General features: G+C 68.8%; 58 protein-coding genes and 1 tRNA gene (2 of these 59 only partly in view). 32 read left to right on the forward strand and 27 right to left on the reverse strand.

The annotated features are described in order from the left end of the window. The 3 genes from ACFQE9_RS07320 to rpiA form a co-directional block, all read left to right on the forward strand. On the forward strand, window positions 1-942 hold the 3' portion of the coding sequence (locus tag ACFQE9_RS07320) for a methyltransferase domain-containing protein (protein WP_379742559.1). 186 nt of this gene lie to the left of the window's left edge; 942 of the gene's 1,128 nt are visible here — the last part of the coding sequence; its start codon lies off the left edge, out of view; its stop codon occupies window positions 940-942. Window positions 943-1,081: 139 nt separating this feature from the next. After that, the gene (locus ACFQE9_RS07325; RefSeq protein ID WP_379742562.1) at window positions 1,082-2,206 is read left to right on the forward strand and encodes an ORC1-type DNA replication protein; all 1,125 of its coding nucleotides are present in this window, start codon (window positions 1,082-1,084) and stop codon (window positions 2,204-2,206) included. 87 nt (window positions 2,207-2,293) lie between these two features. Then, the gene (rpiA, locus tag ACFQE9_RS07330; RefSeq protein WP_379742565.1) at window positions 2,294-3,022 is read left to right on the forward strand and encodes a ribose-5-phosphate isomerase RpiA; all 729 of its coding nucleotides are present in this window, start codon (window positions 2,294-2,296) and stop codon (window positions 3,020-3,022) included. A 135-nt stretch (window positions 3,023-3,157) separates the two neighbouring features. Here the strand turns inward: rpiA and ACFQE9_RS07335 are convergent, their stop codons facing one another. After that, the gene (locus ACFQE9_RS07335; RefSeq protein WP_379742568.1) at window positions 3,158-3,325 is read right to left on the reverse strand and encodes a DUF1931 family protein; all 168 of its coding nucleotides are present in this window, start codon (window positions 3,323-3,325) and stop codon (window positions 3,158-3,160) included. A gap of 183 nt (window positions 3,326-3,508) precedes the next feature. Between ACFQE9_RS07335 and larB the strand changes: the two genes are divergently transcribed. The 5 genes from larB (at window position 3,509) to cgi121 (ending at window position 8,236) form a co-directional block, all read left to right on the forward strand. Then, window positions 3,509-4,276 (forward strand): nickel pincer cofactor biosynthesis protein LarB, encoded by a 768-nt coding sequence (gene larB, locus ACFQE9_RS07340; protein WP_379742576.1) that lies wholly within the window; start codon window positions 3,509-3,511, stop codon window positions 4,274-4,276. A gap of 10 nt (window positions 4,277-4,286) precedes the next feature. Beyond that, window positions 4,287-4,547, forward strand: coding sequence for a GIY-YIG nuclease family protein (locus ACFQE9_RS07345; protein WP_379742579.1), 261 nt, complete (start codon window positions 4,287-4,289; stop codon window positions 4,545-4,547). 120 nt (window positions 4,548-4,667) lie between these two features. Next, window positions 4,668-4,937 carry a DUF7967 family protein gene (locus tag ACFQE9_RS07350; RefSeq protein WP_379742582.1) on the forward strand — a complete coding sequence of 90 codons (270 nt, stop codon included), beginning with the start codon at window positions 4,668-4,670 and terminating at the stop codon, window positions 4,935-4,937. 156 nt (window positions 4,938-5,093) lie between these two features. Next, window positions 5,094-7,586, forward strand: a complete 2,493-nt coding sequence (locus ACFQE9_RS07355) for an ATP-dependent DNA helicase (RefSeq protein WP_379742585.1) — start codon at window positions 5,094-5,096, stop codon at window positions 7,584-7,586. Further along, the gene (gene cgi121 / locus ACFQE9_RS07360; protein WP_379742588.1) at window positions 7,583-8,236 is read left to right on the forward strand and encodes a KEOPS complex subunit Cgi121; all 654 of its coding nucleotides are present in this window, start codon (window positions 7,583-7,585) and stop codon (window positions 8,234-8,236) included. Before ACFQE9_RS07355 ends, cgi121 begins: the two co-directional genes overlap by 4 nt. 35 nt (window positions 8,237-8,271) lie before the next feature. Here the strand turns inward: cgi121 and ACFQE9_RS07365 are convergent. Further along, window positions 8,272-8,344: transfer RNA gene (locus ACFQE9_RS07365), tRNA-Gln, on the reverse strand. A gap of 109 nt (window positions 8,345-8,453) precedes the next feature. Here ACFQE9_RS07365 and ACFQE9_RS07370 point away from each other — a divergent pair. Next, on the forward strand, window positions 8,454-9,044 hold the full coding sequence (locus ACFQE9_RS07370; RefSeq protein WP_379742591.1) for an IMP cyclohydrolase: 591 nt from the start codon (window positions 8,454-8,456) through the stop codon (window positions 9,042-9,044). 105 nt (window positions 9,045-9,149) lie between these two features. After that, window positions 9,150-9,842, forward strand: coding sequence for a metallophosphoesterase family protein (locus tag ACFQE9_RS07375; RefSeq protein ID WP_379742594.1), 693 nt, complete (start codon window positions 9,150-9,152; stop codon window positions 9,840-9,842). A 42-nt stretch (window positions 9,843-9,884) separates the two neighbouring features. Here the strand turns inward: ACFQE9_RS07375 and ACFQE9_RS07380 are convergent, their stop codons facing one another. Further along, entirely contained in the window at window positions 9,885-11,069 is a 1,185-nt protein-coding gene (locus ACFQE9_RS07380) for an aspartate kinase (protein ID WP_379742597.1), read from the reverse strand. A gap of 186 nt (window positions 11,070-11,255) precedes the next feature. On the opposite strand from ACFQE9_RS07380, the gene ACFQE9_RS07385 reads away from it, so the two are divergent. Further along, window positions 11,256-13,112, forward strand: a complete 1,857-nt coding sequence (locus tag ACFQE9_RS07385; protein WP_379742600.1) for an excinuclease ABC subunit C — start codon at window positions 11,256-11,258, stop codon at window positions 13,110-13,112. Between the two features lie 224 nt (window positions 13,113-13,336). Then, the gene (locus ACFQE9_RS07390; RefSeq protein ID WP_379742603.1) at window positions 13,337-13,777 is read left to right on the forward strand and encodes a DUF5807 family protein; all 441 of its coding nucleotides are present in this window, start codon (window positions 13,337-13,339) and stop codon (window positions 13,775-13,777) included. 79 nt (window positions 13,778-13,856) lie between these two features. On the opposite strand, the gene ACFQE9_RS07395 is transcribed toward ACFQE9_RS07390, so the two are convergent. Together ACFQE9_RS07395 and ACFQE9_RS07400 are read right to left on the reverse strand one after the other, a co-directional pair. Next, window positions 13,857-15,134 (reverse strand): DHH family phosphoesterase, encoded by a 1,278-nt coding sequence (locus ACFQE9_RS07395; RefSeq protein ID WP_379742605.1) that lies wholly within the window; start codon window positions 15,132-15,134, stop codon window positions 13,857-13,859. Between the two features lie 127 nt (window positions 15,135-15,261). After that, complete coding sequence (locus tag ACFQE9_RS07400; protein ID WP_379742608.1) at window positions 15,262-15,690, reverse strand: universal stress protein; 429 nt, start codon at window positions 15,688-15,690, stop codon at window positions 15,262-15,264. Between the two features lie 84 nt (window positions 15,691-15,774). Between ACFQE9_RS07400 and ACFQE9_RS07405 the strand changes: the two genes are divergently transcribed. Beyond that, the gene (locus tag ACFQE9_RS07405; RefSeq protein ID WP_379742611.1) at window positions 15,775-16,224 is read left to right on the forward strand and encodes a universal stress protein; all 450 of its coding nucleotides are present in this window, start codon (window positions 15,775-15,777) and stop codon (window positions 16,222-16,224) included. On the opposite strand, the gene ACFQE9_RS07410 is transcribed toward ACFQE9_RS07405, so the two are convergent. From ACFQE9_RS07410 to ACFQE9_RS07425, 4 genes are all read right to left on the reverse strand, one after another. Next, the gene (locus ACFQE9_RS07410) at window positions 16,216-16,788 is read right to left on the reverse strand and encodes a GNAT family N-acetyltransferase (RefSeq protein WP_379742614.1); all 573 of its coding nucleotides are present in this window, start codon (window positions 16,786-16,788) and stop codon (window positions 16,216-16,218) included. The genes ACFQE9_RS07405 and ACFQE9_RS07410 overlap by 9 nt on opposite strands. After that, window positions 16,785-17,153 carry a universal stress protein gene (locus ACFQE9_RS07415; protein ID WP_379742617.1) on the reverse strand — a complete coding sequence of 123 codons (369 nt, stop codon included), beginning with the start codon at window positions 17,151-17,153 and terminating at the stop codon, window positions 16,785-16,787. Before ACFQE9_RS07415 ends, ACFQE9_RS07410 begins: the two co-directional genes overlap by 4 nt. 154 nt (window positions 17,154-17,307) lie before the next feature. Continuing rightward, window positions 17,308-19,758, reverse strand: coding sequence for a heavy metal translocating P-type ATPase (locus tag ACFQE9_RS07420; protein ID WP_379742620.1), 2,451 nt, complete (start codon window positions 19,756-19,758; stop codon window positions 17,308-17,310). A 20-nt stretch (window positions 19,759-19,778) separates the two neighbouring features. Further along, on the reverse strand, window positions 19,779-19,970 hold the full coding sequence (locus ACFQE9_RS07425) for a hypothetical protein (RefSeq protein WP_379742623.1): 192 nt from the start codon (window positions 19,968-19,970) through the stop codon (window positions 19,779-19,781). Between the two features lie 101 nt (window positions 19,971-20,071). Here ACFQE9_RS07425 and ACFQE9_RS07430 point away from each other — a divergent pair, with 101 nt between their 5' ends. From ACFQE9_RS07430 to ACFQE9_RS07450, 5 genes are all read left to right on the forward strand, one after another. After that, entirely contained in the window at window positions 20,072-20,248 is a 177-nt protein-coding gene (locus ACFQE9_RS07430) for a hypothetical protein (RefSeq protein WP_379742626.1), read from the forward strand. A 3-nt stretch (window positions 20,249-20,251) separates the two neighbouring features. Further along, entirely contained in the window at window positions 20,252-20,779 is a 528-nt protein-coding gene (locus tag ACFQE9_RS07435) for a cytochrome c oxidase subunit II (protein ID WP_379742629.1), read from the forward strand. Then, window positions 20,772-22,631, forward strand: a complete 1,860-nt coding sequence (locus ACFQE9_RS07440) for a b(o/a)3-type cytochrome-c oxidase subunit 1 (RefSeq protein ID WP_379742632.1) — start codon at window positions 20,772-20,774, stop codon at window positions 22,629-22,631. The genes ACFQE9_RS07435 and ACFQE9_RS07440 overlap by 8 nt, the downstream gene beginning before the upstream one ends. Further along, entirely contained in the window at window positions 22,631-22,861 is a 231-nt protein-coding gene (locus ACFQE9_RS07445) for a CbaC protein (RefSeq protein ID WP_379742635.1), read from the forward strand. Before ACFQE9_RS07440 ends, ACFQE9_RS07445 begins: the two co-directional genes overlap by 1 nt. Before the next feature lie 151 nt (window positions 22,862-23,012). Then, the gene (locus tag ACFQE9_RS07450) at window positions 23,013-23,252 is read left to right on the forward strand and encodes a hypothetical protein (RefSeq protein WP_379742638.1); all 240 of its coding nucleotides are present in this window, start codon (window positions 23,013-23,015) and stop codon (window positions 23,250-23,252) included. Between the two features lie 95 nt (window positions 23,253-23,347). On the opposite strand, the gene ACFQE9_RS07455 is transcribed toward ACFQE9_RS07450, so the two are convergent. After that, complete coding sequence (locus tag ACFQE9_RS07455) at window positions 23,348-23,809, reverse strand: universal stress protein (protein ID WP_379742641.1); 462 nt, start codon at window positions 23,807-23,809, stop codon at window positions 23,348-23,350. Window positions 23,810-23,918: 109 nt separating this feature from the next. Here ACFQE9_RS07455 and ACFQE9_RS07460 point away from each other — a divergent pair, with 109 nt between their 5' ends. Beyond that, window positions 23,919-25,868 carry a 2-oxo acid dehydrogenase subunit E2 gene (locus tag ACFQE9_RS07460; protein WP_379742644.1) on the forward strand — a complete coding sequence of 650 codons (1,950 nt, stop codon included), beginning with the start codon at window positions 23,919-23,921 and terminating at the stop codon, window positions 25,866-25,868. A gap of 138 nt (window positions 25,869-26,006) precedes the next feature. On the opposite strand, the gene ACFQE9_RS07465 is transcribed toward ACFQE9_RS07460, so the two are convergent. The 4 genes from ACFQE9_RS07465 to ACFQE9_RS07480 form a co-directional block, all read right to left on the reverse strand. Continuing rightward, window positions 26,007-27,128: an NAD(+)/NADH kinase gene (locus tag ACFQE9_RS07465; protein WP_379742647.1), complete on the reverse strand. Its 1,122-nt coding sequence runs from the start codon at window positions 27,126-27,128 to the stop codon at window positions 26,007-26,009. Continuing rightward, window positions 27,129-28,136 (reverse strand): alpha-ketoacid dehydrogenase subunit beta, encoded by a 1,008-nt coding sequence (locus ACFQE9_RS07470; protein WP_379742650.1) that lies wholly within the window; start codon window positions 28,134-28,136, stop codon window positions 27,129-27,131. After that, complete coding sequence (locus ACFQE9_RS07475) at window positions 28,133-29,179, reverse strand: thiamine pyrophosphate-dependent dehydrogenase E1 component subunit alpha (RefSeq protein WP_379742653.1); 1,047 nt, start codon at window positions 29,177-29,179, stop codon at window positions 28,133-28,135. The genes ACFQE9_RS07470 and ACFQE9_RS07475 overlap by 4 nt, the downstream gene beginning before the upstream one ends. Before the next feature lie 210 nt (window positions 29,180-29,389). Then, entirely contained in the window at window positions 29,390-29,950 is a 561-nt protein-coding gene (locus ACFQE9_RS07480; protein ID WP_379742656.1) for a class I SAM-dependent methyltransferase, read from the reverse strand. A gap of 102 nt (window positions 29,951-30,052) precedes the next feature. Between ACFQE9_RS07480 and ACFQE9_RS07485 the strand changes: the two genes are divergently transcribed. Next, window positions 30,053-30,850: a ZIP family metal transporter gene (locus tag ACFQE9_RS07485; RefSeq protein ID WP_379742659.1), complete on the forward strand. Its 798-nt coding sequence runs from the start codon at window positions 30,053-30,055 to the stop codon at window positions 30,848-30,850. Between the two features lie 9 nt (window positions 30,851-30,859). Here ACFQE9_RS07485 and ACFQE9_RS07490 read toward each other — a convergent pair whose 3' ends face one another. The 3 genes from ACFQE9_RS07490 to ACFQE9_RS07500 form a co-directional block, all read right to left on the reverse strand. Beyond that, the gene (locus tag ACFQE9_RS07490) at window positions 30,860-31,144 is read right to left on the reverse strand and encodes a DUF7967 family protein (protein ID WP_379742662.1); all 285 of its coding nucleotides are present in this window, start codon (window positions 31,142-31,144) and stop codon (window positions 30,860-30,862) included. Then, window positions 31,141-32,256: an aminotransferase class V-fold PLP-dependent enzyme gene (locus ACFQE9_RS07495; protein ID WP_379742665.1), complete on the reverse strand. Its 1,116-nt coding sequence runs from the start codon at window positions 32,254-32,256 to the stop codon at window positions 31,141-31,143. The genes ACFQE9_RS07490 and ACFQE9_RS07495 overlap by 4 nt, the downstream gene beginning before the upstream one ends. A gap of 367 nt (window positions 32,257-32,623) precedes the next feature. Continuing rightward, a complete protein-coding gene (locus ACFQE9_RS07500; protein WP_379742668.1) occupies window positions 32,624-33,025 on the reverse strand; it encodes a helix-turn-helix domain-containing protein in 402 nt (133 codons plus the stop codon). A gap of 289 nt (window positions 33,026-33,314) precedes the next feature. On the opposite strand from ACFQE9_RS07500, the gene trxA reads away from it, so the two are divergent. Continuing rightward, a complete protein-coding gene (gene trxA / locus ACFQE9_RS07505; protein ID WP_379742671.1) occupies window positions 33,315-33,674 on the forward strand; it encodes a thioredoxin in 360 nt (119 codons plus the stop codon). A gap of 129 nt (window positions 33,675-33,803) precedes the next feature. Next, complete coding sequence (locus ACFQE9_RS07510) at window positions 33,804-34,589, forward strand: DUF5806 family protein (protein ID WP_379742674.1); 786 nt, start codon at window positions 33,804-33,806, stop codon at window positions 34,587-34,589. 4 nt (window positions 34,590-34,593) lie between these two features. Here the strand turns inward: ACFQE9_RS07510 and azf are convergent, their stop codons facing one another. The 7 genes from azf to ACFQE9_RS07545 all read right to left on the reverse strand — a co-directional run bounded on the left by azf (window position 34,594) and on the right by ACFQE9_RS07545 (window position 41,181). Further along, window positions 34,594-35,388, reverse strand: a complete 795-nt coding sequence (azf, locus tag ACFQE9_RS07515; protein WP_379742677.1) for an NAD-dependent glucose-6-phosphate dehydrogenase Azf — start codon at window positions 35,386-35,388, stop codon at window positions 34,594-34,596. Window positions 35,389-35,492: 104 nt separating this feature from the next. Then, window positions 35,493-35,846 carry a cell division protein SepF gene (locus ACFQE9_RS07520; RefSeq protein ID WP_379742680.1) on the reverse strand — a complete coding sequence of 118 codons (354 nt, stop codon included), beginning with the start codon at window positions 35,844-35,846 and terminating at the stop codon, window positions 35,493-35,495. 66 nt (window positions 35,847-35,912) lie between these two features. Next, complete coding sequence (locus ACFQE9_RS07525; RefSeq protein WP_379742682.1) at window positions 35,913-36,917, reverse strand: ornithine cyclodeaminase family protein; 1,005 nt, start codon at window positions 36,915-36,917, stop codon at window positions 35,913-35,915. 190 nt (window positions 36,918-37,107) lie between these two features. Continuing rightward, entirely contained in the window at window positions 37,108-38,742 is a 1,635-nt protein-coding gene (gene thsB / locus ACFQE9_RS07530) for a thermosome subunit beta (protein WP_379743065.1), read from the reverse strand. 414 nt (window positions 38,743-39,156) lie between these two features. Then, on the reverse strand, window positions 39,157-39,336 hold the full coding sequence (locus tag ACFQE9_RS07535; protein WP_379742685.1) for a hypothetical protein: 180 nt from the start codon (window positions 39,334-39,336) through the stop codon (window positions 39,157-39,159). Between the two features lie 81 nt (window positions 39,337-39,417). Then, window positions 39,418-40,107 (reverse strand): protein sorting system archaetidylserine decarboxylase, encoded by a 690-nt coding sequence (locus tag ACFQE9_RS07540; protein WP_379742688.1) that lies wholly within the window; start codon window positions 40,105-40,107, stop codon window positions 39,418-39,420. Window positions 40,108-40,131: 24 nt separating this feature from the next. Next, on the reverse strand, window positions 40,132-41,181 hold the full coding sequence (locus ACFQE9_RS07545; RefSeq protein WP_379742691.1) for an AAA family ATPase: 1,050 nt from the start codon (window positions 41,179-41,181) through the stop codon (window positions 40,132-40,134). A gap of 102 nt (window positions 41,182-41,283) precedes the next feature. Here ACFQE9_RS07545 and rnz point away from each other — a divergent pair, with 102 nt between their 5' ends. After that, window positions 41,284-42,216 carry a ribonuclease Z gene (gene rnz / locus ACFQE9_RS07550; RefSeq protein ID WP_379742694.1) on the forward strand — a complete coding sequence of 311 codons (933 nt, stop codon included), beginning with the start codon at window positions 41,284-41,286 and terminating at the stop codon, window positions 42,214-42,216. Window positions 42,217-42,318: 102 nt separating this feature from the next. Further along, entirely contained in the window at window positions 42,319-44,367 is a 2,049-nt protein-coding gene (locus tag ACFQE9_RS07555) for a DUF460 domain-containing protein (RefSeq protein WP_379742697.1), read from the forward strand. Between the two features lie 606 nt (window positions 44,368-44,973). Here ACFQE9_RS07555 and ACFQE9_RS07560 read toward each other — a convergent pair. Further along, window positions 44,974-45,237 (reverse strand): hypothetical protein, encoded by a 264-nt coding sequence (locus ACFQE9_RS07560; RefSeq protein WP_379742699.1) that lies wholly within the window; start codon window positions 45,235-45,237, stop codon window positions 44,974-44,976. A gap of 98 nt (window positions 45,238-45,335) precedes the next feature. Between ACFQE9_RS07560 and ACFQE9_RS07565 the strand changes: the two genes are divergently transcribed. The 5 genes from ACFQE9_RS07565 (at window position 45,336) to ACFQE9_RS07585 (ending at window position 50,054) form a co-directional block, all read left to right on the forward strand. Continuing rightward, the gene (locus ACFQE9_RS07565) at window positions 45,336-46,325 is read left to right on the forward strand and encodes a tyrosine--tRNA ligase (protein WP_379742702.1); all 990 of its coding nucleotides are present in this window, start codon (window positions 45,336-45,338) and stop codon (window positions 46,323-46,325) included. A 189-nt stretch (window positions 46,326-46,514) separates the two neighbouring features. Beyond that, a complete protein-coding gene (gene eif1A, locus ACFQE9_RS07570; protein WP_379742705.1) occupies window positions 46,515-46,802 on the forward strand; it encodes a translation initiation factor eIF-1A in 288 nt (95 codons plus the stop codon). Between the two features lie 90 nt (window positions 46,803-46,892). Next, complete coding sequence (gene pabB / locus ACFQE9_RS07575; protein WP_379742708.1) at window positions 46,893-48,494, forward strand: aminodeoxychorismate synthase, component I; 1,602 nt, start codon at window positions 46,893-46,895, stop codon at window positions 48,492-48,494. Continuing rightward, the gene (locus ACFQE9_RS07580) at window positions 48,487-49,146 is read left to right on the forward strand and encodes an anthranilate synthase component II (protein ID WP_379742710.1); all 660 of its coding nucleotides are present in this window, start codon (window positions 48,487-48,489) and stop codon (window positions 49,144-49,146) included. Before pabB ends, ACFQE9_RS07580 begins: the two co-directional genes overlap by 8 nt. Further along, window positions 49,143-50,054 carry an aminotransferase class IV gene (locus ACFQE9_RS07585; RefSeq protein WP_379742713.1) on the forward strand — a complete coding sequence of 304 codons (912 nt, stop codon included), beginning with the start codon at window positions 49,143-49,145 and terminating at the stop codon, window positions 50,052-50,054. The genes ACFQE9_RS07580 and ACFQE9_RS07585 overlap by 4 nt, the downstream gene beginning before the upstream one ends. A 15-nt stretch (window positions 50,055-50,069) precedes the next feature. On the opposite strand, the gene ACFQE9_RS07590 is transcribed toward ACFQE9_RS07585, so the two are convergent. Then, entirely contained in the window at window positions 50,070-51,161 is a 1,092-nt protein-coding gene (locus ACFQE9_RS07590) for a putative sulfate/molybdate transporter (RefSeq protein ID WP_379742715.1), read from the reverse strand. Between the two features lie 160 nt (window positions 51,162-51,321). On the opposite strand from ACFQE9_RS07590, the gene ACFQE9_RS07595 reads away from it, so the two are divergent. The 3 genes from ACFQE9_RS07595 to ACFQE9_RS07605 all read left to right on the forward strand — a co-directional run bounded on the left by ACFQE9_RS07595 (window position 51,322) and on the right by ACFQE9_RS07605 (window position 53,648). Continuing rightward, window positions 51,322-51,663 carry a hypothetical protein gene (locus ACFQE9_RS07595; RefSeq protein ID WP_379742718.1) on the forward strand — a complete coding sequence of 114 codons (342 nt, stop codon included), beginning with the start codon at window positions 51,322-51,324 and terminating at the stop codon, window positions 51,661-51,663. 121 nt (window positions 51,664-51,784) lie between these two features. Then, window positions 51,785-52,780, forward strand: coding sequence for a beta-ribofuranosylaminobenzene 5'-phosphate synthase family protein (locus tag ACFQE9_RS07600; protein ID WP_379742721.1), 996 nt, complete (start codon window positions 51,785-51,787; stop codon window positions 52,778-52,780). 31 nt (window positions 52,781-52,811) lie between these two features. Then, window positions 52,812-53,648, forward strand: coding sequence for an RAD55 family ATPase (locus ACFQE9_RS07605; RefSeq protein ID WP_379742724.1), 837 nt, complete (start codon window positions 52,812-52,814; stop codon window positions 53,646-53,648). Between the two features lie 55 nt (window positions 53,649-53,703). Here ACFQE9_RS07605 and uvrB read toward each other — a convergent pair whose 3' ends face one another. Further along, window positions 53,704-54,383 carry the end of an excinuclease ABC subunit UvrB gene (gene uvrB / locus ACFQE9_RS07610; RefSeq protein WP_379742727.1) on the reverse strand. Its footprint extends 1,381 nt past the window's final position, so the window shows 680 of its 2,061 coding nt (coding positions 1,382-2,061); the start codon falls outside the window, past its right edge; the stop codon is at window positions 53,704-53,706.

The raw sequence follows: 54,383 nt of genomic DNA on the forward strand, positions 1-54,383 counted from the left end.
GACGACGCGGTCCGGCTCCTCCGGGTCGCGTGTGCCGATCGGCCGATCGAGCAGGACGTCGAGGAACGCTCCAAAGCGGGTGACGAAGAGCCGCTCCGAACCGGATCGGTGGCGGTCCGGGCGCGCGACGTGCGCGCCACGACTGGCGTCTCGACCGGCCGCGCCGAACGCGAGCTCGGGCAGGTGCTCGTCGACCGCGGCTTCCGGGTCGACCTCGAGGACCCCGACCACGTCCTGCGGGCGCTCTTTGCAGCCGGCAAGCGGCCGGACCACGAGGCCGTGGCGGGTGCCGATGGGGAGCGCGTCGAGGCGTGCGTGCTCGGGTGGGTCCACGCCGAGGCCGACCGCGAGTTCGCGCCGGAGCCGACCGACCGCCCGTTCTTCCAGCCGGGAAGCATGGATCCGATCGACGCCCGTGCGTACGTGAACGTGGCCGGCGCACGGCCGGGTGCGACGGTCCTCGACCCGATGTGTGGAACCGGCGGGCTGCCGATCGAGGCGGGACTCGTCGGGGCTCGCGTGCTCGCCGCGGACGCCCAGCCGAAGATGGTCCGGGGCACCCGGCGAAACCTGCGGACGTACCTCTCGGGGAGCTGGGACGTGCTCCGGGGGGACGCGACGGTACTGCCGGTCGTCGACGACGGAATCGACTGCGTCGTCTTCGATGCACCATACGGCCGCCAGTCGAAGATCGAGCGCCACGAACTCGCGGATCTGGTCGCGGGCGCGCTCTCCGAGGCGGCGCGGGCGAGCGACCGAGCGGTGATGGTCGCCGACCGCGACTGGCGGTCGGCCGCGGTGGAGGCGGGCTGGGCGATAGACGCGCTGTTCGAGCGGCGAGTCCACCGATCGCTGACTCGGTACGTGCACGTCCTGTCCCTCGAGGAACCGGAACCGATACCGGAACGGGAACCGGGAACGGAACCGGAACGGGAACCGTGAACGGAAACGTCGTTTCGAGCGAGCCGATAGTGAAACCGAAAGCACGCGTTTCGAAGGCCTCGGACGATATCACGGATCGTTACACTTTCGCCGAGGTTCCGGGGAACGGTTAAGTGACCGGGGGGACGTGGTGTACACGATGAGCGGGGATCCCGACGGGATGCTCTCGTGGGACGAGTCGGTCTTTCGTGACGAGCACGTCTTCGAGATCGACTACGTTCCCGAGACGTTCAAACACCGCGAGAGCCAGATCGAGGGGCTCAAGTACGCGCTTCGCCCCGCGGTTCGTGGATCCCGGCCGCTGAACACGATGGTCCGCGGGCCGCCGGGGACCGGAAAGACGACCGCGATCCAGAAGCTCTTCGGCGAGCTCGCCGGCGGGAGCGACGTCCGGACCGTCCGGGTCAACTGTCAGGTCGACTCGACGCGGTACGCCGTCTTCTCGAGGCTCTTCGAGCGCATCTTCGAGTACGAGCCGCCCTCCTCGGGGATCTCCTTCAAGAAGCTGTTCGGACAGATCACGGACCGGCTGATCGAGGAGGACGAGGTCCTCGTGGTCGCCCTCGACGACGTGAACTACCTGTTCTACGAGAACGAGGCCTCCGACACCCTCTATTCGATGCTGCGGGCCCACGAGACCCACTCGGGGGCGCGCATCGGCGTGATCGTCGTCTCCTCGGACCTCTCGCTCGAGGTGATCGACGAGCTGGACTCGCGCGTGCAGTCGGTGTTTCGTCCCGAGGAGGTCTACTTTCCGGTCTACGACGTCCCCGAGATCGTCGACATCCTCGGGGAGCGGGTCGAACGCGGGTTTCAAGACGGGGTCATCGACCGCCCCGAGCTCGAACGCGTCTCCGAGCTGACCGCCGAAAGCGGCGACCTGCGGGTCGGGATCGACCTGCTCCGGCGGGCCGGGCTCAACGCCGAGATGCGGGGATCGAAGACGATCGCCACGGAGGACGTCGAGGCGGCCTACGAGAAGTCGAAGTTCGTCCACCTCTCGCGGTCGCTTCGAGGCCTTTCCACCTCCGAGCGGGCGCTCGTCGAGGTGCTCGTCGAACACGACGGAGAGCGCGCCGGCGACGTCTACGAGGCGTTCCACGAGGAGACCGACCTGGGGTACACCCGCTATTCGGAGATCATCAACAAGCTCGACCAGCTCGGTCTCATCGAGGCCGAGTACGCCGACGTCGAAGGGCGCGGCCGGTCGCGCACGCTCACGCTCGCGTACGACGCCGAGGCCGTGGTCGATCGGCTGGAGTGAGACGCCCGGGTTCGAGACCGACGAGCCGACGTCCCCGCACGGGACCGAACGGCGACGCTTTTTGTCGACGCCGCCGCACGGGAGGGTATGAAGACGACCGGCGGCACGGACGACCAGAAGCGACGGGCCGGCGAATCGGCCGCCGAGGCGGTGACCGACGGCGCGGTGGTCGGCCTCGGAACGGGATCGACGGCGGCGTTCGCGATCCGCGCGATCGGCCGCATGGTCGATTCCGGCCTCGACGTCCGGGGCGTCCCCACGTCCTTCGCGTCCCGCGAACTCGCGCGAGAGCAGTCGATCCCGCTCGTCGACCTCGAGGAGGTCGTCGGAGGAGACGAGCCCGGAATCGACCTGGCGATAGACGGCGCCGATCAGGTCGTGATCGACGAGGGGGGAGCGGAGGAGGACGTCGGAGCCATGATCAAGGGCGGCGGCGCGGCCCACGCGCGAGAGAAGGTCGTCGACGCGGCCGCGGATCGGCTGCTCGTCGTGGCCGATCCCTCGAAGGAGGCGACGACGCTCGACAGCGCGGTCCCCGTGGAGGTGCTTCCCGACGCTCGCGCGACGGTCGCACGGGAGATCCGGGCCGCGGGCGGGGAACCGACGCTGCGGCGGGCCCAGCGAAAGGACGGCCCGGTCGTCACCGACAACGGGAACCTCGTGTTGGACTGTTCGTTCGGAGCGATCGACGACCCCGCCTCGCTCGCGCGAACGATCGCGACCGTTCCGGGCGTGCTCGAACACGGGCTGTTCGTCGGACTCGCCGACGAGGTCCACGTCGGAACCGACGACGGCGTTCGCGTGATCGAGTCCTGAGGACCACCTCACGCGGAAAATCCGGGAGCCCTCACGCGAGAAGCCGAGCGACCTCACACGGGAGCCTCGCCGGCGCCGGATCGCGGACACCGGGGCTGGCGAGGGGTGAAAAAACGGGAGGAAAGCGGGACCGATCTACAGGTCGCGCGGCTGGACCGTCTTCCGGTCGTTCGCTTCCGCGCGGGCGGCGGCGTCCTCGAGCAGCTCCGCGACTTCCTCGTCGAGCGCCTCGTAGAAGTCCGAGGCGACGTTCTTGTCCTCCAGCGCTTCCTTGACCGCTGCCTTGACAATGAGGTCTGCCATGCAGACGGGACTATCCCTCGATACTTAATAAGAGTTCCTGAATTCGCCCGATACGGGGCCCGTAAGTGGGGTTAACGGCAAAATCACCCGATACGTTCACACGTTAAACGGTATCGAGTGTCACGGTGTCGAAGGCCGCTACGGACCGACAGCTACGAACCGATCGGGCTCACAGGACCGGGTATGCGCGACGTACTCGAAGCCCTCGCGGACGGCGAGATCGGCATCTCGGAGGCCGAATCACGGCTGTCGGGGTACGCGACGACCGACGCCGGACGGTTCGACGCCGCCCGCGAGACCAGACGGGGCATCCCCGAGGCGATCCTCGCGGACGGAAAGACGCCCGAGGAGACGGCACGGCTGGCGCGGACCGCGGTCGAGACGACGGGACGGGCGCTCGTGACCAGGGCGGATTCAGCGGTCGCCGAGGCCGCGATCGAGGCGGTGTACGCGGAGTTTCCCGACGCCGAGGTGGATCACGACGAACGGACGCGAACCGTCGTCGTCCACACGCCGGAGTTCGAACCGCCGGATCTGGACGCGCGGGTCGCGATCGTCACCGGCGGGACGAGCGACGCGCCGATCGCGGGCGAGGCCGCCGTGATCGCCCGCGAGGTCGGCGCCGACGTCGATCTGATCGAGGACGTCGGAGTCGCGAGCCTCGTCCGGATCCTCGATCAGATCGACCGCGTCCGCGAGGCCGACGTGGCGATCGTCGCGGCCGGCCGCGAGGGAGCGCTTCCGACGGTGGTCGCGGGGCTCGTCGACGTCCCGGTGATCGCCCTCCCGGTCGCGTCGGGATACGGCGTCGCCGGCGACGGGGAGGCGGCGCTCTACGGCGGGCTCCAGTCGTGTACCGTGGTGACGACGGTGAACGTCGACGCCGGGTTCGTCGCCGGCGCGCAGGCGGGGCTGATCGCCAGACGGATCGCGGCCGCCAGAGCGGAGTGAGGACCGAGGCGTGCACCACGTGTACGTCATCGAGTGTGCGGACGGCACCTACTACACGGGCTATACGACCGACGTCGAGCGCCGCGTCGCGGAACACGACGCCGGCGACGGGGCGCGGTACACGCGCGGTCGGACGCCCGTCGAGTTGCGCCACGTCGAGCAGTTCGAGACGCGCTCGGCGGCGATGTCGCGCGAGCACGCGATCAAGCAGCTATCGAGGGACGAAAAGGAGCGGCTGATCGAGGGATCGACCGGTGTGGACACCGAGTGACGAGCGTCGTCGACGAGTGAGGAGTGGCGCCAGCGACGAGTGACACCCGCGATGCGTTGCCACCGGCGAGGATCGAACGGCAACGAGGCGTTTAACCGCGCGCTCTCCCGATCCCCGAACATGACGACGCTGTGGCTCGTCGACCGGGAGTTCGACTCGAAGGGGCTCGTCCGGCTCACCTACGCGACGACAGACGGCGAGCGCGTTCACACGAAGGAGATCGCCGAACAGCGGCTCTACATGGGCGACGGGGTGACCGCCGCGATCGAGACCGGCGAGGACGGTGCAAACGAGGACCTCTCGACGGTGGACGCCGAGGCGGATCGCGATCGGTTCCGCACGGAGGCCCGGCGGATGGCGGCGGACCACGATCCGGACGATCGGGTGTGAATGCCGACGGGTCACGTTCCGGACGGTCAGGCGAGGGTTCGGGGCGGACGGTCAGGCGAGGGGTCGGCGAGCGGAGGAGAGGGAGGGAAAGGGTGGGGAAGTAGTCCGACCCCCACTCCGATCGTTTAAACCGGAACGGGCGCCAAGGGGGGCGTGATGGAACCGAGTTCGCTCTCCGGGCTCCCCGATGGAGTCGCGGAGGCCCTGGAGGCCGAGGGGGTCTCACAGCTCTATCCGCCGCAGGCCGAAGCGGTCGAGGCCGGGCTGCTGGAGGGTGAAAACCTCCTCGCGGCGGTTCCGACCGCCTCCGGCAAGACGCTCATCGCGGAGCTGGCGATGCTCTCGGCGGTCGAACGCGGCGGCAAGGCGCTGTACATCGTCCCGCTTCGGGCGCTGGCGTCAGAAAAGCGCGAGGCGTTCGAGCGCTTTTCGGAGTTCGGCGTGACCGTCGGCGTCTCGACGGGCAACTACGAGTCGGACGGCGAGTGGCTCGCCACCCGCGACGTGATCGTGGCGACGAGCGAGAAGGTCGACTCGCTGATCCGTAACGGAGCCCCGTGGATCGACGAGCTCTCGTGTGTGGTGAGCGACGAGGTCCACCTGGTCGACGACCGCTCGCGGGGGCCGACCCTCGAGGTGACGCTCGCGAAGCTCCGGCGGATGAACGAGGGGCTCCAGACGGTCGCGCTCTCGGCGACGGTCGGCAACGCCGCGGAGATCGCGGGCTGGCTCGACGCGACGCTCGTCGAGTCCGACTGGAGGCCGATCGACCTCCGGATGGGCGTTCACTGCGACGGCGCGATCGACTTCGTCGACGGAGACAGACGCGAGGTGCCCGTCGGCGACGACCCCGGCGCGGACCAGACCGCGGCGCTCGTCGCCGACGCGCTCGACACCGTCGAGGACGGCCGAGGGGGATCCTCGCTCGTCTTCGTCAACTCCCGGCGCAACGCCGAGTCGGCGGCACGGGACCTGGCTCGGGTCACCGGGGATCGCCTCACCGAGGAGGAACGCGAGGAACTCGAGTCGCTCGCCGCGGAGATCCGCGACGCCTCAGAGACCGAGACCGCCTCCGACCTCGCCGACGCCGTCGAACGGGGTGCGGCGTTTCACCACGCGGGGCTCGCGAGCGAGAACCGCTCGGCCGTCGAGGCGGCGTTTCGCGATCGGCTCGTCAAGTGCGTCTGTGCGACGCCGACACTCGCCGCCGGAGTGAACACCCCGGCGAGACGGGTGATCGTCCGCGACTGGCGACGCTACGACGGCGAGGTTGGCGGGATGAAGCCGCTCGACGTCCTCGAGATCCACCAGATGTGTGGGCGGGCGGGTCGTCCCGGTCTGGATCCCTACGGCGAGGCCGTGTTGCTGGCCGACGGACGCGAGGAATCCGAGGAGCTGTTCGATCGGTATCTCTGGGCCGATCCCGAGCCGGTCCGCTCGAAGCTCGCGGCCGAGCCGGCGTTGCGGACGCACGTGCTCGCGACCGTCGCGACGGGGTTCGCATCGACGCGCGACGGGCTCTTCGAGTTCCTCCGGAACACGCTGTACGCCGCCCAGGCCGACGACGACCGACACCTCGAGCGCGTCGCCGACTCCGTCATCGAGTACCTGAGCGTTAACGACTTCCTCGAACGCGAGCGGGGACACGACGGCGAGCGGCTGGCGGCGACGTCCATCGGCCACGCGGTCTCCCGACAGTACCTCGATCCGATGAGCGCCGCCGAGATGATCGACGGGCTTCGCGCGGCCGGCGGACGGGACGGGACCGGAAGCCGGAGCGACGAACGATACGCGCCGAGGAGGAGATCGGCCGCGGAGGAGGGCGACGGCGCGACGACCGGGAACGGGGACGACGGGGAGTCGGTCGAGTTCGTGACCTACGATCGCGTCGAGGACGAGCCACAAAACGGGGCGGAGCCGGACGAGACGTCGGAGCCGGAGGGAACGAGCGAACCGGAGCCCGTCGATCTCTCGCCGCTCGGGCTGTATCACCTCGTGAGCCGTACGCCGGACATGTACGAGCTCTACCTCAAGTCCGGGGACAAAAAGCGGTACACGCAGACGTGTTACGAACGCGAGGACGAGCTGCTCGGAGCCACGCCGTCCGAACACGAGGACGTCCGCTTCGAGGACTGGCTCGCCTCGTTGAAGACCGCACGGCTCCTCGAGGACTGGGCGAACGAGGTGGACGAGGACCGGATCGCGGAGCGCTACGGGGTCGGTCCCGGCGACATCCGCGGCAAGGTCGACACCGCCGAGTGGCTGTTGCGGGCCGCGGAGACGCTGGCCAACGAGATCGAGATCGACGGCGCGAGCGAGATCCGGGAGGCGAGAAAGCGCATCGAGTACGGCGTCCGCGAGGAGCTGCTCGAGTTGGCCGGGATCCGGGAGGTCGGCCGCAAACGCGCCAGACGACTCTACGAGGCCGGAATCGAGTCGCGTTCGGACCTCCGCGAGGTCGACAAGTCGGTCGTTCTCGGGGCCCTTCGCGGGCGCGAGCGGACGGCCGAGACGATCCTGGAGAACGCCGGTCGCGAGGACCCGTCGATGGAGGACGTTCGGGCCGACGCGTCCGCCTCGGCGGCGGCGACGGCCGGGTCCGCCGGCGACGAGGGCGAGGGGCAGTCGAACCTGGGTGATTTCCGGTGACCGGTTCGAACGAGAAGGGATCGACCGAAGAGGGATCGACCGAGGGAGAAGCGTGCGACGCCTGCCCTAACCCCCGGTTTCTCGTCGGGACGACGTCGATCGACGATCTCGACGCCTTCTTGGGACGAGTTCGGTCGATCCGCCGGGAGACCGGCGCGGTCGTCCAGGTGGTCGACGCGCGCTATGTGGTCTCTACGACCCAGCTCGAACGCGCGGTCGCGCGCGCCGAGCGGGCCTTCGAACGCGGCGAGGAGGTGGCCAGGGATCACGCGGTCGAGACGCTGTTGTACGCCGCCGGAAGACGCCAGATCGACGACGCGCTCGAGATGGGCGTGGACGAGGGGGAGACGCCCGCGATCGGGATCGCCTACGCGTCGTCCGAGGAACGAAACGAAGGTTCGAGCGCCGCAGATGGCGTCGACGTCGAGGTGGCCCTCGATCGCCTCGCGGATCTGTTCGCGGACGGCGCCGCCCTCGATCCGGACGATTCGGCCGCTCCGACCGGGTCGAGGGAGCGAGTCGCCGAACGGACGGACGAGGATCGGGTCCGGGCGTTCTACGACGTAAGCGACCGTGAACTGGCAGCCACCGACGGCACGCTCGCCGACGTGATCGAGGAGCGCGTGGCGCTACTGGACGTCGAGAAGTGAGCGAAAGAAGTGGGCGGAGAGAGTGACGAGAGAAGTAGTCCATCCTGGATTCGAACCAGGGTCGTTGCCCCCAGAAGGCAACAGGATTGGCCACTACCCCAATGGACTCGATCGGCACCCGTTCGTACCCCGTCGAGCGTTATGAGTGTTCCGAAGCGGACCGAAGCGTCCTCGCCGAACCGACATACCCATACCCGAGAGCGCAAAAACGGGAGGTATGTACGTCGGACGCTTCGTCGTCGTCGCGCCGGGCATCGGCGCCTACCGCGTCTCATCGCGATCGTTCCCGAACCGAGAGGTCGTCGACCGAGACGGCATGCTCACGGTGGCTCCAACGGAGGACGCCGAGCCAACGGACAACCCGTACGTCTCCTACAACTGCGTACGCGCGGTCGAGACGCCGACCGGCCATCGCCGCGCGGTGGTCGGAAACGGATCGCACGTCGATCCGATAGCCGAGAAGCTGGAGGCCGGCTATCCCGAACGCGACGCGCTTGCGACGCCGCTTCTCGCACTCGATTACGAGAAGGACGACTACGACACCCCCCGGATCGCGGGCGTGGTGGCCCCCGAAAGCGCCGTGATCGGGACGGTCCGACGCGACGCGCTGTGCGTCGAGGCGGTCTCGGAGCCGACGATGGTCGCGACCTACGAGATCGACTCGCCGGAGCCGCGAGATCTCGAGGCAACGAACGCGCCCGACGCCGCACGGGAGGTCCTCGAAGCGGAGTTCGAACACCCGGTCTGTGCGGCGGCGGCGACGGTGAGCGAGGACGCGGTCGCGGTCGCGTTCGAAAACGGGGAGTGAGGCGGTCTCCCGGGCACGGGGACTGGGGAAGACGAAATCGAGGATTCCCGCCGAAGAGCTACGTCACCGAAGGGCTAACCCGACCGGACGGACTACGTCCCGTTCATGCGTCTCGCAGTGATCTCGGACGTACACGCCAACCGGATCGCGCTCGACGCCGTCCTCGAGGACATGCCGCCGGTCGACCGGACGGTCTGTGCCGGCGACGTGGTCGGCTACAACCCCTGGCCGAGCGAGTGCGTGGATCGGGTCCGAGAACTCCACGCGGAAACGATCGCGGGCAACCACGACCGTGCGGTCGCCGGGGACACGACGTTCGGGTTCAACAGCCTCGCCGGTGCGGGGGTGCGCTACGCGAAACGACACCTCTCGGACGCACAGATCGAGTGGCTTCGCGACCTCCCGACGAAGCGACGGACCGCGAACGGACGGGTCCACCTCGTGCACGGACACCCGCGGGATCCCGACCGCTACACGCGCCCTGGTGAGTTCTCACCCCGGTTGCTCGACCAGGTCGAAGGCGAGGGAGACGAAAGCGACGGCGCCCCCGACGTGTTGGTCCTCGGCCACACGCACGTGCAGTCCCACGAGGTCTACGAGGAGGGGATCGTCCTCAATCCCGGCAGCGTCGGGCAACCCCGGGACGGCGACCCGCGGGCGGCCTATGCGATCGTCGACCTCGACGCGATGACGGTCGAACAGCGACGCGTCGACTACGACGTCGAGACGGTCGTGGACGCCGTTCGAGAGACGGATCTGCCCGAGCGGATCGGAACGCGGTTGCGCGAGGGACGGTAAGGTAGGTCGGTCGGGGGATCGAGGCTGGGCTGCGATCGAAGCCTACTGGTCGAACTCCTCTTGGACGATGTTGAGCGCCTCCTCGCGGTCGTCCCAGGCGACGAAGAGGGCGACCGAAGTCGCACTCGTGATCAGATCGACGATGTTGATCCCGGCCGCGGCGAGCGGCGAGACGATCTCCTTGATGATTCCCGGTCGGTTCGGTAGCTCGCCGCCGGTGAGCCGGATGACGGCGATCGGGTCGTGAACCGTCACCGACGAGAGGGTGTCGTCGTCGACGACGCGGTCGTGCAACAGGGTCTCCGCGGTCTCCGCCAGATCGCGGTTGACGTAGAAGGTGACGGAGTCCATTCCCGAGGCGACGGCGTCGATGTTGATGTCCTCGGTCCGAAGGGCGTCGGAGAGTTCCGCCAGGATCCCCGGCCGGTTTCGGATCGCCCGTCCCGCGACGGTGAGACACGCGAGCGGCTGGTCCTGCATGTCGATCAGGTTCTCGAACTGTCCTTCGATCCGCGTACCCCCCTCGAGGAGATCGCCGTGTTGGTAGTGGACGACCCGCACGTTCATCTCCTCGCTCTTGTAGGACAGCGCGCTCGGTGCGACGACCTCCGCGCCGCGGAACGAGAGGTTCCGAAGCTCGTCGACCGTGATCCGACCGACGTTCCTTGCCCCCTCGACGACGCGCGGGTCGCCGGTCATGACGCCCTCGACGTCGGTGACGATGACGACCTCGTCGGCGTCCATGTAGTTGCCGAGCATCACCGCGGTCGTATCCGAGCCGCCACGGCCGAGGGTAGTGACGTTCCCGAGGTGGTCCTGGGCCAGGAAACCGGTGATGACCGGGACGACGTCGTCCAGTTCGGCCGCGAGCTTTTCGGCACGCTGTCGGGTCGCCTCCACGTCCAGCTCGCCGACCTCGTTCGTGATGACCGGCCAGTCCTCGTGGCCCGGCTCGAGGAAAACGGCCTCGACGCCGCGAGCGGCGAGGGCGGCCTTCAGCATGCGGACGCTCGTGCGCTCGCCCATCGAGACGATCTCGGCACGGTCGGCCTCGTCGGCCTCGAAGGTGATCTCGTCGAGGAGTTCGTCGGTCGTCGATCCCATCGCGCTCGCGACGACGGCGATCTCGTGGCCGTCCTCGACGGCCTTCGTGATCGAGTCGGCGGCCCGGTCGATCCGGTCGCCGCTGCCGAGGCTCGTACCGCCGAACTTCGCCACTACTCGCATACTGCGCCCCCGTTGTACGTCGTGTGACGGTCAGTCATGTCCGGCCGTAGCGGAGGGACCCGCATAACTGTGTCTGTCTGTATCGGACGAAACCACCACGTGGAACCGATGCGGGGCGAGGTGGGAGCGGGACGGAGCGGTCGTTCACCGTGCGGTTCAAGCCCGTGAGCGACCAACTCGAACGTGATGGACACCGGGGACGTTCGCGATCACGCGGCCGATCTCCCGAGGGAGCCGGGCGTCTACCAGTTCGTCTCCGGAGACGTGACGCTGTACGTCGGCAAGGCGGTCGACCTCCGGAGTCGGGTCCGATCGTATGCGGACCCACGGTCGGCCCGCATTCGGGGGATGGTCGAGCGGGCCGACGCGATCGACTTCGCGGTCACCGACACCGAGACGCAGGCGCTGCTTCTCGAGGCGAACCTGATCAAGCGACAGCAGCCGCGCTACAACGTCCGGTTGACCGACGACAAGTCCTATCCGCTCGTCGAGTTGACCGACCACGAGGTGCCGCGGATCGAGATAACCAGGGATCCAGAGGAGGGCTCCGTGGCCTACGGACCCTACACGGACAAGGGACGGGTCGAGACCGTCACCAAGGCGATCCGGGAGATCTACGGGCTCCGAGGCTGTTCGGATCACAAATACCGAAACCGCGACCGGCCGTGTCTGGACTACGAGATGGGGCTGTGTTCGGCGCCGTGTACGGACGAGATCGGAGCCGAGACGTACCGCGAGGACGTCGAACTCGTTCGACGGTTCTTCGAGGGCGAAACGGGCGTCCTCGCCGACCCGATCCGCCGGGAGATGGAAGCCGCCTCGGAGCGCGAGGAGTTCGAACGGGCCGCACGGCTCAGGGACGAACTCGAGGCGATCGAGGCGTTCCACGGCGAGGGCGGGGAGGCCGTCTCCGATCGGTCCGACGACCGAACGGTGGACGTGCTCGCGGCGACGGTCGAGGGCCAGACCGCACGCGTCGCTCGACTCCACAGTTCTCGCGGACAGCTCGTCGATCGGAGCCGCCACCGGCTCGACTCGCCGAGGATCGGAACGGACGTGGAGGGAACCGACGCCGATGCTGACGCCGGCGATGGGGCTGGCGGGAGTGGTCTCGACGACGGCACGGTTCCGACCGAGGGCGGCGAGACCACGAGTACGAGTGAGGAGACCGCGACCACGCCGGCCGCGGTGCTGTCGGCGTTCCTCACCCAGTACTACGCGGAGCGGGAGCTACCGGACGCGATCCTGTTGCCCGAGCGACCAACCGACGACGACGTGGTGAGCTGGCTCGAAGCGGAGGGCGTCTCCGTTCGGGTTCCGGGTGCCGGACGCGAGGCCAAGCTCGTCGATCTCGCGTTGAAGAACGCGAGACGTCGCGTCGGGCGGACCGACGAGATCGCCGCGTTGGCCGACCGGCTCGGGATCGATCGGCCCGAACGGATCGAGGGGTTCGACGTGAGCCACGCCGGCGGGCGGGCGGTGGTCGGTTCGAACGTCCGTTTCGTGGACGGATCGGCAGAGACGAGCGCGTACCGTCGCAAGAAGCTAACCGAGCGCAACGACGACTACGCCAACATGCGGGAGCTGATCCGCTGGCGGGCCGAACGGGCCGTCGAGGGGCGCGACGACCGGTCCGACCCGGACCTGTTGCTCGTCGACGGCGGCGAGGGACAACTCGAGGCGGCCCGAGAGGCCCTCGAGGAGGCGGGGTGGGAGATCCCGGCGGTCGGACTGGCGAAGGCCGACGAAATCGTGATCACGTCCGAGGGGGCGCGTGATTGGCCGAACGACGCGCCGGAGCTACGGCTGTTGCGACGGGTTCGAGACGAGGCCCATCGGTTCGCGGTCCGATACCACCAGTCGCTTCGCGACGACGTCTCGACGGTGCTCGATTCGGTCCCCGGGATCGGTCCCGAGACGCGGACACGGCTGCTCCGGCGATTCGGCTCGGTCGAGGGAGTTCGATCGGCGTCGACGGAGGATCTCACCGACGTCGAGGGGATCGGAGCAGCGACCGCCGAGACGATCCGCGATCAACTGTGAGACGTCCGGTGGAAGGTGGCGAACAGGCGGCGCTCGCTGCCGCGGGACGTCGCGCCGCGCTACCTCGATCCGTCCCGCGGTGAAGGTCAGACGATGTGGCGGCTGGGCCGCGATCGTATATGAACCTTCACGGAATGGCCCGGAAGAGGGCCTTTGCGGGGTAGCCCGGAGGAAGGCCGCCGCGAGTACGCGCCCCTTTTAGGGCGGGAACGCCGACGTGGGGTATGAGCGACCTTGAGGAGTTCCTCGCGGGCGAGCGGCTCGAGGACGTCGTGTTGTTCGTCAGCGACGCGGAACTGGACGACGACTCGCGGCTTCGAAACGTCGGGGAGGATCGCGAAAACGGCGTCGTGATCGTCGTCGACGGCGAGCGAGGCCGATCCGCGTTCCAGGCGGGGACCGGAATGGACGCGATGGGGTTCACCCGGGAGGCGATGGGCACGACCGGCGAGATCGCCGTGACCCTCGACGATGCGACCTGTCCGGCGGCGGACGGGGAGGCCGACGAGGCGCACGAACTCGAGTTCGTGTTCGCCTTCGCCGAGGGAAAAAACGAGGAGGTCGGCGGCCTCTACGCCGAGGGCGACGTGATCCACGCGTACGCACACTGCTCGTGCGGGGAGAACTTCTCGCACAAGTGGGTCGTCGGCGAGCGCGAGGAGTGAAGGGCCGAGAACGGATCGACGAGGGGCGTGAACGGATCGACGAGAAGCGAAAGTGAGGAGGACGATCGAGGTGACGTCCTCACTCGGCGTCGTCGTCCGATCCGACCGACTCCGCCTCCTCGGCCACGGCCTCGAAGGCGCCGAGGATCAGCTTTCTCGCGGCCTGTCCCTCGGTGGTCCAGTGGTGTGCGTAATCGAGCATGTCCTCGTAGATGTCCGGCTTACAGCCGGCCGCCTTCGGATGGCCGCCGCCGTTCACTCTGCCGGCCACCTCGTGTGCGCGCTCGAACCCCTCCGAGCCGCGGATCGAGGCCGAACCGGCGGGCTTGACGATCACGGCGGCGTCGGCGCCGCGCTCGCGAAGCGTCTCCGCGACCTCGTTCTGTGAACACCGGCCGTAGGTGACCGCGACCGACCAGTCGCCGATCCCGTGGACCGCCGCGCGATCGACGGCGGCATCGATCCGATCCTGCTTCTCGACGCGACGGGACTCGAGGAATCGCCGAACCGGGTCGGGGAGGTCAACGCCGTAGGTCCCGACCATCGTGACGTACTCCTCGGGTGACGTCCAGTAGGCGTAGTCCGCGAGGTCGTCGGACCGGGGATCCTCTTTGATCCACAGGTCGTGATCGCGGGTGACCGCGGCGAGCTCGCCGAATCGGTCGCCGAGGTCGGCGTCGATCGATCGAAGCGTGACGTCGGCCGTACACTCCTCCTCGGAGTCACCGACGACGAGATCGACGCCCGCCTCGCGGACCGACTCGGCCGCCGACTCGTCCCACTGATGGTGGTCGAACCAGCGGGCGGTCCCCGCGACCTCGAGGAGATCGGAAAGCGGCTCCGCGATCCACTCGAACTCGTCGGGACACAGGTCACACACGTAGAGGTCGATTCCCGGTTCGGCGTACTCGGCGACGCGCTCGAAGGCGGTATCGAGCGAGTAGGGGCCGGCCGCGACGAGCGCGACCGCGGATCGCTCGTGGGGATCGTCCGCGTCGTCCGTCTCCGCCACTTCGTTCGTGTTCGCTGCGTCGTCCGCCTTCTCCGCGTCCTCCGTCTCCCCGTCGTCCGGGTCGATCGAACCAGCGGCCTCCTCCGAGAGCCGGTCCTCGATGTCGGCCTCGAAGCTCGCCACGTCGAGGGCGGCGTCGTAGCGTTCGCGGATCATCGCGGCGCACGCGAGCCCGTCGGCGTCGGCGTCGGCGATGACGACCACGTCGGCACCCTCGACCGCCTCGCGCGCCCGTCGTTCGGCGCGCTCGTCGTCGAGCGAGTCGGGGTAGAAGAAGCCCTTTCCGGGGAGGCGGGTGCGGCGCGAAAGCGGGATCGACCCGTCGTCGATGAGTTCGTCGTCCATGGCCCCACTCCGCCCGCGAGGTGGAAAACTCCGCCGTTGTTCGGACGGACGCGTTGAACGCCGGGCGAACGCGGATGCCGGTCGGAACGTACGCCGGCCGAACGTGGGCGTCGCCGGTCCCGACGCGTCACTCCTCGGAGAGCTGTCGAACGGTGAGGACGGGGACCGGACAGGTCCGAACGACGCGCTCTGCGACCGAGCCGATCAGGAACCGGTTCTCGCCGTGGCGGCCCCGCGTTCCGGTGGCGACGACGTCGGCGTCGACCTCGCGGGCGTATCCGGAGATCTCGGCGGCGGGTCGTCCCTCGCGGACGGCAGTCTCGACGCGAAGATCCGTGCGATCCGCGACGTCGGAAAGCGCCGACCGCCCCCGCTCGTCGAGGGCGTCACGGAGGTCCTCACGGACCGCCTCGGGGGAGGAGTCCACCTCGCCGCTGTCGATCACGTACAGCGCGTGGACCGCGGAGTCGAACCGGTCCGCGAGGTCCAACGCGACGTCGACGGCGCGGCGCACGCTGTCTGAGCCGTCGGTGGCGATGACGATCGTATCGAACATATCGGCCGTTCTCCGGCGCGGTGCTTAAAAGGGACGCTCCGTCGGACAGGGGGCTTTTTACCGGGGGATGACGACCGACCGAGTATGGCGAGCCTCGACATCGACCTGGTGTTGGCCCCCGTGGACGGCAGCGACGAGTCACAGCAGGCGGTCGAGTACGCGATCGCGGTGGCGAACGAGTACGACGCGACCGTCCACGCCGTCTACGTCCTCGGCGAGGACGTCGCCCGTGCGATCGAGACCGGCGCAGTCGACGAGTCGGCGGTGGCCGAGGACACGGAGGCGTTCACGGAGACGATCTTCGATCGGGCCGACGCGGCGAGCGTCGACGTCACGACGTCGATCGCCTATGGATTTTCGACCACGGTGAAGACGACCCACCCCGGAAGCGTGATCCTCGACACCGCGGAGGACGTCGACGCCGACTTCCTCGTGGTCCCCCGCGAGCCGGTCTCCGGCGATCCGGGGGAGGTGCTCGAGAAGGCGGCCGAGTACGTCCTGTTGTACGCGAGCCAGCCGGTTTTGTCAGTCTGAGTCGGGAGACGATCCGTCCGTCTCCTGCGGCTCGTTCAGTCGGAGCACCATCTCGATCTCGAAGCTCTCGGCGTCGGCGGTCTCGAATCCGATCTTCTCGTAGAGCCCGACCGCCGCGCGGTTCCAGCGTTCGACCGTCAACCAGACCGTCTCGACGCCCGCCGACTGGCCGTGGCCGAGCAGACAGCGGATGAGCCGGGTTCCGATGCCGGCCTCCTGGTAGGTCTGGTGGACGAAGATGGCCAACTCGTAGTGGCCGCCGTCCGCCGGGACGAGGGTGGCGTGGCCGGCGACGTCGTCGCCGTGCCAGGCGATCACGTTGTAACAGTCCCCCTCGAGGATCTGATCGAGCCACCGGCGGATCTCCTCGGAGCGGCTCGGGGGGATCCCCTGTGCCCTGTCGGCCGAATCGAAGTCGTCGTACATCTCGGCGAGGGCGTCGTGTTCCGCTTTTGAGCCGTCGTAGACGCGGATCTCGACGTGGCGTCCCTCGCGATCCTCGAACTCGAGGGGGGGACGAGGGAACTCGTCGGCGACCGCATCGGGGAAACGCGAGGGCGTCATCGGACCAGCGTGACGGTGGTCTTGGCGTTCAACAGCACGAACTCGGCGATGTTCCCGAGGGAGATCTTCCCCATCGGGCTCGTGTGACCGCCGCCGAGGACGATCTGGTCGAACCCCTCGCGCTCGGCGATGTCGACGATCTGGCTTCCGGGATCGCCTTCGACGTGGCGAACGTCCGCCTCGAGTTCGGCGTCCTCGAGCACCGACCGGACGCGTTCGACCACCTCCTCGTAGGAGCGATCGGAGTCGGGATTCTCGACCACGGCGACGACGAGATCGTCGCCCGCGGCCACCGCGCGGTCGATCGTGCGCTCGAGAGCCCGAAAGGAGTCCTCGCTGCCGCCGATCCCCAGGAGTACCTTCATACGCCCCCTCTCGATCGCCGGTCTCAAAAGCGTGTTCGTCGGCGACACCGAAACGCCCGAATCGAAGCCGGGACCGGGATCTCATCCCACGGGAACCGGAGTTCCAACCAACCGGGATCGGAGCCTCAACCAACCGAAACCGAAGTCGTGAGCTTCACCCCGTCGAAAGGATCGATCGGGCGGAGTTGGCCACGACGAGCAGGCTGCTCGCCCCCATCGCGACCGCGGCGAGAAGGGGATTTAACAGTCCCGCGACGGCGAGCGGGATCGCGACCGCGTTGTAGACGAGCGCCCACCCGAGGTTGGTCCGGATCCGCCGTCCGGTCCCGGCGGCCAGATCGAACAGCTCCGTGACCGCACCGAGACGGTCCTCGAGCACTATCGCGTCGGCGGCGTCGAGCGCGAGGTCGGTCCCGCTCGCGACCGCGATGCCGACCGTCGCCGCCGCGAGCGCCGGCGCGTCGTTGCTGCCGTCTCCCACCATCGCCACGGAGCGATCCGCCGCGAGCCGGGAGACCGTCGCCGCTTTCGCCTCCGGCGGGACGCCGGCGAAAACCCGGTCCACGTTCGGGTGCTCCTCGAAGCGTGCGGCCGATTCGGGACTGTCGCCCGTGAGGACGACGACCTCCATCCCGCGGTCGCGGAGGTCGGAGACGAACGCCTCCCAGCCGTCGCGAACGTCGTCGCCGACCGCGATGACGCCGCGTGCCGAGCCGTCCCAACCGACGAGAACGGGGACGTTCCCTCGGGTTCGAACGGAGTCGGCGGCGTCCGCGAGCCGGTCCGGGACCGCCCAGTCGTCGAACAGCGAGGGGTGGCCGACCCGTCGTTCGACCCCGTCGATCGAGGCGACGACGCCGCGGTCGTGAACGGTCGTCTCCGGACGGTCCGGCCGATCCCGGCCGGAAGACGGGCCCTCACGTGGTTCATCGACGTCATCGAGCGACTCCACACCGGATGGCTCCCGGTCCGAGAGACCGCCGTCGGAGCGGAGCCGATCGGCACCCTCGACGATCGCTTCGGCGATGGGATGCGGGGAGGCGCGTTCGAGCTCGACCGCTCGCCGGAGCAGTCGGTCGGCGGTGGTCCCCTCCGCCGTCTCGACGTCGAGCACCCGCATCTCGCCGTCGGTGAGCGTCCCGGTCTTGTCGAGGACGACGGCGTCGACGGACGTCGCCTCCTCGAAGAGGGCGTCGGAGGCGACGACGATCCCCCGCTCGGCCGCCTCGCGGATCCCGGCGGCGACGGCGAGCGGGGTCGCGAGCCCGAACGCGCACGGACACGAGACGATGAGCACGGTGAGGGCGACGAGCGCCGCGGCCGTCGGCGAGGAGCCGGTCGCGAGCCTGACGGCTCCGACGGCGAGGGCGGTGGCGGCGACGAGCGGAACGAACACGGTCGCGAGTCGGTCGGCGAGCCGCTGGGCGCCGGACCGGGAGCTCTGGACGTCCCACAGCAGCTCCACGAGGCGATCCAGCGTGCTCTCGGCGTCCTCACCGACGGCCACCACGAGCGGGGCGTCGGCCACGATCGTTCCCCCGCGAACCGCGTCGCCGGGGCGTTTCGTCTCCGGGATCGACTCGCCGGTGACGAGCGACTCGTCGACGGCGGCGACCCCCTCGACCACCGTCCCGTCGAGGGGAATCCGCTCGCCGGGGCGTACGCGAAGCCGCTGTCCGGGAGCGATCTCGGAGACGGTGACCTCCTCGCCGGAGGCCAGTCGGGCCGTCTCGTCCATCGCGGTCGTCAGATCGGAGAGCAGGCCGGTCGCCCGTCGTTTGATCCGGGTCTCGTACTGGCCGCCCGCGGTCACGACGAGGACCACGGCGATCGTCACGTCGAAGTACAGGTCGGTCTGCCCGAGAAACAGGGCGAGCGTGCTGTATCCGTACGATCCCGCGGCGGCCAGCGAGACGAGGAGATCCATGTTCGGCCGGCCGGCACGGAGGCTGACGTAGGCGCCACGGAGGATCGGAAATCCGGTGTAAAACAGCACGATGGAGGCGAACACCCAGATCTGCGCGAACAGGTAGCGTCCGGACACGCCGCCGAGTTCGAAGAGCGGGTCGTATCCGAAGTAGGTCGGGTACAAAAAGAGGACGTACCACAACATCGCCATCATCCCGAAGAGCCCGCCGCCGACCAGGAAGCGAACGACGTCGACGTCATCTCCGGTCTCCGACCGATCCGCGCGGTCGGTGGCGTGGTACCCCGCCGTCGAGAGGACCTCCTCGAGGTCGTTCGAGTCGATCCGTTCGGGGTCGTAGTCGACGCGGACGGTGTCCGTGGCGTAGCTCGCCGTCGCCGCCTCGACGCCCTCCGCTCGCCCGGCCGTCAACTCGAGGAACCGCTCGCAGGTCGCACAGTGCATCCCGTCGACGTGGAGATAGGTGGTCTCGAGGTCGGCGTCCCCGCCGTCCTCGCCCGCGCCCCCGCCACCGGCGGAGACATCGGCATCGACGTTCGCGGCCGCATCCTCCAGCTCCTCGAGCCCGCCGAGCGACCGGGCGACCTCAAGACAGCCGCGACAACAGAACTCGCCGTCGACGTCCGGGTCGGTGACGGGCTCGGCCGGCGTCGGGAGGTCACAGAGCGAACAGGACATTCAGGGGAACCGGAGGCGGATCACGAGGACGCCGCGGCGTGGGTCGAAGAGCCCGTCTCGCCGGACATCGCCCGGTGGAGGCTCGCGACGATGATGCAGACGTTGACGATCGCGAGCGCGATTGCCGGTTCTCCCCGGGAAGCGGCAAAGACCACCGCGGCCGGGATGGCGAGGAGCCCGACGAGCGGGACGTAGTGGGCGGGAAGGTCCATGATCACACGTGAGTCCTGCGATCATAAATAAACGAGGGGCGCGTCCCATCGTGCTGGATGGCCCTTCGAGTATAAGTGGATCGGTCCAGTAACTTTTGCCTATGGGAACGACAGAGACCGATGGGTCCGAACGGGCGGCGCTCCTCGAGGATCCGAAGTCGTTCGATCCGAAGGGGACCCTCGCGTTGATCTTGATGTACTTCGTCATCCTCGTGACGATGTGGGTGTACATCTACTTCGTGGAGTTCCTCGGAAACGACCTGATAGTGGTGGGGTGATCCATGCACGTCCACAGCTACGAGAAGATCTGGCTGGCGCTCGGACTGGGGCTCATCCTGCTGCTCATCGGTTCGGTGACGTACGGGGCCGTCGGACCGGGCGTCGCGATGGTCGCCGCCGACGAGCCGACCGTCGATCCGACCGCGCTCGACGAGGACGAGCGCTTCGCGGACCCGCGCGTCGAGCAGGTCGGCGAGAACGAGTACGAGGCGTACGTCGTCGCCTACCAGTTCGGGTTCGAACCGGACCCGATCGTGGTGCCGGCCAACAGCACGGTGACGTTCATGGTGACCTCCCGGGACGTCACACACGGCTTCGAGGTGGTGGGGACGAACGCGAACACGATGGTGATCCCCGGCGAGGTCTCGACGCTGACCGTCGAGACGAGCGAACCCACCGAGTACGGGATAATCTGTAACGAGTACTGCGGCGCCGCCCACCACGGCATGGAGGGGAAACTGGAAGTCGTCCCTCAAGAGGAGTTCGAGACGTCGAACGCGACCGAGTCGGGCGGTGATGGCGATGAGTGAGACGGGGGACGCCGCGGACGGGAGCGGAGGCGGCACCGCGGGCGGGAGCGGAGGCGGCACCGCGGGCGGAGCCGCGGACGGGAGCGAAAGCACGACGTCCGGCGACGCTGGGGAGACGTTCTACGACAAGTTCCCCGAGGAGGCGCGGATCGTCCGGGCCACGTTCCTCGGCGCGTTCCTCGCGTTCGCGATCGGGACGACGTTCGGGATCATTCAGACGCTCCACCGGACGGGGATCGCGCGGCCGTTCAGCTCGGTCGACTACTACACGTTCCTCACGGCCCACGGCGTCTTCTTGGTGTTGAGCTTCACCATCTTCTTCCTGGTCGGGGTGTTCACCTGGGCGCTCGTGCGGAGCCTCGATCGCCCGCTCGTGAACACGCGGTTCTCCTGGGCGTGGTACGGGCTGATGGCGACGGGGATGACGCTCACGGGGATCACGATCCTCGCCGGCTTCACGAGCGCCGTCGACTTGAGCGCCGACGTGCTGTTCACCTTCTACGCGCCGCTTCAGGCACACCCGCTCTTCTACGGCGGTCTCGCCGTCTTCCTCGTCGGAACGTGGCTGGCCGGACTCGACTGGTGGCGGACCTTCCTCGCCTGGCGGCGCGAGCACCCCGACGAGCGGATCCCGCTGCAGACGTTCATGGTGTTGACGACGATGATCATGTGGTACATCGCGACCTCGGCGCTCGCGATCTCCGTCCTCGTGTTCCTGCTGCCGTGGTCGCTCGGGCTGATCGACTCCGTCAACCCGACGCTGACGCGGACGCTGTTCTGGTTCTTCGGCCACCCGGTCGTCTACTTCTGGTTGATGCCGGCGTACCTGCTCTGGTACACCGTGTTGCCGTCGATCGCCGGCGGGCGGCTCTTCAGCGACCCGCTCGCTCGCGTGGTGTTCGTGTTGTTCCTGCTGCTTTCGACCCCGGTCGGGATCCACCACCAGTACCTCGATCCGGGGATCGCGGAGGGGTTCAAGTTCGTCGCGATGACGAACACGATGTTCCTGCTGTTGCCGAGCCTGTTGACCGCCTTCACGGTCGTCGCGAGCGTGGAGTACGGGGCCCGGGTCCGGGGCGGAACCGGCCTGTTCGGCTGGCTCCGGACGCTCCCGTGGCGTGATCCCGCGTTCACCGGGATGATGCTCGCCGGGCTGATGTTCGCCGCCGGCGGCTTCTCGGGGATGGTAAACGCCGGAATGAACATCAACTACCTCATCCACAACACGATCTGGGTGCCAGGCCACTTCCACCTCACCGTCGGAGCCGCCGTCGCGTTGACGTTCATGGCGGCGACCTACTGGCTGTGGCCCCAGATCACGAACAAGCCGATCTACAGCAGACAGATCGGCTTGGCCCAGGTCGTCCTGTGGTTCGCCGGGATGGCGCTCATGTCCAACGCGATGCACGCACAGGGGCTGCTCGGGGTGCCGCGACGGACGGCCGAGCCGGAGTACGCCGGCTTCGAGTACGGGACCGCGTTCGGCGGGTTCCAGGAGCTCAACCTCCAGATCGCCGTCGGCGGGACGATCCTCTTCGTCTCGGCCGTGATGTTCCTCAGCAACGTCATGTTGACGATGGGCAACAAGCGGACCGACGGGCTCGCGGAGACGATCGCCGATCCGATCTCCGGGTCCGACGACGCGCCGCTCGTGCTCGACAACATCCGTCTGTGGGGCGGGATCGCCGTCCTGCTCGTGATCCTGGCGTACGTGTTGCCGATCGCCGCCATCGTCGCTCGCGGCGGGCTCTTCGGGCCGGGCGGCGAGGCGTACCCGATGGTGCTCGAGGCGACGACCGGGACGGTGCGGAACGCGACCGAGTGGCTCGCCGCCAGCCGGGGGTGGATCTGATGGCGTTCGACGCGTCGGTGACTCGAGGGGGACTCCTCGTGGCGCTCTCCGTCCTCGGCGTCGGCCTCTACGAGTTCCGAACGCTGCTCGAGTTCCTCGGGATGAGCGTTCCCATCGTTCCGTATCTGATCGCCGTGGTCGTCCTGCTGTTCGGGATCTACTGGTACGTCTCCTTTTTCGACAAGTGGGAGACGGGATCGGAGATGGTCGAGGCGACCGACTCGAAGTGACGGACCGGGGTGATCGGACGAGATGAGTGGGCCGAGACGATCGGACGGGGTGAGTGGGGCGAGGTGAGCAGGGTTCGCGTCGGACCCACCGTTCCAGCGTTTCGAGAATCCCCGTCGTTCGTTTAAGAGTGGACGCGCTACGTCTACGTGTATGTCACAGAATCGATCGGTCTCCGAACTCGATCGGGCGATCAAGCTGATCGGCGCGGTGCTGCTCGGGGTCGCGGTCGTCCTCGGCGCGGTCGTCACGGCGATAACGGTCCTCGGCAGCGAGGCCATCTCCGTCTCTCCGAGCGGGATCGGGACGCTCGCGTTCGGGCTCGTGCTCGCGGCGCTCGTCCTCCTCGTCGGTCGTTCCGCCGGACGAGAGCGCGGCCGGATCGGCGGATAGGCGGGCGAACGGGCGACGGGCGAGTAGGCAAGCGGGCAGACGGGCGAGTAGGCAAGCGGATAGACGAGGGGGTGGGCGAGTGGACCGAACGGGAGCTATCCCGGGGTTTCGCTCCTCAAGGAGTCGGCGTTTCTGACGATGAGTACGTCGTAGGTCGTCCCGGCCGCGACGGTCGATCCGACGCTCGCCACGCCAGTGGCGATCCGGCCGGCGTTCTCGCTTCCGACGGCGACGACGGAGGCGTCGATATCGCGGGCGACCTCGCGGATGTGGGTCGCGATCTCGCCGGCGGTCGCGTATCGGTCGACGACGAGGTGTCGAAACTCCGCTTCGGCGGCGATCGCGTTCGTCCGCCCGCGGAGATCCGCGAGAACGGACCGGGCGTCGAACTCCTCGTCGGCGTCGATCCAGCCGCGTTCGCGGGCGTACCGACCGTTGTTCCGCGGCACGACCGCGAGGGCGACGACCGACTCGCCGAGGGCGTTCGCGAGTTCGACCGCGCGCTCGAGGGCCGCCTCCGCGAGCGCCCCGCCATCGAAGGGCACGAGGATCACCATGGTCGACCTTGGAACTGCGAACCGTTAAGTGGATTCGACGGCCCCGATTCGCGGGAACGATCGGTACGTTCACGGCCATAATTATAACGATCGACCCCGATGTTCCGGCATGGGATACGTCGTCAAGGTTCCGAAGCTGGGACTGGAGATGGACGCGGGAACCGTCGTTGAGTGGTTTCTCGAGGAGGGTGACTCGGTGGAGGCCGAGGAACCGATCGCCGAGATCGAATCCGAGAAGACGACCGCCGAGATCGACGCGCGCGAGGACGGGGTGCTCCGTCGGATCGTTCTCGCGGAGGGCGAGTCGGCGCCGCCGGGCGCGCCGATGGCGGTCGTCGCCGCGGCGGACGCCGACATCGCGGACCTGCTCGCGGAGGCTGGAGCGTCCGAGGGGGACGACGCCGAAGGTGCCGAGGCATCCGGGACCGAGGCGGCCGAAACCGGAGGTTCGGTCGGCGAGGCCGAGCCCGAAGCGGGTGACGATCGCGGGCAAGCGACCGCCGGGTCCGGAGGCGGAAAGATCTCGCCGCGCGCGCGAAAGCGCGCCGACGAGCTCGACATCGATCCGGCGACGGTCTCCGGAAGCGGGCCGGGCGGCGCGGTGACCGAGGAGGACGTCGAGCGGGCCGCCGAGGGCGGGACGGAGGCGGGAACCACGGATGCGGACGCCGAGACGGGCGCGGGCGAGGAGCCGGAGAAAGTCTCGCCGCGCGCACGCAAACGCGCGGACGAACTCGGGGTCGATCTCTCGACGGTGACGGGAACGGGACCCGGCGGTGCCGTGACCGCGGAGGACGTCGAGGCCGCAGCGGAACGTGCGGGGGAGGAGGAACCCTCCGACGTGGCGGCGGGCGGCCAGGACGAGGAGGGACGCACCGTCGTCGAGGAGCGTCCGCTCGACGGAATGCGACGGACGATCAGCTCGCGGCTCGGCGAGAGCTACCGGAACGCCGTCCACGTCACCGAACACCGGACCGCCGACGCCGGATCGCTGCGGCGGGCGGCGAAGGCCGCCACGGCGGTCCACGGCACGGACGTCTCGGTGACCGACGTGCTGGTGAGCGCCCTCTCCGCCGCGCTCGAGGAGCACCCGGCGTTCAACGCGACCTTCGAGGAGGAGGTCCACCGGCTGTACGCCGACCGGAACGTCGCCCTGGCCGTCGACGTCGACGACGGGCTGATCACGCCCGTGATCGGGAACGTCGAGGAGCGGTCGATCGCGGAACTGGCCGACGAGCGCCGCCGGATGACCGACCGCGCGCTCTCCGGGGAGTTCACGATGGACGACCTCTCGGGCGGGACGTTCACGGTCTCGAACCTCGGGCTCCTCGGCGTGGAGTCCTTCGATCCGATCATCAACCCGCCGCAGGTGGCGATACTCGGGGTCAACGCGCTCTCGGAGCGGGCCGTCGCCCGGGACGGGGAGGTCGTCGTTCGAGAGGTGTTGCCGCTCGATCTCTCGTTCGACCACCGCGTCGTCGACGGGGCGGACGCCGCCCGGTTCCTCGCCACGCTCGTCGAGCGCCTCGAGAACCCGTGGCCGCTCCTCGATGGCGTCTCGCCGAGCGACGCACCGGCGGCCGTCGCGGCCAACGAGGGGAACGACGATCCGGCGGCCGACGCGGTGAACGAGGGTGACGGCGTGCGGGCACTTCCCGAACGGAACGCGACCGCGAGCCTCGATCCGGACCTCTCGGGGACCGTGACGGCCGGCGGCTACGAGTGGCCCTTCGACGTCACGCCCGAGTTCGGGGGCGGACGTCACCCGACCCCGATCGACTACTTCACGGGCGCGCTCTCCGCGTGCCTCTCGGCGAGCATCGGCGTGCAAGCGGACATGCGCGAGATCGCCTTCGAGGGGATCGAGGTGAGCGCGGAAAGCGAGCCCGCGGAGGGTTCGGTGGAGTCGATCGACCTCGAGGTGGCGCTCTCGGGGGTCGATGACGCCGACGACGACGCCCTCGATCGGATCGTAACCGGCGGCGAGCGGACCTGTCACGTCGCCGAGCTGCTCCGCGAGGACCTCGAAGTGACCGTGAGCTGGCGACGGGCGGACTGATCGGCTCGACACGAGGCATTTCGAGTTCCGGGGGCGCCGTCACCGCATCTCCATCACCGAATCGCCATCACCGCATCGCCATCATCGTACCCCCAACCACCGCTTTGCCGCCACCACTTCACCGCCACCGCACCGTCATCACCGCATCACCTCCACGTCGGCCGGCCGAAACGTTCCCGCGTCGATCGCGGCCTCGAACGCCGCCTCGACGTCGACGAGCCGCGGCCCCTCGTCGTGGACCCTGAAGGTGACCTCGGCGTCGGAGACCTCCCGCTCGCGCTCGCCGTCGGCGGTGATCACGCCGCGGTCGACGTACACGGTCCAGGGCTCGCCGGCGTCGATCCGCCTGCAGGTCCCGACGGTCACGGTCTCGACGACGCCGGGGACGGTGATGGCCCGGACGGTCCGAGGCGAGCCGCCGTCGCGGAACCGGAGGCCCACGCCGCCGGGAGCGTCGGGCGCACAGGGCTCGATCCCGCCGGCGATCCCCGAGAGGCCGATCTCGGCGGGGAACGCCCGCGAGGTGACGCCGGCGACGAACTCCGAGACGTCGAGCACCGCCCGCGTGCCGATGAAGGGTCGATCGAGCAGCCCCATCGTCGCGAGCCCCGAGACCGTCCCCTCGCCCGAGGCGCCGGCGACGGTCGCGGAGAGGGTCCCGTGGCGCGTGGTGACCGCGCTCGGATCGGCCGCGCCGGAGGCGACGAGGCCGGCAGCCGCGCCGGCGACGGTCCCGTCGACGGGCGTCGGGACGACGTTGTTCGTGCCGGTCGAGACGCTGACCATCGGGACCTCGCCGATCGCGGTCGAGACGTCGCGGTTGGTGCCGTCGCCGCCGAGCACGACGACCGCGTCGGCGACCTCCCGAAATCGCCCCGCCGCAGTCCGAGTGTCCTCGGGTCCGCCCTCGATCGACATCTCGAGCAGGGAGACGTCGATTCCCGCCGCCGCGAGATCGCCGTCCGCGTCGACGTTGCCGACGATCCGCTGGCCGAGCTCGGCGCGGTCGGGCATCACGAGTGCGTCGACCGGATCGGGCGCGAGCTGCAGCCCGGCGAGAACGCACTCCGCGGTCCGGCGTTTGGCATAGTTGTCGCTGACGCTCGCGCCGCCGGTGAGCCGGCGGATGTCGCGGCCGGCGGCCGGGTTGACGATCAGTCCGACCGTCGGGGCGTGCGAGGACGAATCGTCGGTCGGGGACGAATCGTCGGTCGGGGACGAACCGCCGGATGAAGGGGAGACGGAGTCGTCCTCAGCCATTCAGGACAACCGCCCGACCGCCGCGATCACGTCCTCCGAGTCGGGGAGCACCTCGTTCTCGAGCGGCTGGCTGAAGGGGATGTGGGTGTCGGGAACCCCGACGCGTTCCGGCGGCGCATCGAGCGTGTAGAAGCCGTGCTCGACGAGCCGCGAGAGCACCTCGGCGTGGACGCCGTAGGAGACCGGGCTCTCGTCGGCGATGACGACCCGCCCGGTCTTCGCGAGGCTCTCCGTGATCGTGTCGGTGTCGAGCGGGTACAGCGACCGGAGGTCGATCACCTCGAGATCGACGTCGCCCGCGAGCTCCTCCGCCGCCTGCAGCGACTCGCCGACGAGGCGCTGGGTGGCGATCACGGTCACGTCCTCGCCCTCGCGCTCCACGCCCGCCTCGCCGATGGGGAGCGTGAAGTCCGGGTCGGTGGGGACCTCGCCGGACTGCTCGTAGATCATCTTGTTCTCGAAGAAGAACACGGGGTCGTTCGACCGGATCGCGGTCTTCAACAGCCCCTTTGCGGCCGCGGGCGTTCCCGGAGTGACGGCGATGAGCCCGGGGAAGTGGGCGAACCACGTGTGGACCGTGCCGGAGTGCTGGCTGGCCGCGCCCATGCCGCCGCCCTCCGTCGTCCGGACGGTGACGGGCATCTCCGTCTTCCCGCCGAACATGTAGCGCATCTTGGCCATCTGGTTCATCGTCTGTTCCATCGAGACGCCGAGGAAGTCCGAGAACATGATCTCGACGATGGGCCGCGATCCGGCGGCCGCAGAGCCCACCCCCGCGCCGAGGAATCCGGCCTCGCTGATCGGCGTGTCCCGGACTCGCCCCTCGCCGAACTCCTCCAAGAGCCCGTCGCTGACGTCGAAGACGCCGCCGAAGAGGCCGACGTCCTCGCCCATGAGGAAGACGTCCTCGTCGCGTTGCATCTCCTCGCGCATGGCGGCGCGGATGGCCTCGCGGACGGTCATCGTCTCCGTGTTCGAGGCGCTGCTGACGTCCGAGTCGACGCTCATCGACCCTCACCTCCCCTGGTGCCGCCGTCGGCACGGGCGCCGCCGGCGTGCATGTGCAACTCGGGGACGGCGACGTCGAACATGTCCTCGTAGGCCTCGCTCGGGTCGGGGTCGGTGGCGTCCTGGGCGAACGCGACCGCCTCCTCGATCTCCGCGGCCGCCTCCGAGCGCAGCTCCTCGACGGCCGATTCGTCCAACACGCCGGCGTCGACGAGCCGGCCGGAGAAGGAGTCGATCGGGCACCGCTGGCGCCACTCCTCGACGTCGTCCTCGTCGCGGTAGGGCTGGTGGTCGCCCTCGAAGTGGCCGCGATAGCGGTAGGTGTTCGCCTCGATGAAGGTCGGTCCCTCGCCGGCGGCGGCGCGCTCGCGGGCGCGCTCGACCGCCTCGTAGATCGCCGTGACGTCCATCCCGTCGACGGAGAATCCGGGGATGTCGTAGGCCTCCGCGGTCTCGCTGAGGTTCTCGAGGTTGTGTTGCTTCTCGACGGGGGTCCCCTCGCCGAACTGGTTGTTCTCGACGAGGAAGACGGCCGGCAGGTCCCACGTCGCGGCGAGGTTGATCGCTTCGTGTACCTGGCCCTGCGCGACGGCGCCGTCGCCGAAGAACGCCAGCGCGACCCGGTCCTCGTCCTTTTGGGCCGCCGAGAGCGCCGCGCCGGTGGCCAGCGGCGGGCCCGCGCCGACGATCCCGTTCGCGCCGAGCATCCCGGCGTCGACGTCGGCGATGTGCATCGAGCCGCCCTTGCCGTTGCAGTAGCCCTCGCGTTTGCCGTAGAGTTCGGCCATCATCCGTTTCGGGTCGAGCCCCTTCGCGATGCAGTGGCCGTGGCCCCGGTGTGTGCTCGCGATGTAGTCGTCCGGCTCAAGCGCGGCACAGGCGCCGACGCCGACCGCCTCCTCGCCGATATAGAGGTGAACGAAGCCCGGGATCTCCCCGTCGGCGAATCGGTCGCCGGCCATCTCGTCGAACTCGCGGATCAGCATCATCCGGCGGAGGATCTCGCGTTGTCCCTCCTCGGATTCGATGTCTATGGTTACCATACAAACATAATGTTCGTTCGTGTAATATTAGCGTTTGCCCCAAATATAAGAATGCGGATAGAAAGGGAAGTCGGCGGACCGTAAACGACGGACGGCGGACGGTAGACGGCGGATTGCGGATTGTGGACTGCGGACTGTGGATTGCGGATTACGGATTACGGATTGCGGACGGTAGACGGTGACGACGGGCGGCGAAGAGGCCGCCGGAAGCTACGGCGCGACGGCGACGAGCAGGAAGGTCTCCGGACGGTCGTCGACGCGCTCGATCTCGAATCCGCCGGCGCGAAGCGCGTCCGCGGCCGCCTCGGAGTCGTATCGCTCGTCGATCGGCGGTCCGGCCTCGCCGGCGCCGTCGGCGCTCCAGTCGACGACGACGAGGCGTCCCCCGGGTTCGACGACGCGGGCGATCGTCTCCACCGCCTCCGGGCTCGCGAACTCGTGGTAGGTCATCGTCGAGAAGGCCCCCGAGAGGGCATCGGTCTCGAAGGGGAGGTCGGCGACGTCGCTCGCGAGGAGTTCGACGTTGTCGGGAACGCCCTTCCGTCGGTAGAACTCGTGCATCTCGGATTGGACGTCGACGGCGTGGACGGTCCCGACGTGGGGTGCGACGTCGTCGGTGAAGAAGCCGGTTCCGCTGCCGAGATCGGCGATCACGGCGTCCGGACCGGGATCGATCGCGGCGAGCAGCTCCTCGCGGGAGAGGTATCGGTAGCGTTTTCCCGCCTCCTCAAGTCTCGCCGCGCGGTCGGCGTCGAAGGTGTGAAACCCCATGTCCGCGGTTGGGTCCCGAGCGTGAAAATCGGTCGGGTCGAGGGGCGCCGTCGCCACGTTCGGGGGGAGGTTTATATCCGATATCCGATAACGATCGGACGAATGGCGCTTCTCGAGAACCTCGTCGTGGTGTTCGTCGCGGGGTTCATCACGGCGCTCGCGACGGGGATCGGCGCGCTCCCGTTCTTCTTCTTCGAGGAGATCGGTGACCGCTGGACCGTCGTCCTCTGGGGGCTCGCCTCGGGGATCATGGTCTCGGCGTCGCTGTTCGGGCTGATCGACGAGGGGCTCTCGGAGGGGACCCCGCTGGAGATCGCGATCGGCATGGCCGCCGGCGTCGTCCTCGTCGTGATCGCCCACGAGGTGTTGATGGACGTCGATATCGACCCGCGCGAGTACGAGGAGGCCGACTTCAAGAAGCTCGTGTTGATCCTCGGCGTGTTGACCGTCCACAGCTTTCCGGAGGGGATCGCCGTCGGCGTCTCCTTCGCCGACCTCGGGCTCGCGGGCGGGATCGGGATCGTCGGGTTCACCGTCCCGATCCTGGCCGTGTTCATGACGATCGCGATCTCCATCCACAACGTCCCGGAGGGGACGGCGATCTCCATCCCGCTGAAGGCCATGGGCGTGCCGAAGTGGCGGATGGTCTGGTGGGCGGTCTTCTCGAGTCTGCCCCAGCCGATCGGCGCCGTGATCGCCTTCGCGTTCGTCCGGATCGCCCGCCGGTTGCTCCCCTACGGGTTCGGGTTCGCCGCGGGCGCGATGATCTACCTCGTCCTCACGGAGTTCCTGCCGGAGGCGCTGTCGATCGGCGAGCCGCTCCCGCACGGGGGCAAACGCGAACTCGCGGGCGGCGTCGCCCTCGGCGTTGCGGTGATGGTTCCGCTCGCGTTCGTCTGAACGGGGAGGTCAAACGGGATCGTCCGGATCGTGTTCGGCCGCCATTCGCGAGGCCTCCCCGGAATAGCGCTCTCGAAGCGACGGGTCGTCGACGTCGCCGAGGTCATCGGGGTCGACCTCGATCGCGGCGGTCGTATCGCGCACGTCCGAAAAGCTCGTCAGCGCGCGCTCCTTGCGGAAGTACCGGTCACCCTCGGTCGTCGCGTAGACGAGGATGACCACGTTCTGTTCGTCGTCGGAGTAGGTCCGCTCGACGAGCCAGACGCGAACCCGATCGTCGGAGGCCACGGTCACCACTCCGCGGAGAGCGCATCGAGGAGGCGATCGACGTCGTCCTCGGTGTTGATCGCGTGGACGGACGCCCGGATGGCCTCCGGGAACGGGAGGTCGCGAACGCGGATCTCCTCGGACGCGAGGCGTTCGACGGTCGCGGCCGGGTCGTCGACGTCGATCGTCACGAGACCGGACTCGGGGTCGGCGGGGCTCAACAGTCGATCCGCGGGGACGCCGTCGGCAAGTCGACCGGCGAGGGCGCCGATCCGGTCCTCGATGCGGTCGAGCCCGACCGTCTCGACGATCCCGATCGCCTCCTGCAGCCCGACGTGTGGGGCCGGGTTCGCGGTTCCCACCTCGAATCGGCGGGCTCCCTCGGCGAGCTCGTAGGGGTCCGCGGTCGGCGTCTTCACGCTCCGATAGCCGAGGGACCGAGGATGGAGCGCGTCCACGGCGTCGGACGCGACGTACACGAATCCGCCGCCCCACGGGCCGAGCAGCCACTTGTGGCCGGCCGCGGCGACGGCGTCGGCGCCCCACGTCCCGACGTCCATCGACGTCTGGCCCGGCACCTGGACGGCATCGACGAGCGCGAAGGCGCCGGCATCGTGGGCGATGTCGACGAGGTCGGCCACGGGAAGCCGGGTGCCGTGCGTCCAGGTGAGGGCCGAAAAACAGACGAGCCGCGCGTCGGCGACCGCCGCCGCGAACTCGTCTGGATCGATCCGGCCGTCCCTCGTCGGAACGACGCGGACCTCGACCCCCTCGCGTTCGAGCCGCTGCCAGGGGAGGATCCCGGCCGGGTGTTCGAGGTCGGTCCGAACGACGACGTCGCCCGGATCCCAGTCGATCGCGCCCGCGATGGCGTTGATCCCGGCGGTGGTGCTCTCGGTGAGCCCGATCTCGGAGGGGTCGGCGCCGACGTGATCGGCGACGGCCTCCCGGGTCCGATCGAACGCGTCGGCGGCCGTCTCGTAGGGGTTCGTCCGCGCCGGCGCGTCGTACTCGTGCGTGTGGAGGAACGATTCGGCAGCCTCCACGACGGGTCGCGGGCTGGGGCCGTGTGCGCCGTAGTTCAGGTAGACGGACTGCTGAAGCGCCGGCACCTCGGCGCGGAGGTCGAGCGGAGTCATGGTCCCTCCGGCGACGAGCGGGACGATGGCGGGGATCCCGATCGCGGCGAACGCGGGGTTCCCGACGAGCGCGGCGAGCAGTTCTGCGTCTCGGCCCGGGTCGGCGGTTTCATCGACCGAGGATACGCCCGCCTCGCGTATTACTGTTTGTGTGTATTGTACAATACTTATTCATCATCGACGGACGGTCGACCTGGCGGACGAACACGCCGATCGAGGACGGACGAAACGCGAAAAAGGGACCGAGGTGGAGCCGGAAACGGGACGGGAAGCGGAGGTGAGGCCGGAAACGGGAGCGAGAAGGGGAGAGAGATGGAATCGAAAACGGGAGCGAGAAGCGAGGTACGGCGGGTTACTTCGCCCGCGATCAGCTCTCGGCGGTCGCCGGGGCGTCGGCGTCCTCGTACTTCGTCTCGAACTCCTGAATGAGCTGTCCCATCTTCGCGTACCAGTCGTTGAGCATGCGCTGCATGTCGTCGGCGATCTTCGAGGGGTCCGTCGGCGAGTAGACGTGGTAGTAGCCGCCCTGGTCGTAGTTCACCTGCTCCTTTTGTATGAAGCCCGTCTGCAACAGCCGCTGGACCGCACGATAGGCCGTCGATCGCTCCCGGTCGACCGCCTCCGCGACCTCGTCGACGGTGAGCGGCTCCCCGGCGTCGACGAGCGCGCGAAAGCACTCGCGATCGAGCTGCTTGAGGCCGTGAAAGCACTCGAGGAGCCCCTCACACTCCATGTCACGCTGGAGCTGTTCGGACATCGAATCTGGCATGTGTACGGATCGATACGTCGTCAGGGGTTAAAAGATTTGTGTAGAAAATGTACAATTCCATTCCGACGCTGAGTCGAATATCGGCACGAACGCCGACGACGGAGGGAACGCGTGTTTCGGGACGAAGACGGAGACGAACGGCGGAAAACGCGGAATGCGTGCGGGATGGAGCGAAGGGAGGACACGCGTGGCGTCGCCGACCGACGGTTGGAACGCCGGCGAACGTGTACATCTATATTGTTCAAACTACCCAAAACTCTTAATTACGACGGCGGCCTACCGAAGGGTGATGGCAACGACATCAGGTTCCGATTCGAGCGGCGTCTCCCACGATGAACCGGTTCACGTCGACGACGAGCAAGCCCTCACGAAGCTCGTCGAGGGTGGCGGCGTCGTCCTCGTGGACTTCTATGCCGACTGGTGCGGTCCGTGCCAGATGCTCGAGCCGGTCGTCGAGACGCTGGCCGACGAGACCGACGCGACGGTCGCGAAGGTCGACGTCGACGCCAACCAGACGCTCGCGAGCACCTTCGGCGTCCGCGGCGTTCCGACGCTCGTGCTCTTTGCGGACGGCGAGCAGGTCGAGGAGATCGTCGGGGCCCAGCCCGAAGAGCGGCTCCGATCGCTCGTCGAGAAGTACGCCGCGTAGGACCGGGAATCGACTCGGGACGGGAATCACGACGGGAACGAGGCGAGTTCACGTGTTCGTGGACGGCTCGCCGGCTTCCCGGTCGGTCGACGGGGAACGCTTTTGCCCGCCGGTCGGGTTAGCGAACGTATGAGCGAGGACCAGGGTGCGGCGTCGGGGACGTCGGAGTCGGTCGATCGCGACGGGACGGACGACCGGGAACCGGTCGACGAGGGGAGGCCGGACGAGGCAACCACCAGCGGCGAGGCCGGCAACGGGAAAGCCGCCGGCGACGGGAGCGACAGTGGGAAAGCCGACGACGACGGCAAAACCGCCAGCGACGAGGCTGGCGAGGAAGCGACCGAACGCGAGGGCGCTGACTCGAGCGAGGTCCCGCCGGACGTCCGCAAGTACGAGCGGTTCAAGAAGATGGACGGCGCCCAGTACGACCGGGTCAACGAGTTCCTGCGCGATCGGACCTACATCACCGCACGGGAGTGGGCGATAGCCAGGCTGTGTGCGGACTTCCGGACGGAGACGGGCGTGGAGATGACGAAGATCGGCGAGAACCTCCCCGAGCTGGTTCCGTTCATGACGGACACGTACACGCCCCAGGCCGTGAACCAGGCGCGACACTCCTTCGAGGGGAAGGTGACGAAGGCCGGCGCGACCTTCCTCTACGGCGCGATGTCCGGCTTCTTCACCGCGGAGGACGTCGACGAGATGATGTACGAGGTGACGGAGATCGCGAAGTTCCTGCTGGAGGTCGAGGGCGTCGACCTGGACGTCGAGGACGAACTCGAGGCCGAAGAGCGGATCTCGAGCGTGATGCGGGAGGTCCGCGAGTCGAGCCAGCGGGTTCGCGGAGAGGAGGTCCGGTGCCCGGAATGCGGCCACGTCCACGAGGTGAGCGGGGACGAAGATCCCGGGGAGTGACCGCTCACCCGTCGTCGCCGTCCATCGGGTCGCCCTCGAAGGTGTACTCCGCGGAGTTGTCGCGCGGGTCGTATCCGAGGACCTCGCGGGCGCGCTCGATGGAGTAGTACTTGCGGTCGTTGTCGGAGATGCCGTAGACGATCTCGAAGCCGTAGTCCGCTCGCAGACAGCGGTCGAACAGGTGGGCACAGTCGCGGTGGGAGAGCCACATCGCCTGTCCGCGCTCGTACTCGCGCGGGGGGTGAGAGCGCGTCAGGTTGCCGATCCGGACGCAGACGACGTCGATCCCGTACTCGTCGTGGTAGAACCGTCCGAGCAGTTCGCCGGTCGCCTTCGAGACGCCATAGAGGTTCGAGGGACGGGGAAACTCGGTCCCGTCGAGGCGGTAGTCGTCGTCGCTGCGGTACATGCCCGGCGTTCGTTCGTCCGTCTCGTAGTGGCCGACGGCGTGGTTCGAGGAGGCGAACGCGACGCGCTCGACGTCGGCATCGACGGCGGCCTCGAATATCGTCCGGGTCCCGTCGATGTTGTTCCGGAGCACGCTGTCCCAGGGCGCGTCCGTCCGCGGATCGCCCGCGAGGTGGATCACGGCCTCGACGCCCTCCATGGCCTCCCGGACGGCCTCGAAGTCGGTGACGTCGGCGACGTATCGATCGGCGGCGCTGACGCGGTCGGGGACCCGATCGGATGCGAGCGGCTCGCGGTCGAGAAGTCGCCAGTCGTACTCGCTACCGATCCCCCGGAGAACGGCCTGGCCGACCCGTCCCCCCGCACCGGTGAGCAGGACTGGCTTCGACATTCACTGGATCATCGGGGGGTTACCGGGAAATATCGTGCGATCCGCCGCGACATGTCGTGTGATCCGCGGCGACAGATCCCGCGATCCGCGGCTGCGTCGGCGGCTCACTCCAGCTTCTGTCTGGAGATGGAGACCCCGGTGGGCGTCAAAATGAGCTGGTCGTCGCCCTTTTGAACGATGTCGCCGTCGACCTCGTCTGCGACCTGTCGCAGCTCGTCGATGATGTGCTCGATGGTCCGATCCGAGGTGGAGTGGCGGGTGATGTCCGCGATGACGAAGTCGCCGTCGTAGACGGCGTCCTTGATCGCGATGACGTCGGTCTTGTCGCTTATCTCCGCGATGTGGACCTGCGTTCCGGCCTCTCCCGGCGGCTCGGCGAAGTCGTCGAGGTCGAGTTCGACGTAGTCGTCGACGGAGCGGTTGCCCCCGCCGCCGAGGATCTTACTCATGATTCCCATACCATCCAGTGTCGCCGAGACCGCATTAGTTCTTACGTCAGACGCGGTTCGCGAGCGACCCTCGGATCACGTCTCGAACCGGCCCGCGAGCCCGAGCAGATCGAAGGCGTATCCCGCGCCGTTGGCGTCGGCAGCCTCGTAGACGACGTGTGCGGCCGCGACGTCCTGGATCGCGAGCCCCGTCGAGTCGAAGACGGAGAGTCCGTCCTCCGGCGTCCGCCCCGGCTTCTTGCCCGTCACGATCTCGCCGATCTCGCCGTAGACGTCGTCGGCGTCGAGGATGCCCGCGCTCCAGGGGACGTTGATCTCCCCGGAGTGGGTACACTGTTCGAAGTCGTCGATGACGAGTTTCGCGTCCAGGAGGACCTCGTCGGCGATCTCGTGTTTGCCGGCCGCGTCCGCGCCCATGGCGTTGATGTGGGTCCGGTCGCCGACCATCTCGCGTGTCACGATCGGCTCCTCGACCGGGGTGACCGTCGAACAGACGTCACAGGCGGCCGCCTCGGCCGGAGTCCCCTCTCGGACGGCAAATCGGTCCTCGAAGGCCTCCACGAATCGGCCGACTCGGTCCTCGTCGATGTCGCTCACGACGACCTCCTCGATGGGCCGGATCGTCGCGATCGCCTCGAGTTGGGTGTACGCCTGTACGCCCGCGCCGACGATCCCGAGCGATCGCGCGTCCTCGATCGCGAGGTGGTCGGTCGCGACCGCCGCGGCCGCGCCGGTCCGGTTCATCGTCAACTCCGTGCCGTCCATGATCGCACGGGGGAAAGCGGTCTCCGGCTCGGAGTAGATCATCGTCCCCATCACGGTCGGGAGGCCGTACTCCGAGGGGTTTCGCGTGTGGACGTTCACCCACTTGACGCCCGCCGCGTCCCAGTCGCCGACGTCGAGGTAGGCCGGCATCGACCGGAAGTCGCCCTCGTACTGCGGGAGGTCGATGTAGGACTTCGCCGGCATGCGGACGTCGCCGCGCTCGTAGGCCGCGAAGGCCGCCTCGACCGCGTCGATCAGCCGGTCCATCTCGGCGTACGACGCGACGTCCTCGGAATCCAAAAGCAGCGTCTCCATGGGTGACGGTTCGCCTGACACACACTTGAGAGGCTCGGCCGAAGCCGGACAGGGGACGGAAGCGGGAACGAAAGCGGAATCGAACCAAAGCGGAACCGAACGAAGGGAAGATGACGAACGTTTCGAGAACGGCTCGGAACGCGTGAGAGATCGACGGGTGGGGTGAGAGCGGGAGTTTCGACCGGCCGGCTTACATCATGCCGCCCATGCCGCCGCCCATTCCGCCCATGCCGCCGGCGCCGCCGGGGGCGCCCTCGTCGTCGCCGCCGGAGGTGGACAGATCGCCCGCGGCGATGATGTCGTCGATCTTGAGGACGAGGTTCGCGGCCTCGGTGGCAGACGAGAGCGCCTGCTCTTTGGCGTGGGCGGTCTCGACGACCCCGGCGTCGAAGGTGTCGACGACGTCGCCGGAGAAGACGTCGAGGCCGGCGCGCTGGTCGCCCGACTCGTGGGCCGCGCGCAGATCGACGAGCAGGTCGATGGAGTCGAGGCCGGCGTTTCCGGCGAGCACGCGGGGGACGAGCTCGAGGGCGTCCGCGAACGCCTCGACGGCGAGCTGTTCGCGGCCCTCGATGGAGTCGGCGTAATCACGGAGTCGGCTCGCGAGTTCGACCTCGATGGCGCCGCCGCCGGCGAGCGTGCGCCCGTCGGCGACGGTGGTCGAGACGACGTCGAGCGCGTCGTTGACGCCGCGTTCGAGCTCGTCGACGACGTGGTCGGTGGAGCCGCGAAGCAGCAGCGTGACGCCGTGTGAGTTCGGTCCCTCGACGTAGAACAGCTCGTCCTCCTGGTCACGGCGGATGGTTCCCGTCGCGAGGTCGTCGGCCTCGAGGTCGTCGAGGTCGCTCACGATGGGCGCGTCGAGGACGTTCTTGAGGAACCCGAGGTCGGACTTCTTGGTCCGGCGGACCGCGAGGATTCCCTGGCGAGCCAGGTAGTGCTGGGCGAGGTCGTCGATGCCCTTCTGACAGAAGACCACGTCGGCGCCCGACTCGACGATCTTGTCGACCTTGCCGCGAAGCTCGGCCTCCTCCTTGTCGAGGAACTGCTGGAGCTGGTCGGGGGTCTCGATGGAGACGGAGGTGTCGACGTCGGCCTCCTCGACCTCGATCGGCTCGTCGAGGAGCAGAACGTTCGCGGACTCGAAGTCGGTCGGCATCCCGTCCTGGACGGGATCCTTGTTGATGACCGCGCCCGAGAGGAGCTCGGAGGCGCTCGCGGGACGGCCCGTCTGCGTCTCGATCTTCAGGTTCTGGAGGTCGACGACGTGGGAGCCGTCGTCCGCTTTGACGGTGACGGCCTGAACGGCGCGTACGACGAGGTCGGCGAGGGTGTCCTTGTCGAGCTCGGCGCCCTTTCCGGTCATCGAGGTCTCGGCGACAGAACGGAGAAGGTCATCGTCCTCGGGGTCGACCTGCTCTGCGATCTCGTCGATCTCCTCGCGGGCGTACTCGCTCGCGAGGGAGAATCCCTTGATGACCGCCGTCGGATGGATGTCCTGATCGATGAGGTCCTCGGCGTTCTTGAGGAGTTCGCCCGCGATCGCAACGGCGGTCGTAGTGCCGTCGCCGGCCTCGTCCTCCTGTGTCTCCGCGACCTCGATGATCATCTCGGCCGTCGGGTTGTCGATGTCCATCTCCTTGAGGATGGTGACCCCGTCGTTCGTGATGGTGACGTCGCCCATCGAGTCGACGAGCATCTTGTCCATCCCCTTCGGGCCGAGCGTCGATCGAACCGCCTCGGCGACGGCGCGGGCCGCCGAGATGTTGTACTCCTGGGCGTCCTTGTCCTTGACGCGCTGGGCGTCGTCGCCCATGATGATCATCGGCTGTCCCTGCTGCATTCGTTGACTCATAGACGAGCGAAGATTGATTGTGATTCTATATAAACGCTTCGTCACCGGACGGAGGTGGAGGACGGGGAGTCCACAATCGAGGATCGATTAAATCGAGAGATGCGAGGACGATCTACCCAATATTGTGTGACATATTAGCACGATGTGGGCGGAGGCGGTACGGTCGCTCACGGGGTTGTTTAAGTGAATGGGATGGGAGCACGGGGTCGCACGGAGGGAAATACTGGCTCACTCTGACGGACGACTGACCCGCCCTGACGGACGACCGCCTCGATCTCCTCGAACCACCGAGCCTCGTGGGAGACTCCCGAGCAGTCGCCGACGATCCAGTCGCTCACACAACGGATCGAGACGACAAGAACGGAACACGCGATCGACGCGGGATCAGGCGTCGAGGTCGGCGTCGGCGTCAGCGTCGACGTCCTCGGCGAGAAGGTCGCCGTCTATCCCTTCCGGTTCGGGCGGCTCGTCTTCGGCCGTGAGTTCGCGTTTCGCGAGCCTGTTCTCCAGCTGGCGACGCTTGTCCTTGCCCTTCTTCTCGCGTCCCGATTTGGTGTCCGGCATCGATCTATGGTAACACCCCACACATACAAGAAGGTTTCCACCGGAAAGGTGGCCGTATCGATCGGACCACCGAGCTCCGAGTCACCGATCGACGAGAAGGGTCTCGCCGGCGCGAACGGTCTCACCCTCGCGCACACACAGGTCCTCGCGCTCGACCGACGGGGGAAACAGCACGTCCGCCCGCGAGCCGAAGGAGACGTGGCCGACGCGCTGACCGCGCTCGAGGTCGTCACCGACGGAGACGGACGGGTGGATCCGCCGGGCGAACCACCCGGCGATGAGGAACAGCTCGTAGTCCCCGCAGTCGATCACGACCTGCTCGTTGCGGTCGGAATCCTTGCTGAAGGCGGGCCTGTAGGCCCCCGGTCGGTGGCGAACGTCCTGCACCGTGCCGGACAGGGGCGCGCGGTTCACGTGGACGTCGGTGACGTTCATGAACACCCCGACCCGCAGGCGGTCGCCCTCCTCGCGGATCGTCGAAACGGTCCCGTCGGCGGGAGAGACTGCGGGGAGGGCGGACTCGGAATCGGACTCGGAACCAGAACTGGACGCCTCGGGCGTCGACCGATCGGGGTCCCGGTGGAACCAGAGGATCGCGACCGCAAGCGTCCACAGTGCGATTCCGATCGGCGGCGAGAACACGAGGACTGCGGCGCCGATCAGGGCCGGAATCCGCGCGAGCCCCCAGGCGTCAGCGACGACCGAAAACGGAAGCATTCGGGCGATCGGCGGCTCGGACGGCGCCGGCTCGCGCGTCGACGACGAGGTCATCGGTTCCTACCTCCGGACATCGGTTCAGGCCTCCACGGATTCGCGGATCCCGCCCTCGAGCGTGTCCCGGTCCGCGGCCCAGGCCGCCAACAGGTGGGTGAGGTGGAGCCGGTCGTCGAGCCCCTCGGCGAGGTCGAGGGAGGTCTCGCCGGCGAGCTTGTGCAGCCGCTTCAGATCGTCGCCGCCGTAGGTCGATCCCGCGCGGGCGACCCGCAGCAGCTCGCGAAGCAAGTCCTCCCCGGAGTATCCCTCCTCGTCGAGGAGGTCCTCGATCGTGCTCCTGGCGTCCGACAGCTCCCCGTCCTCGGCCGCCGCGAGCGCCTCGCGGATCGCCTCGTCGTGGCCGATCTCCCCGAGCGTCTCGTAGGCGGTCGACATGGTGATCTCGCCGCCCTCGACGGCGGTCGCCTGCGCGGAGAGGATCGCCCGACGAAGGTCGCCGCCGGCGGCGCTGGCGAGGAACTCCAGGCCGTCGTGGTCGTAGGTGGCCTCCTCGCGGTCGGCGATCGTTTCGAGGACGTCGATCGTCTCCTCGACGGTGGGCGCGCGCATTTGAACCGGGAAACACCGCGATCGGATCGGGGGGATCAGCTTCGTCGGCTGACGGGTGGTGATGACGAACTGCGTCGTGCGGTGATACTGCTCCATCACGCGCCGCAGCGCCTGCTGGAAGTCCTCGCGGACCGACTCGGCGTTGTCGAGGACGACCGTCTTGTACTCGCCGCTCATCGGGGCGTACGCCGCCGACTCCTTGAGCACGCGGTTGATCATGTCGCGTTTGGCCAGCCGGCTGCGTCCCGAGAGGAACGACTCGAAGCGCGGGTCGGTGCGGATCTCCTTTTTGCTGCGATCGAAGAAGTCCGCCACGTTGATCTCGATCAGGTCGTTTTCCGGATCGGCGTGCGCCTCGCGGGCCAGCGCGCGCGTCGCCGCCGTCTTGCCGACACCCGGCGGCCCCTGAACCACCAGGTTCATCGGCTCCTCGAGCGCACGCTCGAACCGCTCTCGCGCCTCGGTCTGGCGGATCTCCGAGAGGTCCGGCGCGTGCCGCTCCGTCCACAGCGGTCCGTCCATTACCGATCCATGGGCGACGGGTGCTCAAGAATCGGTCGATCGGGTGGTCGTGATGGAGCCCCTTTCGACACCGGTTTATAAGCGCCGTCCGCAGGTACGAGCATGTCTCTTCGCGTGCGATTCCTCGGGACCGGCGGCGCCGTCCCGACCACCGAGCGGGCTCCGAGTTCCCTCCTCGTGAATCGCGAGGGAGACCGCCTGCTCTTCGACTGCGGGGAGGGAACCCAACGCCAGATGATGCGGTTCGCGACGGGCTTTTCGGTCGACCACGTCTTCATCACCCACCTCCACGGCGACCACGTCCTCGGGCTTCCGGGACTCGTCCAGACGATGGACTTCAACGATCGCGAGCGACCCCTCGCGATCCACTGTCCGCCGAACACGAAGCGTGACCTCCACGACCTGGTCCACGCCGCCGGCCACGAGTCGGCCTTCCCGGTGCGGATCGCCGAGGTCTCGCCCGGCTCCGTCGCGCTGGAAGCCGACGAGTACGAGGTCCGCGCCTTCGAGACCGACCACCGCACGCGCTCGCAGGGGTACGCGCTCGTGGAGGACGACCGGCTGGGACGGTTCGACCGGCCGAAGGCCGAGGAGCTCGGCGTTCCGCCCGGCCCGGAGTTCGGGACGCTCCACGAGGGCGAGCCGGTCGAACTGGAGGACGGAACGGTCGTGCGACCCGAGCAAGTCGTCGGGCCGCCCCGTCCCGGCCGGCGATTCGTCTACACCGCCGACACGCGCCCGCAGAACCGGACCGTCGAGGTCGCGGCCGACGCCGACCTGCTCGTCCACGACGCCACCTTCGGCGACGACATGGCCGAACGCGCCAGACAGACCGCCCACTCGACCGGCCGCGAGGCCGGCGAGATCGCCGCCCGGGCCGGCGCGAAACGGCTCGTGCTCACCCACATCTCCTCGCGGTACGCCGGGGACGCCTCCGCGATCGAGGCCGAGGCGCGCGAGGCGTTCGACGGCGAGTGTTTCGTCCCCGACGACGGACAGCTGATCGAGGTTCCGTATCCCGACGCCGACGGGTAGGGAAGCTCACGGGCGACGGTGGGGAGGACCGACGTCGCCGCTTTCACTCCCCTCACCCCCACCGGCGTGGGGTATTTACCCGTCGATCGCCTATCGTCTTCCGTGACTGCCGGGACCATCCGCGCCCTCGACCGGCCGGTGTTCGGCGTCGACGTCCAAAGCGGCGACGTCCGCGGCGACGCGCCCTCCTACGCGCTCGTGACCCTCACGCCCGTCGACGAGGACGACGAGGAGGCGGCGGCGGAGCTTCCCGACGTCGAGGGGCCCATCGCCCGGATCGACCGCGACGTCGTCTCCCTCCGGAAGCTCCTGCGGCTGATCGACGACCGCGAGCCGGCGCGGATCGCCACCGACAACGCCTACGAGCTCGCCGCCGACAAGGGCGAACTCGTCCAGCTCCTCCGGTCGCTGCCGGACGGCACCCGCCTCGTGCAGGTGACCGGCGCGGAGCGACCCGAGCCCCTCTCGCGGGTCGCCTCCCGCCACGGAATCCCCTACGAGTCCGACCCGATGGCCGAGGCGGAGGCGTCCGCGCGCCTCGCCGCGGCGAACGTCGGCCACGAGGTGTCCGCCTTCACCGACGAGACGACCGTCAAGGTCGCCCGGGGGCGCTCGACCGGCAAGGGCGGGTGGAGCCAGGACCGCTACACCCGCCGGATCCACGGCAACGTCAAAAAGCGGAGCCGCGAGGTCGAATCGGAGCTCCGCTCCGCGAACCTCGAGTACGACCGGGACGTGACGGAGAAGTACGGCGGCTACGCGAACGCCGTCTTCACCGTCGAGGCCCGCCCCGAGGACATCCCCGTCTCGAGCTCGCGGGCAGGGGACGTCCGCGTCGAGATCGAACGCGAGCGGCGCGACGGGATCGAGTTCGATCCGCTGGTCGAGCGGCGCGACCACGTGATCGTCGGCATCGATCCGGGCACGACCACCGCGGTCGCCGTCGTCGGGTTCGACGGCACGGTCCACGACGTCCACTCGACGCGGACCGCGGACTCTGGCGACATCACGGAGTGGATAGTCGAACGCGGCCGGCCGGCGATCGTCGCCGCGGACGTCGAGCCGATGCCCGAGACCGTAGAGAAGTTCCGCCGGTCCTTCGACGCCGCCGGGTGGATCCCCGAGACCGACCTCCCGGTCGACGAGAAGCTCCACCGGACCCGGGAGGTCGACACCGACGACGACCACCAGCGCGACGCGCTCGCCGCGGCGCTCTTTGCGCTCGACGATCACGCCGACCAGTTCGAGCGGATCGCGGAGAAGACCCCGCCGCGGATCGACCGGGACGCCGTGATCGCCCGCGTCGTGGGCGACGAGCGGTCCGTCGAGTCGGCCATCGCCGACCTCCGGGACGACGGGTCGAACGACGGAGGCGGTTCCGGCGGCAACGGCGGCGAGGAGGCCGGATCCGACGAGCCGGACCGCACGGAGGAGGAACGCGAGATCCGACGGCTCCGCGACCGCGTCGACCGCCTCGAGGGACACGTCGACGACCTCACGGACAAACTCGAGGCGCGCGACGACCGGATCGAGGAACTCGAGGGCGAACTCACGGAGGCCAAACGCGAGGAGCGGATCGAGGCCCGCGAGCGCCGATCGGTCTCCCGGCTCGAGCGGGAGACGGACCGGCTCGAGCGCGAGCGCGACGAGGCTCGCGAGCGGGTCGACGAGCTGGAGGAGAAGCTCGAGCGCCTGAAGGCGCTCTGGAAGCTCGACCACTCCGACTTCGCCGACGTCGCGGCGGGTCGCGATCTCCTCGCGGTGAAGCCCGTCGATCAGTTCACCCTCGACGCGATCGAGACGGCCGACCGCGAGTACGGGCTCGCCCCCGGCGACGTGGTCTACCTGCGCGACGCCTCAGGGGCCGGCCGCCGGAGCGCGCGACGGCTCGCGGAGACGGAACCGCGGCTCGTCCTCCGGGAGGGGAACCTCTCGGATGCGGCCGACGCGGTGCTCTTCGACGCGTCGATCCCGGTCGCGCCGGCCGAGCAGGTCACGATCCAGGAGGTCGACGAGCTGGCGGTCGCACGCGAGAGCGAGGTCGAGGCCGCGATCGACGACTGGGAGCGGCGGGCCGAAGCGCGCGAGCGGGAACGGAACGCGGAGATGGTCGATCAGATCATCTCGGAACACCGCGCCGATCGGCCGTGATCGGCGGCATCACCCGCGTAACCGAGCAGGACGATCGCGAGGGGAAGCCGAGCGAGTAGGAAGCCGATCGAGAAAACGGTGAACGGACGGGACGGATGCGGCGATCGGTGGACGAACGGATCGCCCCCCGGATCTCCCGGCGTTTTCGTGGGACCAGCGGCGATTTCGCGCCTGGCGCCGTCGTCGGCTGGGACGACGGCTCGCGTTTGGCGGGACATCCGTGGACCGCCGCCGGGGCGGTCCCGACCGTTCCGCTCGGCGTTCGCCCGTCGACGCCGGGTCGTGGCTCGCGTCGCTTCCCCGGTGCCGGGAGAGGGATCGCGGGGCGGTCTCCGATCCCTTCGAGCGGGTCGGTCGCGGGCGGATCCTCGATCGGACGTGTCGGACGTCGTCGAAATCGCCCGTTCACACGGCGGTTGCCGCCCGCCGGCGGCGGTCTCGTCCGGTGGTGTTCTCGGTCGACGGGCGGCGGTTCGTGGACGTCGAGTCGGTGGGATTCGGTTTCGGCTCGATACGCGGGATCGGCGCGGGCGGTGGGTCACTCAATACATGGGTTCACCGTTATCGGGACTTTATTTACGATACGGTTCTATTACGTCCAATCATTCATTCTTTGTCTTCCTCTTCACGTGATATTGCGATGTACGTCTGGGATATAAACGTGATCCTTAAACACCTTGCACAATTCTGGAGAGTCATAACGGGACGCGACATCGCGAGGCCACAACCGGACGTCTCGTCGTGAACCTCGTCCCGTTCGATCTCCTCCCGCTCGATCGTCGCTTCGATCGCTCGACGGGCGTCGAGCCCGGAGATTCCGCGTGTCCACCGATACCGCGCTTTCGCGTCCGTTGTGCCGTTCTCGACCACCCTCCGTTCTCGACCACGACGCCGTTCCCGATCGCTGCGCGATTCTCGGCCGCTGCGCTTTCAGAAGTCATATCCGGGCGGTCCCCGAGGTGACCCGTATGGACGCCTACGAGTTGATCACCCGGAACGCCGCCGAGGTGGTCACGAAGGAGGAGATCGAGGCGCTGGCCGACGACCCCGACGGGAAGCGGGCGTACGTCGGCTACGAGCCCTCGGGCGTCCTCCACATCGGGCACATGCTCACCGCGAACAAGCTGATCGACCTCCAGGAGGCCGGCTTCGAGGTCACCGTCCTCCTCGCCGACGTCCACGCCTACCTCAACGACAAGGGCTCCTTCGAGGACATCCGCCGGACCGCGGAGCGGATGCGCGACCAGTTCATCGCCTACGGTCTCGACGAGGGCCGCACGCAGTTCGTGCTCGGCTCCGACTTCCAGCTCGAGGACGACTACACCCTCGATCTCCACGCCCTGGAACTGGAGACGACGCTCGCCCGCGCCGAGCGAGCGATGGCCGAGATCAAATCCGGCGACGCCGTGAAGGTCTCACAGGCCGTCTACCCGTTGATGCAGGCGCTCGACATCCCGTACCTCGGCGTCGATCTGGCCGTCGGCGGGATGGAACAGCGGAAGGTCCACATGCTCGCACGCGACGTCCTTCCGAGCATCGACCGCAAGCCCCCGACGAGCCTGCACACCCCGCTCATCGCGGACCTCGCCTCCGGGGTCGGCAAGATGTCCTCCAGTACGGGCGTCACCATCTCGATGGAGGACGCCACCTCGGAGATCGAGACGAAGGTCGAGAAGGCGTACTGTCCGCCGACCGCCGACCCGGAACCTGACGACGAGGGACGCGAACGGGAGAACCCGGTCCTCCAGATCTTCGAGTACCACGTCTTCCCGCGGTTCGACCGCGTCGTCGTCGAGCGTCCCGAGGAGTACGGCGGCGACCTCGAGTACGAGAGTTATCCGGAACTGGAGGCCGACCTCGAGTCCGGCGAGCTGCACCCCGCCGACGCCAAGCCCGCGCTCGCCTCCTACCTCGATCGGCTCATCGCTCCGGGCCGCGAACAGCTGCACAACCAGTAGTCCCTCCTCACGCTCCCCGGTTCGTTCTCCTCCGCCCACTCTCCCCCGGCGCTCGACGGTGCCGAAGGGGTCGAAGGTACCGGAGTTCGCTCGTCGGACGTTCACCGGATCGAACGCTCACCGGGACCGGACGCTCACCGCCGAACGACGTCCGGCGGGTTTAAACCGCGACGGATCGAATCGCCCCCCATGAGCGACGACGGCGACGGTCGGCGCGACCTCCGGATGCCAGACGACGACGAGGTGTTCGCGGAGGTCACCGACATGCTCGGCGCGAACCGCGTGAAGGTTCGGTGTGCGGACGGCACGGAACGTACCGCCCGCATCCCCGGACGGATGCAAAAGCGAATCTGGATCCGCGAGGACGACATCGTCCTCGTGGAGCCGTGGGACTGGCAGGACGAGAAGGCCGACATCACCTGGCGCTACGAGAAGAACGAGGCCGACCAGCTTCGCGAGGAAGGCCACATCCAGTAGCGGGAGTCGCCCCCGATCGAGGCGACCCCTTCGCCGTTCTCCCGGCGTTCGGACCGAAACCGTTTCACCCACACTCGCGAACCATCACGCATGCGTCTGCGTACCGACCGCGACGCGTTCCGTTCGGTCGCGGTCGACGCCCCGTCGGGCGCCCGCGTTCCGGTCGAGGCGCGCCTCGAGGTCGACGATCCCTTTCTCGCCTACCGGCGCGCCCGGGAGGGCCCCGGCGGCGCCGTCCTCGAGACCACGGGCGGCCAGTCCGGCTGGGGCTACTTCGGCGTCGAGCCGGCGGAGCGCCTCCGAGTCTCCCCGGAGGCCGTACTCGCCGACCGCGAGAGCGGTCCCGGATCGAACGCAGCCGAGCGCCACGGGAGCGATCGCTCCCCGACGCTCTCGGCACTCGAGGAGCTGATCGCCGGTGAGCGGTTGGTTCGCGGCGACTGTACGGTGCCGTATCCCTGCGCCGCGATCGGATGGATCGCCTACGACGTCGCCCGGGAGCTCGAGGATCTCCCCGAGTCCGCCATCGACGACCGTGGCCTCCCGCGGCTTCAGTTCGCCGTCTACGACACGCTCGCCGCGTGGAGGTGTCCGTGCGACTCGCCCGTCGAACTCCGGCTCGTTCGGTGTCCGAGGGTGCCCGGAGGCGATGACGGGGAAGACGGCGCTCGCCTCGATCGGATCCACGCCGAGGCGGTCGAGGCGCTCTCGGCGTTCGCCGATCGCATCGAGACCGGCGATCCCGAGGTCGGCCCCGCGCCGGTCGACGCCGACGCGGCCGCCTTCGAGAGCGACTGCGGGCGTGCGGCCTTCGCGGACCGCGTTCGCCGCGTGAAGGAGTACGTCCGCGCCGGCGACACCTTCCAGGCGAACGTCTCAAAGCGACTCGTCGCCCCCGCGGCGGTCCATCCCGTCGAGGCCTTCGACGCGCTCCGGGAGGTGAACCCGGCCCCCTACTCCGGGCTGTTGGAGTTCGCTCGCGGCGACCGCGGCGTCGATCTGGTCTCAGCGAGCCCCGAGCTCCTGCTCGAGCGCGAGGGCGATCGGCTGGTCACCGAACCGATCGCCGGCACGCGTCCGCGCGGCGACACCCCGGCGGCCGACGCCGCCCTCGAGGCGGAGCTGCGGGCCGACGAGAAGGAGCGCGCCGAACACGCCATGCTGGTCGACCTCGAGCGCAACGACCTCGGGAAGGTCTCCGCGTTCGGCTCGGTCGACGTCCCGGAGTACCGCCGCGTCGACCGCTACTCGGAGGTGATGCACCTCGTCTCGCTGGTCGAAGGTCGCGCTCGCGATGACGTCTCGCTCGCCGACGCCGTCGCCGCCTGTTTCCCGGGCGGGACCATCACGGGCGCGCCGAAGCCGCGGACGATGGAGATCATCGACGAGCTCGAGGCGACACAGCGCGGACCCTACACCGGGTCGATGGCGATCGTGGGGTTCGACGGGCGCGCGACGCTCAACATCCTCATCCGGACGCTCGTCCGCCACGCCGGCGAGTACCACCTCCGGGTCGGCGCCGGAATCGTCGACGACTCGGATCCGGACGCCGAGTACGAGGAGACGCTCGACAAGGCCCGCGGGCTCGTCAACGCGGTCGACGAGGCGCTCGCCGACGGGGAGTTGCGCGTGGAAACGACCGCGACCTCGGAGATCGGTCCGGATGGCGAGGAGGGGACGACCGATGTCTGAGGGCGACGGGTGCAACTCCCCCTCGTCGATCGAGTGGCACACCGGATCGGGGGACGCCGAGGACGGTCCGCGGATCCTCGTGATCGACAACTACGACTCGTTCGTCTACAACCTCGTCCAGTACGTCGGAGAGATCGCGGGAGCGGTCGCGGTCCGCCGCAACGACGCGATCACGACCGAGTGGATCCGGGCCGTCGACCCCGACGGGATCGTGGTCTCGCCGGGGCCAGGAACGCCCGACGACGCCGGGGTCTCGGTCCCACTGTTCGACCTCGAATACCCGACGCTCGGGGTCTGTCTCGGCCACCAGGCGCTCTGTGCCCGACACGGCGCGACCGTCTCGCGGGCCCCCGAGGTGGTCCACGGCAAGCCCTCCGGCGTCTCCCACGACGGGGTCGGCGTCTTCGCGGGGCTCCCGGATCCGATCGAGGTCGGCCGGTACCACTCGCTTCGGGTCGAGCGCGGGACCCTCCCCGACGCGCTCGTCGAGACCGCCCGCACCGCCGACGGCCGCGGAGTCGTGATGGGCGTCCGCCACCGCGATCGACCCCACGTCGGCGTCCAGTTTCACCCCGAGAGCGTGTTGACCGATCACGGCATGCGGCTGGTTCGAAACTTCGTCGACCTGTGCGACTCGGGGGGCGAGCCATGACCGAGGGCGCGACCGGCGACGGGGACGACGGGTCGTCCCGCCTGTTTCACGTCGACGGGGATCTGGTTCCCGCCGACGAAGCCACCGTGAACGTCCGGGATCGGGGGTTCATGTACGGCGACGCCGCCTTCGAGACGCTGCGCGCCTACGGCGGCACGGTCTTCGAGTGGGAGGCGCACGCCGATCGGCTCGCGAACACCTGCGAGGCGCTCGCCCTCGATCACGGGCTGACGCGGAGGGGCCTCAAATCGCGGATCGATCGCACCCTCGAGGCGAACGACCTCGAGGACGCCTACCTCAAGCTCTCCGTCTCCCGGGGCGTCCAGCCCGGAACGCTCGATCCCGACCCGGAGGTCGACCCGACCGTGGTCGTCTACGCGCGCCCGCTCGTCCGCGGCGGCCTGGACGGCGAGCCCGTCTTCGAGGGCCCCGCGACGGTTCGGACCGTCGAGACCCGACGCGTCCCCGACGCGTGTCTTCCGGCGACGGCGAAGACGCACAACTACCTCCCCGGTATCCTGGCCCGGATCGAGGCGCGAGAGGCCGATCCGGACGCCGACGAGGCCCTGCTCTGTGACGCCGACGGCCACCTCGCGGAGGGCGCGACCTCGAACGTCTTCTTCGTCTCCGGGAACGTCCTGCGGACGCCGAGTCTCGATGGACCCGTCCTGGCGGGGATCACCCGACGCGTCGTCCTCGATCTCGCGGCCGAGGAGGGGATCCCGATCGAGGAGGGGACCTGCGACCCGGCGGACGTTCGGGAAGCCGACGAGGCGTTCCTCACCAACACGACCGCCGAGGTCCGGCCGATCGGGACGGTCGACGGCGTCGCGGTCGGCGGCGGGCCGGTCACGCAGTTGCTCTCGCGGCTGTTCGACCGGCAAGTCGAGCGGGCGTGCTACCGGTGATCGTCCGCGCCGGTCTCACCGCCGACGCTCGATCGCGAGGTGGACGAGGACGCCGAGCAGGAACGCGACTCCGAGGTTGACGAGGAGCGCGCCGACGCCGATGGCCACGGACAGCGGGAGGTTCGAGGACTCGAGGACGCTCCGCGACAGCGAGAACGCGACGACCGCGAGCAGCACGCCGAGGAGCGCCATGGGAAACGCCGCGAGCAACGCGGAGGTCGCGAGGAGGGCCGCCGCGACGTAGCCGACGCCGAGGATCACGTTCGCGCCGCCGGTGCGGGCGCCGAAGGCGTGTTTTCCGGCGACACCGTCGCAGCCGTGACACATCGGGATCCCGCCGATGGGCACGGCCAGGAGGTTCATCACGCCCATGCTCGTCGACAGGTCGTCGGCCGGGACCTCGGCGTCGAATCGGTCGGCGAAAAGCAGCGAGGTCGCGAACGCGGCGTTGCCGACCGTCATCGCGAGCTGGGCGAACGCCCCCTCCGCCGCCCGCCGCGTGAGTCCGGCCGAGAGGTCGGGGAGCGCCGGCGCACCCGGTAGCTGCGGCGTGGGAACCCCCGCCGTTGCGATGGTCGCAAGCGCGCCGGCGAGGAGGACAACGAGCGCGCTCGCGCTCCCGTATCCCGCCGCCACGGACGCCGCGACGATCGCGAGCCCGACGGCGGCGACGGTCGGGTCCGTCGCGGCGATCGAAATCGCCGTCTGGAGCAGGATCAGACCGACCGCGAGCTGGACGCCTCGAACCACGGGTTCCCCGATCCAGCGTTCGACCGCCGAGAGCGCCCCCGAGACGCCGAGGACGAGCAACACGACGCCGAGCGCGAGGCCCGAAAGCGCCAGCTCGGCGTGGGTCAGCCCGCCCGCGATCGCGAGCGCCGCCAGCGCCTTCATCGGCTCGACGGAGACCGGCAGCCCGTAGACGACGCCCCAGACGACCTGGAAGACGCCGAACGCGACGAGCACGTTCGGGAGCGACACCTCCGTGACGACCGCGAGCGCGACCACGAGCGGCAGGACCGTGATCGAATCCCCCACCGCGCCGGTTACCTCGCTCCGTGAGAACTCGATCCGGCGGTCCGTTCCGATATCGACAGTGACGGCCACGACGGGAGGGTAGGACGCGCCCGGACTTCACGCTGTTCGGTGCCGTCGTACGGTTTCTCGACCGCATCGGAGTGACCCAAAGTGGTTGCACGGACCCGACGAAACGGACGAGGACCCGCTCGGAGCGGACGTTTATTCGGTTCGGCGCGTACGATCCGACATGGACGACGATGCGCCCGCCGTCACCGACGGCGACGGGAGCGACCTCGAGCGCCTCGTTCGGGCCGCGACGGCGGTCGCGGAGTCGACGGAGTGGATCGATCCCGACGTCGTCGCGGACGCCGCTCGCTATGCCCGCGAGGAGGTCGGAACGGGACGCACGCGCTACCGAACCCTGCTCGCGGACGTGGCGGGAGCGCGGCTCGCCGGACGGGACGTCGACGACGGGACGGGTGACGTGGAGGAGGAATCCGACCGGCGCGCGGTCGCCTACGCTCGGCTCCGCGACCTCGTCGAGCGTCGACGCTCGCGGGAGAACGACGTCGAGGGACTCTTCGAGTGAGGGGCGAGGGGCGACGCGGGGATGGGCTCGCGCTGGGTCGTCGTGCCATCGAGTTCCGACGACGGCAAGCCCCGCCTGCGGTGGGTCCCTTATCCGTCCGGACGTCGAAACTCGACCCGACATGGCCCGCGTCGTCGCCGGCGCCCGACTCCACTTCGGGTTCGCGAACCTGAGCCTCTCACACGAGCGGCTCTACGGGGGCGTCGGCGTCGCGATCGACGAGCCGACCGTCGAGGTTCTCGCGGAGCCGTCGTCGACCATCGACGTCGAGATCCGGACGGGGGAAACCGGATCGCTTCGCGTGGACGTCGCCGAGTACGCCGAGCGGGCGTGTGAGATCCTCGACGTCTCCGGCGCGTCCATCGCCGTTCGGTCGTCGATCCCGAGACACGCCGGGCTCGGGAGCGGCACGCAGATCGCGCTCGCGACCCTGGCGGGCGTCGCCCGAGCCCACGACCGCGAGGCACGCGTCCGTGAGCGTGCCCCGCGTCTCGGTCGCGGGGGGCGGTCCGGACTCGGCGTCGCGAGCTTCGAGGCGGGCGGATTCCTCCTCGATGCCGGCCACCCGACCGCGCGGTTCACCACGAAGCGCCCGCCGGCCGGCGAGTGGGAGGTTCCGGCAGTTGCCGCCCGCCACGCGATCCCGGACGACTGGCGGTTCCTCGTGGTCTCCCCGGACGTCGATCCCGGACGCAGCGGCGAGAGCGAGGACAAGAGCATCCGAACGGCGGTCGAGCGCGCGGAGCCGGAGCTGGCCGACCGGATCGCCGGGATCCTCACGCGCCGGGCGCTGCCAGCCGTCGCCGACGGTCGCGCCGAGGCGTTCGGGGAGGCGGTCGCCGAGATCGGTCGGCTCAACGGCGCGTGGTACGCCGACGAGCAGGGCGGCGTCTACCGTCCGCCGGTCGGCGAGGTCGTGGCCGCGCTCTCGGACGCCCCGGCGGTCCACGGCGCCGGCCAGTCGTCGTGGGGGCCGGCCGTCTACGCGGTCACCGACGCCGACCGCGCCGAGGCGGCCCGCGAGGCCGGCCGGGCGGCCCTCGAGGCGGCCGGCGTCGACGGTCGCGTCCGGATCGTTCGGGGTCGCAACCGCGGCGCACGCGTCGAGCCGGCGTAACGGCTAAACGGTCCGGGGACGGCCATCCTGCATGGCGAGTTTTCCCTTCGGCATCGCGCGTCTCGACTCCATCCTCGGCGGCGGCGCTCCCCCGGGGAACGTCGTGCTGCTCGCCGGGGAGTCCGGCGCCGGCGCCCGGGAGTTCCTGTACACGAGCGTCGCGATGAACGCGCTCGCCAACGTCGACGAGGAGCTCTTCGACCTCTATTACGGGGAGCTGGCGGATGACGCCCGGGTCCCGCCCGAGATCCACTACGTCTCCTTCACCGCCGATCGGGACTCGATCGGTCGGGAGCTCGAGTACACGATGGCCGACGAGATCGCGGAGGCAGCGGTTCCGGGCATCGAGTTCGCCGACCTCTCCGTCCCCTACTTCCAGTTGAGCCCGATCCCGCGTGACTGGTACCGGAACGAGCCCTCGGAGATCCGCGATCTCGGCGCCGGCGACCGCCGCGGCGACCTCCTTTCGGAGCTGGGGGAGTACCTCACCGAGCACGCCGCCGGAAACCTCGTCGTCATCGACTCGATCACGGACCTCGTCTCGGCGGTCTCCGACGAGATGACCTGGAACGACATCGCGATGGTGATGAAGGGACTGAAGAAGGCGGCCTACCACTGGGGCGGGCTCATCCTGCTTTTGGTCAACGAGGACACCCTCTCGGAGACCGAACGCGGCACGCTGATGGACGCCGCCGGCGGGACCTTCCGGTTCTCCTGGGAGACGGGCGGATCGAAGCGCGCACGGACGATGGTCATCCGCGAGTTCCGGGGCGTGCTCTCGCGGCTGGAGGAGGAGAACATCGTCCGCTTCGAGACCGAGATCCACGACGGCGGCTTCGACATCAGCGACGTGAGAAAGATCCGGTAGGCGCCTCGATCCGCGGTCGGCTCTCTCGAGACGGACTGGTCGACGGCCGGGGCGCTCAAAACTCCTCGGCGGTCGGCTCGGGGACCGTCCCCTCCTCGCGCTCCTCGAGTTCGAAGGCCGACCGCAGCTCCGCGATCCGGTCGCGGATGTCGGCGGCCAGCTCGAACTCGAGGTTGCTCGCCGCCTCGTTCATCCGTTCCTCGAGCGCCTCGATCTGCTCTCTGGCGCCGTCCTCGGTCTCGACGTCGCCGACCGAGACGCCGCTCGTGTCCGTCCTCGCGCCGGGCAGGTTCGTCTCGCCGACCGGCTTGTCGATCGTCGTCGGGGTGTGGCCGTGTTCCTCGTTGAACTCGCGTTGGATCTCCCGTCGCCGGTTGGTCTCCTCGATCGCCGCCCGCATCGAGTCAGTCACCTCGTCGGCATAGAGGACGACCTCGCCTTCGACGTTTCGTGCCGCCCGCCCCATGGTCTGGACGAGCGTCGTCGTCGAGCGGAGGAACCCCTCCTGGTCGGCGTCGAGGATCGCCACGAGGCTCACCTCCGGGATGTCGAGCCCCTCCCGGAGGAGGTTGATCCCGACGAGGACGTCGATGTTGCCGAGCCGGAGGTCCCGAATGATCTCGTGGCGCTCGAGGGTGTCCGTCTCGTCGTGCATGTAGGCGACGTCGACGCCGGCCTCCTCGAGGTACTCCGTGAGGTCCTCGGCCATCCGCTTCGTCAGGGTGGTGACGAGGG

The organism is Halopenitus salinus, assembly GCF_042662125.1.
GTDB classification, from domain to species: Archaea; Halobacteriota; Halobacteria; order Halobacteriales; family Haloferacaceae; genus Halopenitus; species Halopenitus salinus.

Coding starts and splice junctions, on each gene's coding strand:
- ACFQE9_RS07520 (WP_379742680.1), bottom strand. CDS start 35,846: ATGGGAATCATGAGTAAGATCCTCGGCGGCGGGGGCAACCGCTCCGTC.
- ACFQE9_RS07450 (WP_379742638.1), top strand. CDS start 23,013: ATGTCACAGAATCGATCGGTCTCCGAACTCGATCGGGCGATCAAGCTG.
- ACFQE9_RS07435 (WP_379742629.1), top strand. CDS start 20,252: ATGCACGTCCACAGCTACGAGAAGATCTGGCTGGCGCTCGGACTGGGG.
- larB (WP_379742576.1), top strand. CDS start 3,509: ATGCGCGACGTACTCGAAGCCCTCGCGGACGGCGAGATCGGCATCTCG.
- ACFQE9_RS07430 (WP_379742626.1), top strand. CDS start 20,072: ATGGGAACGACAGAGACCGATGGGTCCGAACGGGCGGCGCTCCTCGAG.
- ACFQE9_RS07420 (WP_379742620.1), bottom strand. CDS start 19,758: ATGTCCTGTTCGCTCTGTGACCTCCCGACGCCGGCCGAGCCCGTCACC.
- ACFQE9_RS07600 (WP_379742721.1), top strand. CDS start 51,785: ATGGCCCGCGTCGTCGCCGGCGCCCGACTCCACTTCGGGTTCGCGAAC.
- ACFQE9_RS07385 (WP_379742600.1), top strand. CDS start 11,256: ATGGACACCGGGGACGTTCGCGATCACGCGGCCGATCTCCCGAGGGAG.
- ACFQE9_RS07535 (WP_379742685.1), bottom strand. CDS start 39,336: ATGCCGGACACCAAATCGGGACGCGAGAAGAAGGGCAAGGACAAGCGT.
- azf (WP_379742677.1), bottom strand. CDS start 35,388: ATGTCGAAGCCAGTCCTGCTCACCGGTGCGGGGGGACGGGTCGGCCAG.
- ACFQE9_RS07400 (WP_379742608.1), bottom strand. CDS start 15,690: ATGTTCGATACGATCGTCATCGCCACCGACGGCTCAGACAGCGTGCGC.
- ACFQE9_RS07445 (WP_379742635.1), top strand. CDS start 22,631: ATGGCGTTCGACGCGTCGGTGACTCGAGGGGGACTCCTCGTGGCGCTC.
- ACFQE9_RS07475 (WP_379742653.1), bottom strand. CDS start 29,179: ATGGTAACCATAGACATCGAATCCGAGGAGGGACAACGCGAGATCCTC.
- ACFQE9_RS07580 (WP_379742710.1), top strand. CDS start 48,487: ATGTCTGAGGGCGACGGGTGCAACTCCCCCTCGTCGATCGAGTGGCAC.
- ACFQE9_RS07510 (WP_379742674.1), top strand. CDS start 33,804: ATGAGCGAGGACCAGGGTGCGGCGTCGGGGACGTCGGAGTCGGTCGAT.
- ACFQE9_RS07480 (WP_379742656.1), bottom strand. CDS start 29,950: ATGGGGTTTCACACCTTCGACGCCGACCGCGCGGCGAGACTTGAGGAG.
- thsB (WP_379743065.1), bottom strand. CDS start 38,742: ATGATCATCATGGGCGACGACGCCCAGCGCGTCAAGGACAAGGACGCC.
- ACFQE9_RS07565 (WP_379742702.1), top strand. CDS start 45,336: ATGGACGCCTACGAGTTGATCACCCGGAACGCCGCCGAGGTGGTCACG.
- ACFQE9_RS07605 (WP_379742724.1), top strand. CDS start 52,812: ATGGCGAGTTTTCCCTTCGGCATCGCGCGTCTCGACTCCATCCTCGGC.
- ACFQE9_RS07585 (WP_379742713.1), top strand. CDS start 49,143: ATGACCGAGGGCGCGACCGGCGACGGGGACGACGGGTCGTCCCGCCTG.
- ACFQE9_RS07470 (WP_379742650.1), bottom strand. CDS start 28,136: ATGAGCGTCGACTCGGACGTCAGCAGCGCCTCGAACACGGAGACGATG.
- ACFQE9_RS07595 (WP_379742718.1), top strand. CDS start 51,322: ATGGACGACGATGCGCCCGCCGTCACCGACGGCGACGGGAGCGACCTC.
- ACFQE9_RS07350 (WP_379742582.1), top strand. CDS start 4,668: ATGACGACGCTGTGGCTCGTCGACCGGGAGTTCGACTCGAAGGGGCTC.
- ACFQE9_RS07335 (WP_379742568.1), bottom strand. CDS start 3,325: ATGGCAGACCTCATTGTCAAGGCAGCGGTCAAGGAAGCGCTGGAGGAC.
- ACFQE9_RS07440 (WP_379742632.1), top strand. CDS start 20,772: ATGAGTGAGACGGGGGACGCCGCGGACGGGAGCGGAGGCGGCACCGCG.
- ACFQE9_RS07370 (WP_379742591.1), top strand. CDS start 8,454: ATGTACGTCGGACGCTTCGTCGTCGTCGCGCCGGGCATCGGCGCCTAC.
- ACFQE9_RS07355 (WP_379742585.1), top strand. CDS start 5,094: ATGGAACCGAGTTCGCTCTCCGGGCTCCCCGATGGAGTCGCGGAGGCC.
- ACFQE9_RS07425 (WP_379742623.1), bottom strand. CDS start 19,970: ATGGACCTTCCCGCCCACTACGTCCCGCTCGTCGGGCTCCTCGCCATC.
- ACFQE9_RS07325 (WP_379742562.1), top strand. CDS start 1,082: ATGAGCGGGGATCCCGACGGGATGCTCTCGTGGGACGAGTCGGTCTTT.
- ACFQE9_RS07405 (WP_379742611.1), top strand. CDS start 15,775: ATGGCGAGCCTCGACATCGACCTGGTGTTGGCCCCCGTGGACGGCAGC.
- ACFQE9_RS07455 (WP_379742641.1), bottom strand. CDS start 23,809: ATGGTGATCCTCGTGCCCTTCGATGGCGGGGCGCTCGCGGAGGCGGCC.
- ACFQE9_RS07545 (WP_379742691.1), bottom strand. CDS start 41,181: ATGGACGGACCGCTGTGGACGGAGCGGCACGCGCCGGACCTCTCGGAG.
- rnz (WP_379742694.1), top strand. CDS start 41,284: ATGTCTCTTCGCGTGCGATTCCTCGGGACCGGCGGCGCCGTCCCGACC.
- ACFQE9_RS07485 (WP_379742659.1), top strand. CDS start 30,053: ATGGCGCTTCTCGAGAACCTCGTCGTGGTGTTCGTCGCGGGGTTCATC.
- ACFQE9_RS07380 (WP_379742597.1), bottom strand. CDS start 11,069: ATGCGAGTAGTGGCGAAGTTCGGCGGTACGAGCCTCGGCAGCGGCGAC.
- pabB (WP_379742708.1), top strand. CDS start 46,893: ATGCGTCTGCGTACCGACCGCGACGCGTTCCGTTCGGTCGCGGTCGAC.
- ACFQE9_RS07465 (WP_379742647.1), bottom strand. CDS start 27,128: ATGGCTGAGGACGACTCCGTCTCCCCTTCATCCGGCGGTTCGTCCCCG.
- ACFQE9_RS07395 (WP_379742605.1), bottom strand. CDS start 15,134: ATGGACGACGAACTCATCGACGACGGGTCGATCCCGCTTTCGCGCCGC.
- rpiA (WP_379742565.1), top strand. CDS start 2,294: ATGAAGACGACCGGCGGCACGGACGACCAGAAGCGACGGGCCGGCGAA.
- ACFQE9_RS07500 (WP_379742668.1), bottom strand. CDS start 33,025: ATGCCAGATTCGATGTCCGAACAGCTCCAGCGTGACATGGAGTGTGAG.
- ACFQE9_RS07410 (WP_379742614.1), bottom strand. CDS start 16,788: ATGACGCCCTCGCGTTTCCCCGATGCGGTCGCCGACGAGTTCCCTCGT.
- ACFQE9_RS07390 (WP_379742603.1), top strand. CDS start 13,337: ATGAGCGACCTTGAGGAGTTCCTCGCGGGCGAGCGGCTCGAGGACGTC.
- ACFQE9_RS07460 (WP_379742644.1), top strand. CDS start 23,919: ATGGGATACGTCGTCAAGGTTCCGAAGCTGGGACTGGAGATGGACGCG.
- ACFQE9_RS07525 (WP_379742682.1), bottom strand. CDS start 36,917: ATGGAGACGCTGCTTTTGGATTCCGAGGACGTCGCGTCGTACGCCGAG.
- ACFQE9_RS07375 (WP_379742594.1), top strand. CDS start 9,150: ATGCGTCTCGCAGTGATCTCGGACGTACACGCCAACCGGATCGCGCTC.
- eif1A (WP_379742705.1), top strand. CDS start 46,515: ATGAGCGACGACGGCGACGGTCGGCGCGACCTCCGGATGCCAGACGAC.
- ACFQE9_RS07415 (WP_379742617.1), bottom strand. CDS start 17,153: ATGAAGGTACTCCTGGGGATCGGCGGCAGCGAGGACTCCTTTCGGGCT.
- ACFQE9_RS07495 (WP_379742665.1), bottom strand. CDS start 32,256: ATGACTCCGCTCGACCTCCGCGCCGAGGTGCCGGCGCTTCAGCAGTCC.
- trxA (WP_379742671.1), top strand. CDS start 33,315: ATGGCAACGACATCAGGTTCCGATTCGAGCGGCGTCTCCCACGATGAA.
- ACFQE9_RS07540 (WP_379742688.1), bottom strand. CDS start 40,107: ATGACCTCGTCGTCGACGCGCGAGCCGGCGCCGTCCGAGCCGCCGATC.